A 57,671-nucleotide genomic window follows, 5' to 3' on the forward strand; every position below is an offset into this window, starting at 1 on the left:
GCGTTTCGTCAAGCATCAAGACATGCTCGAACATCTCGACCGCTTCTTCCAACTTCTCGTTTTGCGCTAAGGCAAGTCCGTATTGGAATGCGATCTCGATATCGACACCGTTTAGTTCTGACGCACGCTGTAAACGAGGTAAGCCGCGGACTGGATCACCGAGTTTTTGATACGTCATCCCAAGCATGAAATGGAGATCCGCGTCGTCAAGTCCATATAACAACGCTGCCCGCAATGATTCCTCTGCTTCGACGAGTTTGTCGGCAGCAAAGAACAAGGCACCTTTCGCATAATAGGCACTCGCAAACGTATTATCAATCATCAGTGCCCGGTCATAAAAACGAAGGGCACGATCAGCGTCGTTCATCGATTGGAGTAATGTTCCAAGATTGACGTACGCCGTCGGATCTTTTGGGTTTTGTTCGATCGCATCATTAAAAGCTTGCGCTGCTAATTCATAATTTCCAGCTTCTAGATGCCGGAACCCTACTTCATTATAGTTCATCTTCTTTTGCTCCTTACGCTAAATAAGCGAGGCGTTCGCCTGCTTTATAGGCTGCATCGATTGTCGCACCACCGAGGCAGATGTCTCCATCATAGAACACGACCGCTTGTCCTGGTGTGATCGCCCGTTGACGTTCGTCAAACGAGACATCGAGTCCATCTTCAAGGACACGAACCGTGACGGCTGTGTCTTGTTGACGGTAACGGAATTTCGCTGTGCAACGGAATGTCTCACCGACTGGACGTTCAGATGTCCAACTGACATCTGAAGCAAGTAATCCTTCCGAATACAATAATTCGTTATGGAATCCTTGATCGACATAGAGAATGTTCTCTTTTAGGTTTTTTCCGACGACGAACCAAGGTTCTCCGTCGCCACCGATACCAAGCCCGTGGCGTTGCCCCATCGTATAGTACATCAATCCATCGTGACGACCCATGACGTTGCCGTCAAGCGTCCGCATCTCACCGGGTTGTGCCGGTAGGTATTGACCGAGGAACTGTTTAAAATTCCGCTCGCCAATGAAGCAAATACCGGTCGAGTCTTTTTTCTTAGCTGTAGCGAGGTTCGCTTCTTCTGCGATCCGGCGCACTTCTGATTTTTCCATGTGACCGATTGGGAACATCGCCTTCGCGATTTGCTCTTGCGACAATTGATTCAAGAAATACGTTTGATCCTTGTTTGCATCGACACCACGAAGCAATTTATGTTCTCCATCTTCATAGACAGCACGTGCATAATGACCTGTCGCGACGAAATCGGCACCAAGACGCATCGCGTGATCGAGGAAGGCTTTGAACTTGATTTCCTTGTTACACATGACGTCTGGATTCGGTGTCCGACCGAGTTTATATTCATCGAGGAAGTACGTGAAGACCTTATCCCAGTACTCTTTTTCAAAATTGACCGCATAATACGGAATGCCGATTTGATTGGCTACGGCGATGACGTCTTCATAATCTTCCGTCGCCGTACAAAAGCCGTTCTCATCCGTGTCATCCCAGTTTTTCATGAAGATCCCGATGACGTTATAGCCTTGCTCTTTTAATAAATGAGCCGTCACAGACGAATCGACACCGCCCGACATCCCAACGACGACTGTCGTTTCACTCGGGGCTTTCGCTCGTGTATTCATTCATTTCACCTCTTAGTTAATTCTGAAACGATTTTACGACATCTTGCAAGGCTTGTGCGAGTAGTTCGACTTGCGCGAGCTCATTTCCGTGACCAAAACTGATCCGAACCGATGCGCGCGTCCGTTCATCTTCACCATACATCGCCGACAAGACATGCGAAGGCTCGACGGATCCTGCCGTACATGCACTCCCGCTCGATACAGCCATCTGGCGCATATCAAGCATGATCAAGAACGGTTCGATTTCAATTTGCGGGAAGTAAAGATTGAGGACATTCGGCAATCCTTCAACACCGTTGACTTCGTAAGTGACGCCACTTTCATCCAAGCGTGTTAGCAAAACGCTACGCAGTTGTTTGATGTGGTCCTGCTGTTGATCGCGCTCTGCGATCATCAGTTCGAGCGCTTTCGCTAAACCGACGATTCCCGGTACGTTCTCCGTACCAGCGCGACGCTTGCGTTCCTGTTCTCCGCCATACGTCTGCGTCGCTAATTTCACACCTGTCCGTACATATAATAGCCCGATTCCTTTTGGACCATTGATTTTATGACCAGACGCGGATAAAAGATCGACCTGTAACGCTTCGACATCAATTGCTTGTTTTCCGAACACTTGCACCGCGTCCGTATGGAACAAAATACCGCGTTCCCGTAAGAATTGACCAATTGCCGCAATCGGCTGGATCGTCCCGACTTCATTGTTGCCGAACATGATCGAGACAAGTGTCGTATCTTCCCGGACAGCTTCTTGCAAGGCATCCAATGAGACGACGCCTGTCGTTGGTACATCAAGATACGTGACGTCATAGCCTTGTTTTTCGAGCTCTTCGAAGGCGCGTAGCACGGCATGATGCTCAAAACGTGTCGTAATGAGATGACGTCCTTTTTCACGCGCTGCCTCTGCCGCACCGAAGATGGCATAGTTATCCGACTCCGTTCCACCACTTGTGAAAATCAGTTCAGTTGGTTTCGCGTTCAATTCTTGTGCGATCTGCCGACGTGCTTTGTCAATCGCTGCACGAGCAGACCGACCAGCCGCATGGACACTCGATGGGTTACCATACTGTTCGAGCAAATAAGGCGTCATCGCCTCAAGGACTTCCGGACGCATCGGCGTCGTCGCCGAATGGTCAAAGTAATTCATTCGTTTTCACCTCTCAAATATAGAACATGTATCCTGTATCGTCTTCTTCCGCTAAGTCTTGTAGCGTCGTTGAATCGAGTACTTGATCGACTGCTTGTTGGATTTTATCCCACAGTTTGCGTTTCGTGACCTCGTCACATGCATCACCTTCAACGACAACGAGTGGTCCTTCAAGTAAGCGGATGATTTCACCCGCCGTGATGCTTTGCGCTTCACGACCGAGCTTATATCCGCCATAAGCGCCGCGGACGCTTTTGACGAGACCACCATTACGAAGTGGTGCGATCAATTGCTCGAGATAGTGTTCAGATAAGTCATACATCTGCGCGATTTTCTTTAAGGACAATGGTTTAGATTCAGCTTCTTTCGCGAGTGCGATCATGATCGTCAGACCATATCGCCCTTTCGTCGAGATTTTCATCATGCGAAGGATCATCCTTTCTAGTATAGTAGTAGCTAAAAGTGGAAGGAGCGTATGTGTATGGCACATTTATTTGAATCCCAGTCTCCTGCCGGACCGCTCGCGAATCGAATGCGTCCGCAGAATCTGGATGAAATCGTCGGACAACGTCATCTGATTGGAGAGACAACGCTCCTGCGGCGTGCCATCTTAGCCGATCGTCTCGGAACCGTCATTTTTTACGGTCCACCCGGTACCGGTAAGACGACGCTCGCACGTGTCATCTCCAGTTATACGAAATCAGCATTCGAGCAATTGAATGCGGTCACGGCGAAACTGGAACAATTACGGGAAATTCTAAAAGCAGCCGAAGCTCGTCTTCAGTTCGAGGATCAAAAAACGATCCTTTTTCTCGATGAGATCCATCGGTTCAATAAGATGCAGCAAGACGCCTTACTGCCAGCGCTTGAAGCGGGTACGATCACATTGATCGGGGCGACGACGGAAAATCCGAGTTTTGAGGTCAACGCCGCTCTCTTATCGCGGGCAACAGTCTTTCGTTTTGAACCCCCGACGGCAGATGATTTACGGATCGTCCTCGATCGGACCCTGAAGGACACGGAGCGTGGTCTTGGCAAATATCCAATCACGATCACGGATGAAGCAATCGATCATTACGTCAAGTTGTCAGACGGCGACTACCGGGCATTATTGAATGCACTTGAACTCGCCGTCTTAACGACGCCAGAAATTGATGGTCAGATCACGATCGATCTTTCTGTCGCCGAGGAATCGATTCAGCAAAAAGCATTGAAGTACGATAAGGACGGCGATCGTCATTACGATGTCATCTCCGCCTTCATCAAATCGATTCGCGGTTCCGATCCGGACGCCGCTCTCTACTGGCTCGCCGTCATGATTGAAGCGGGCGAAAGTCCACGTTTCATCGTCCGTCGTCTCTACGTCCATGCGGCAGAAGACATCGGTCTGTCTGATCCGCAAGCGTTATTAATGGTCGATGCCTGCGCACGCGCGTGCGAGTACGTCGGTTTCCCGGAAGCACGGATCCCGCTTGCTGAAACGGTCTTATATCTCGCGACGGCACCGAAATCGAATGCTGTCATCTCAGCAATCGATCAAGCATTGACGCTCGTTCGTCGTTCGGACGGCGGACCCGTCCCGCCGCACTTGCGCGATGCCCATCATCCGGGGGCAGCGGCGCTCGGGAATGGTGTCACTTATCAATATCCTCATGAGTTCGAGCATGCCTATGTGCCACAAAATTACTGGCCCGAGAACCTGGCCCGAACAAAGCCGGTCTTTTATCGCCCGAGCCCGCGCGGTTTTGAGAAACAACTGCAAGCTCGACTTGATTTTTGGAACAAACAAACAGCCACACATCAGAAAAAGCGACCATAAGGTCGCTTTTTTTAACGAACGCGTTCGATCGTCACGCCAGCTTCACGGACAATCTCATTGATGACGTAGCTCGCTGCAATCAGTCCACCGACAGATGGAACAAATGCATTCGAACTCGGTGGCATCTTCGCTTTACGAATCGCAGCGGCATCGTTTCCGACGACTTGGCGGACTTCTTCAATGATCTTAACGGGTGGTTCATCGGAAAAGACGACAGGAACACCTTTATGGATGCCGGCTTTCCGGAGTTTCGTCCGAATGACCTTCGCTAATGGATCATAACTTGTATCTTTGATGTCAACGATCTTGATGCGTGTCGGATCCATCTTGTTTGCCATCCCCATGCTCGAAATGATCGGAATGTTACGTTTCTTACATTCTTGAATCAAGTGAATTTTGAACGAGACCGTGTCCGATGCATCGATGACATAATCCGGCTGCTGTTCAAAGAACGACTCGAATGTTTCTTCATTGTAGAACATCTTTAAACGAACGATTTCAAGGTCTGGATTGATTAACGCAAGACGTTCTGCCATCGCATCGACCTTCGGCTGACCGACCGTCGGAAGCAAGGCATGAATTTGTCGGTTAACGTTTGTAATATCGATATCATCCTTATCGACGAGAATCAAACGACCTACACCACTACGGGCAAGTGCTTCTGCTGAGAACGAACCAACACCGCCGATTCCCAGAATAGCGACAGACTTGGATGCCAATGCGTCAAGTCCAGTTTTACCGATTGCTAGTTCATTACGCGAAAATTGATGTAACATCTCATAACCTCACAATACTCATACTGTTTTACTCGGAATTATATCATAAAAAAAAACGTCATGCGACGTGTCAAACAATAAAATAATAAGACGATGGGACCCGAAGTGCCGTGTCGATACCTTATTTTTGAACCTGCTGTGCAGGTGGGTGTCTTATCCGATTCCTATTCGTACGTCCTCCTGCTGTGTTACGAGGCATGTACTACTAGTTGGAACGTCAAACTCCCTATCAAAAAAGAGTGGCTCAAAGATAAAAGGCGGCTCTCGTACAATTCAGGAACCCCATCTGATGCATTTAATATAGCATCCTCCCCTCTGAAATGCAACTACTTCCCACTCCAGAAAAAGATGCTTTTTTAAGTCCAACGTTTCGTGAAGTCTTCGTTCGGATCATATCGTTGTTGCTGGAACACGGGATCGAATCGTGGCGTCCGTGTCGCATTCCCGACCCCTGCGATGAATGCCCAGTTGCCATAGTTCGAAGCGACGTCATGATCAATCAATTGTTGTTCAAAATACTGTGCTCCGATGCGCCAGTCCTGTTTTAATTCATGAATGAGATAACTAGCAACGATCTGCCTGCCCCGGTTCGACATCCATCCCGTCTCGCGAATCTCGTTCATAAAGGCATCAACGAACGGTACACCGGTCTTTCCTTTTATCCAACGTTCGACAGCTAGCTGATCCGTCTTCCACGTGTATTGACCTTCCTTTAATCCATTCGATCGAAACAGACGACTTCCTGTCTCACGCATCGTTAAATGGAAAAAGTCACGCCATAACAGTTCGAAATACAACCAGTACGTCGATTCATTTGCTCCCTTTTTTCGCTCGGCTTCCTGCAATTCAGCCATGACGCGACGCGGTGACAGCGATCCGTTCGCTAGCCAGGCAGATAACTTCGAAGAATCATCTCGCAAAAAACCATTACGTGTTTCTTTATAGGTGAATACAGGCTCAGCAAAGTATTCTTGAAGACGTGCTCTCCCCGCTGATTCTCCACCACGGAACGGGAACGCAATCTCTGGATCCGCTTTGACTGATTCCTCCCTTATTAATCGAATACCGGTTGGTGGATCAAGTGGATCGTAGAAGGTTCCTTTCGCCTCGACACGTTTTCGAAACGCTGTAAAGACGCGCTTCAGTTCGTCACTTCCGATATCTTCCCGGCGATGTAGTGTCTGTGTCTCAAAAGAACGGACTGTATATCTGTCTTTGACATACTGCTCACTTGCCGCTTCTTCTGTTCCAGTCATCTTATGGAAATAGACTGTATCATCCGTTTGTAGATAAGAATCAAGTGCCTCATTCACCTTCCCCTCTAAAATATCTAATGCAATTCCGATTTGAGACAAATGATCGGCTAAATTCACTAATGTCTCTTCTTCGAATTTCGCTTGTTGCGCGCCTCTTTCAAACAGCTGTTCCTTATGATTTTTAACGTATACTGCCCGAATCGTATCTTGTTCTTCGCATGCGCTCCGAAGTGCTTCATGATCATCGACACGCAAATCATTGCGGTACCAGACGACTGCTCCCATATTGATCGGCTCCCTTCTCTTATACTATGACCCGACCAAGGGACTTAGAAAACCAATCGATGTGCCGACGAGGTTTTAAGACGTTGTTTTCGTGGAATATGATTACTACAACAAATCAGAGGAGTGAATGGATCAATGGCTGCAAAACGCGGTAAACTCAGAACATTAGTGACGCTTGTAACGACGGTTGGACCAATCGTTTATAAATTCTATAAAAAACAACAAGCTAAAAAATCAATCAACAATCCTAAATAAAAAATGGACGCTTCCTGATCGGAGCGTCCATTTTTTAACGTTTACTGACACCTTCACTCGCGTCGACATAAAAACGCCATGGATAGGCCGTCGCTTCTCCAGCATTTGGAATACCAATGCGTGTCGTCTGGACGATTGCATCGACTGGGTCGGCAACGAGTCGAAACCGGTCTTGATAAAGATCCTGACCTGAATCAGCAGTCGTTAGACCGAATCCTTGGCACAATTTTGCCGGTCCATTGACGAGATTTCGTCGTTGAATCGCAGTCAATTCTGCGTAGGAACAACCGAAACGGCGTTCAGCGACAAGATCGTGCCCACTGATGATTTCGGCACCTCGTAACAGCAGTCCGTATCCTTCCCCTTCATGTCCACAAACGATATTCATACAGTGATGCATACCATACGTGAAATAAACATATAAATGTCCGGGTGGACCGAACATCGGTGCCGTTCGTTTCGTCGGTTTACCGGAAAACGAGTGTGCCGCTTGATCGTGAGGACCGAGATAGGCTTCGACCTCGACGATTCGCATCGTTACCTCATCGACCGTGATGTGTGTTCCTAAGAAGTCTGGTCCGACTTCAACTGGAGACCGTTCAAAAAAGTGTCGTTCCATCCGTTCGCCCTCCTTCATGAAACAAGCGAACCTCCCATACCGGAAGATTCGCTTGTCGTGACTTAAGATTGTTTGACTGCTGTACGAATTGAGAGATCATTCAATTGCGCATCCGAGACTGGGCTTGGTGCTGCCGTCAACAGATCACTTGCTGATGCTGTTTTCGGGAAGGCAATTGTATCACGCAAGTTCGAACGCCCTGCGAGTAACATGACGAGACGGTCTAGACCAAGTGCGATCCCCGCATGTGGTGGTGTTCCGTATTCGAATGCTTCCATCAAGAAGCCGAATTGCTCGTTTGCTTCTTCTTCTGAGAAGCCAAGCAACTTGAACATCCGCTCCTGGATATCCCGTTCATAAATCCGTTGTGATCCACCGCCGAGCTCATATCCGTTTAAGACGAGGTCATACGCGACTGCGAGGACTTTGCCAGGATCCGTCTCGAGCAATTCGAGATCCTCACGACGCGGCATCGTGAACGGGTGGTGGTTCGCATAGAAACGACCATCTTCTTCTTCGTACGTGACAAGTGGGAAGTCTGTCACCCAAAGGAAGTTGAAGACCGACTCATCAATTAAGTCGAGTTCCTTCGCCAACTTCTGACGGAGCGCACCTAAGCTGTCTGCTACGATCGATGCTTTTGCTGCGACGAACAACAACAAGTCGCCTGCTTCCGCATCTGTCGCCGCTGTCAAGCGAGCGGTTGCTTCTTCGTCGAAGAACTTCGCGATTGGACCATTCAATCCGTCCGCTGTCACTTTGACCCATGCGAGACCTTTTGCACCGTAAATCGCCGTAAATTCTTGTAACTTATCGATGTCTTTTCGTGAGAAGCGTTCAGCTGCACCTTTGACGTTCAATGCTTTGACTTCTCCACCTGCTTCAAGTGCCATATCGAATACTTTGAATCCTGCTCCTTTGACGGCATCCGCGACATCGATCAATTCGAGACCGAAGCGTGTATCCGGTTTGTCCGAACCATACCGGCTCATTGCTTCTGCATACGGCATCCGTGGGAATGGTGTCACGATATCTTTTCCGAGCGTTTCTTTCATGACGCGTGTCATCATCGACTCCATCATGGCATACAAGTCTTCGATGTCCATGAAGCTTGTCTCGATGTCGACTTGCGTGAATTCAGGTTGACGGTCTGCACGTAAGTCTTCATCACGGAAACAACGTGCGATTTGGAAGTACCGCTCAAAACCAGACACCATCAACAATTGTTTGAACAATTGTGGAGATTGTGGCAAGGCGTAGAACTCGCCCGGGTGAACCCGGCTTGGGACGAGATAGTCACGTGCGCCTTCTGGCGTTGATTTCGTTAAGATCGGTGTCTCGACTTCCAGGAAGTCTTGCTCATCGAGGAAGTTCCGCATGATGTTCGATGCTTTCGAACGGAGACGGAATGTCTCTTGGAGCGATGGGCGACGCAAGTCGAGGTAACGGTATTTGAGACGTAAATCTTCTGACGTCTGCTCCGCTTCTTCACTGATCGGGAACGGTGTCATCTTCGCTGCGTTTAAGATGACGACTTCATCCGCGACGACCTCGACTTGTCCAGTCGGGATGTTCGGGTTCGGATTCTCACGTGCGATGACATGTCCTTTAATATCGAGGACATATTCCGAACGAATCGATTCGGCAAGACGGTGTGCCTGCTCGTTTTCCGGTTGGAAGACGATTTGGACGATGCCACTACGGTCACGGAGATCAAGGAAGATCAATCCTCCTAAGTCACGTCGTTTTTGAACCCATCCTTTAAGTTGAACGTGTTGTCCGATGACTTCTTCTGTCACCTGTCCGTTCATATGCGTGCGTCCGATCATTGTGCTTCCTCCTTTAATTTCGCGACGATCGTATCAGCGACTGCTGATAACGGAACGTCCGTCTGTTCCCCTGTAGCCATGTTTTTGAGGGCAGCTGCACCACGCTCGACTTCTTCATCCCCGAGGATGACCGTGTAACGTGCTTTCAAGCGATCTGCTGCCTTAAATTGTCCTTTGAACTTCCGACCGAGATAATCCCGATCCGCGACAAGTCCTTCAAGACGCATTAATTGTAGGAGTCGTGTCGCTGTCTTTTCGACTTCATCACTGCCTTGCGCGACGATGAAGACATCGATTTGATCGTCGACTGCTGGTAAGACGTTCTCATTTTCAAGCGCCATCAATAAACGCTCGATACCGATTCCGAATCCGATTCCCGGTGTTGCCGGTCCACCGATCTGTTCGACGAGACCGTTGTAACGACCACCACCACATAGTGTCGTGATTGCTCCGAAACCTTCTGCTTCTGACATGATTTCGAAAGCCGTGTGATTGTAATAGTCGATTCCGCGAACAAGCGTTGGATCAACGACGTACTCGATACCGAGTGCATCTAAGTGAAGCAACACTTCGTCGAAGTACGCTTTTGATGCCGGGTTTAAGTAATCGAGAATCGATGGTGCTGTTGCCATGCTCGGGTGATCGCGGTCGACCTTACAATCGAGGACACGAAGTGGATTCGTTTCGAGACGATTTTGACAGTCCTGGCATAATTCGTGAACGACTGGCTTAAAGTGTTCGACGAGTGCTGCCCGGTGTGCGGCGCGACTTTCGTTATCCCCGAGCGTGTTGATGACCAGTTTAAGATGCTTCAATCCGAATGAACGGTAGATGCTCATCGCGAGACTGATTACTTCCGCATCAATGGCCGGTTGTTCACTTCCGAGTGCTTCAACTCCGTATTGGTGGAGCTGACGGAAACGTCCTGCTTGCGGACGTTCATAACGGAACATCGGGCCGATGTAGAATAATTTCGTTGGTTGGTTCGGTGAACCGAACAGTTTGTTTGTCACGAATGAACGAACGACGGCAGCCGTTCCTTCCGGGCGTAACGTCAACTGGTCTTTTCCGCGTTTCTCAAGCATGAACATCTCTTTTTGAACGATATCCGTCGTCTCACCAACGCCACGTTTAAAGAGTTCTGTCTCCTCAAAAATCGGCGTCCGGATTTCCTTATAGTTGTAACGCTTACTAATTTCACGTAATTGTTGTTCGATGTACTGCCAACGTTCGACTGTTCCTGGAAGGACATCAAACGTACCGCGTGGTAATTTCATCTCAAATTCCTCCTTTTTTGAATACAAAAAAGTTCTCGTCCGCAAAGGGACGAGAACTTGAAGATCCCGTGGTACCACCCTGGTTGTCAAATCACATTTGACCACTCGGTGCAGTTAACGCCTGCGTACGACCTTCCCTACTATCGGTTCAGGAAGATACCTCGGAAGGGTCTTTCATCGAGTTCGTCTGTTCGCCCTTTCAGCCAAGGGGCGACTCTCTAAGCAGACGAGGTCTTGATTACTCCTCTTCGTCTTCGGTCGTATGAATCATTTGGTTACGTCTAATATTGCCTCGTCTCTCGGTTCCTGTCAAGCGTTTGCTTCTTTTTCAAGAATCAACGTTACAGGCCCATCATTAATGAGCGCGATATCCATCATGGCACCGAACTGACCTGTCTCGACCGTCAGTCCTTGCGCACGAAGACGTTCATTGAACGCTTCATACAACTCATTGGCAACATCCGGTTTCGCCGCTTCCGTGAAGGCTGGACGACGTCCTTTTTTGACATCACCATACAGCGTGAACTGCGAGACGGATAGAATCTGACCGTCGACATCCTGTAACGAGCGATTCATCCGTTCTTCCTCATCTTCAAACACACGGAGTCCTGCGATTTTATCAGCTAACCAGTTCACCTGATCGATCGTGTCTTCGTGCGTGACACCGACGAGCAAAAGAAATCCTTGTTTGATTTGACCGATGATTTTTTGATCGACTGTGACACTTGCTTCTTTGACTCGTTGTAATACAACTCGCACGACGGATCCGCTCCTTACGTCATCATGACGCGATGTACAGCATACACGTCAGAGATTTGTTTAATTCGATCGACGACTTTTTGTAGATGATTGACATTATTGATCGCAATCGTCATCGTGATTTTGGCTTGTTTACTGTCGTCGCCCTTCCCACTGACAGCGACGATGTTCGTATTCGTTGCAGATACCGACTGCAAGACATCATTCAACAATCCTGCCCGGTCAAATCCAGAAATTTCGATTTCGACGTTATAACTCTTGACGGCTTTACCTTCATGTTCCCACTCGACTTCGAGCAGACGTTCCGGATTTTGTTCGTGAATGACGTTCAAACAGTCCGTCCGGTGAATTGAGACGCCACGCCCACGCGTGATATATCCGACGATATCGTCCCCTGGAACCGGATTACAACAACGACTCATGCGAACGAGCATGTTATCGATGCCTTTGACCCGAACCCCTTCCGGATTTTCCTTTTTCGGACGATCGAACGTCTTCATCTCACTGATTGCTTCGTTCAGTTCTAGATTTTTGGATTCTTTGTCTTTGCGTAATTTTTCCGTTAATTTATGCGCGACTTGGGCAGCAGTCAGACCATGATAGCCAACAGCAGCGTACATGTCTTCTTCTTGCGAGAAGTTGAACTTCCGCGTCACGTCTTCGAGCGTCTTCTCATTGATGACTTCTTTCGGCTCAAAGCCAAGCTTCTTCACTTCTGCTTCGATCAGTTCCCGTCCTTTTGAGACGTTCTCTTCGCGTTGCTGACGTTTGAACCATTGACGGATTTTATTTTTCGCCTGACTCGACACACAAATCTTGAGCCAATCCTTACTTGGACCATAACTATGCTTCGACGTGACGATTTCGATGATGTCACCTGTCTTTAGCTTATAGTCGATCGGTACCATCCGTCCGTTGACTTTCGCTCCGATCGTCCGGTGACCAATTTCCGTATGAATTCGGTAGGCATAATCAATCGGAACAGAACCTTTCGGCAACTCGATGACGTCACCTTTTGGTGTGAAGACGTACAGCATGTCACTGAAGAAGTCGACTTTGACCGATTCCATGAATTCCTCGGCATCTGCCGTGTCCTTCTGTAACTCCAAAATCTCGCGGAAGTGAGCAATCTTATCCTCAAATCCAGATTTTGCTTCCTGTTCCTTACCTTCTTTATACGCCCAGTGAGCGGCAATCCCGTACTCGGCAATGAAATGCATGTCTCGCGTCCGAATTTGGACCTCGAGCGGCTCGCCTTTCGGTCCGATGACCGTCGTATGCAGCGATTGATACATGTTCGGCTTCGGCATCGCGATATAATCCTTGAAGCGTCCCGGCATCGGTTTATACTGCGTATGAATGATTCCGAGTACAGCGTAACAATCTTTGATTGAGTCAACAATGATGCGAACAGCCATCAAATCATAGATTTCACTGAACTCTTTTTTCGAGTTTTGCATCTTATTATAAATGGAATAGATATGCTTCGGACGTCCATCGACTTCCGCTGCAATCTGTACATCATCGAGTACTTCATTGACCTCTTCAATAACCGAACTAACGAGCGCTTCTCGTTCCGTCCGTTTTTGTTTCATCATCGAAACGATCCGGTAGTATTGTTGCGGATTGATGTAGCGCAAACTGATGTCCTCGAGTTCCCATTTGATCGTCGAAATCCCGAGACGATGTGCAAGTGGCGCGAAGATTTCAAGCGTCTCTTCTGCTTTTTGCACTTGCTTTTCCTTGACCATATGTTGCAACGTCCGCATATTGTGCAAACGGTCAGCCAGTTTGATCAAGATGACACGAATGTCTTCCGCCATCGCGATGAACATCTTCCGATGGTTCTCAGCTAACTCTTCGCGCTTCGATTTATATTTAATTTTCCCGAGTTTCGTGACGCCATCGACGAGCATCGCAACGTCAGATCCGAATCGTTCGGATAATTCTTCGAGTGTAATGTCCGTATCTTCGACGACATCATGAAGAAGCGCAGCGACGATCGTCGTTGCATCCAAACCAATATCGACTAAGATACCGGCAACTTGTACCGGATGAATGATGTACGGTTCCCCTGAACGGCGGAATTGTCCATCATGTTCGTCTTTCGCGAATTGGTAAGCACGTTCGATGTCTTTGACTTCAACTTGCGTCATGTATTCCGCACATCGAGCGAGAAGGTCTTCTACATTTACGATTTGTTTATTTGTCATCCCTTTTCCTCACCCAGTCCCCGGGATCGTCTGCAACGGAATCCCTAATATATAATTCTTATTATCGTGAAATCTTGAGAAGATGTCAAAATAAAAAGAAATACCCCCTTGGTCATCAAGTACCAAGAGAGTATAGTGTCTTCAGTCTTCGTAGCGAATCAATGAAAGAATGTCATATCCTTCGAGTTTCTCACGTCCGCCAAGACCATCGAGTTCAATTAAGAATCCGATTCCGGCAACTGTTCCGCCTAATTTTTCGATCATTTGGATCGTTGCTTCAATCGTACCACCTGTCGCAAGCAAATCGTCAAGGATGACGACGCGTTGTCCCGGTTGGATTGCATCTTCGTGCATCGTCAAGACGTCTTTTCCGTACTCAAGACCATACTCGACACGGACTGTCTCGCGCGGTAATTTTCCTTCTTTACGAACAGGAACGAATCCGATTTCCATCGCGTAAGCTGCTGGGCAACCAACGACGAATCCACGTGCTTCTGGACCTGCGATGACATCTGCGCCTTTACTACGTGCATACTCAACGAGCGCATCGACCGATTGTTTATACGCCGGTCCGTTTTGCATGAGTGATGTGATGTCCTTGAAACTGATTCCTTCTTTCGGCCAATTCTCGACCTCTTTTATATGCTGTTTGAACTCCATGTCTTTTCCTCCTGCTTCGCCGCTTCTACCAAAGTATCAAAACGCTCTTTCAACTGAGCGAGTGACGAATAAATGTATTGTTGCTCGAGCTCTTGACGCGCTTCATGACGCTGGTACGTCGGTGCTTCCGTCAGATCTCGTTTTGCAGCATTTGGGTTCACACCCGGCAGCCCGTCCTCCATTGTAACAAGAAAATCAAGTTCCGAGAATACCGAATGCATAAAGTTAATCGATCGTTTCGTCCATTTTCGCGATTTTGACAAACGTACGAGACCTATCCGGAGCTCATCCCGTGGACATTTCGCAAAATACTGGAAGTACTGTTTGAAATCCTCACGCGATGGAATCGTCTCGAAATAATAGCCTTCATCCTTAAAGGCACAATAAATCCGCTCTGCCTGTTGCACATATGGATAAAATGCTGCTTCCTCTTCCGGCAGGTCAAGAAAGACGATGTTTTGTCGAATCGGACCATTCAACGAACGTTCAGTGTATTTCTCCTTCATCTCATCGGTAAAGGCGACGAATGTCGTCGTCTCGTGCGGTAAGGCGAATAGATCGCTCAGCGGCCGCTTACCTCCACGGTAATCAAACACTTGAACATCTTCGACAGCGACGTCTTGAATCATCAATTGTGGTTTACGGAAACCATTCCATTCATTGATGTTCAGACTGCCCATCAAGTGAATCTCCGATAAGGTTGAAACTTCATCGACGAGGTCGCCGAAGCCGAAGCCGATTGCATCGAGTTCCTTCCCGTCGTCTGATAGGAGTGCCTTGACATGCGTCAGATCACGACCGATCCGTTTCATATCGCGAATCTTCGCCTGCTCAATGACGATCCGTGGCGCGGGGTTTCCCATCCCGAACGGTGCCAGTCGCTGAATGTCTTCAATTAACTGAATCGAGACATCACTGACATGTAGACGTAGGTCGACATCGATTGTCGCGATGAACGCGTCATCCGGTAACGTGCTCGCTTGTTCATTCAAGCGTTGACGTAACGTCTCAACGTCATCAGAAGATAAAGTCATCCCAGCCGCAGCTGGATGTCCGCCGAAATGCGGTAAGATATCTTCACATTTCGTCAGTTCAGCGAAGAGGTCAAAGGCTGGAATCGATCGCCCAGAACCTTTGGCTGTTCCTTTTTCAGCATCATGACACAGCATGATGACGGGGCGATGGTATTTTTCAACGAGTCGCGAGGCGACGATCCCGACGACACCTGGGTTCCAGTCTGCCGCATCGACGACGAGGACGCGGTCATCCTTGAAGCGTTCCTCGACAAGCGCCGTTGCTTCTTCCGCAATCTGCTTGACGATATCTTGACGTTGCTTATTTTGTTGGTCGAGCTGTTTCGCGAGATGAAGTGCTTCATCTTTACTTTCTGCTAGCAACATCTCGAGCGCTGGCATCGCAGAATCGAGACGACCTGCTGCATTGATCCGTGGACCGAACGCAAATCCGACCGACTCTTCCGTTAGTTCGTCCTCAGTTAAACTGCAGACGTCACGTAACGCAAGGATACCTGGACGTTCACTTGCGTTCAGTGCTTCGATGCCACGAATCGCAAGTAAGCGGTTTTCGCCGACGAGCGGAACAAGATCGGCAATCGTTCCGAGCACGGCAAGATCGAGTAATTCGACTGGTTCACGATCAAGGAGAGCATGCGCGACTTTAAAGGCAACTCCTGCGCCTGCGAGTTTCGAGAACGGATACGCCGGATCGACACCTGGATGGATCAAGGCAAAGGCATCGGGTAACGTTTCTTTTGCTTCGTGATGATCGGTGATGATTAAATCGACCCCGAGTTCCTTCAGGACATCTGCTTCGTGGATACCGGAAATCCCACAGTCGACGGTGATGACGAGACTAAACCCTTCTTCCGCTGCCCAGCGAAATGCTGCTTCATTCGGTCCATAGCCTTCCGTGAATCGGTTTGGGATATAACACTCTGCCATCCCTCCGATTTCAATCAAGGCGTGCCAGAGAATCGCCGCGGAACTCACACCATCGACGTCATAATCACCGTAAATTAAAATCATCTCACCTTCGTTGACGGCACGTTGAATCCGTTCAACGACTTTCGGCATGTCTTTAAAAGCAAATGGATCGTGGAATGCCATTTGATCGGTTTCTAGAAATTCACGGGCTGCTTCACGTGTCGTGAACCCCCGTTGGACAAGTAGTTGTGCGACGTGCGGAGAGATCGAGCCATCCGCCGTCAATTGTTCGATTTGTTCTGGATCAATGACTTTATCAAGCCATGTTTTTTTAGCATGGTACATCTCAAACCCTCCAATCAACTTCCCCATTATAATTGAAAATCCGCATCAGCGATAGCTGATGCGGATACTCTTTTAGGAAGCACGTTTTGTCCGACCAAGTGTGCGACCCTTCATGACGAGCCAGAGCTGAGCAGCGATGAAGATCGAAGAGAACATCCCCATGATCAACCCGACGAGCAACGCAAGACTGAATCCACGGATCGCTTCGCTACCGAAGATGTAGAGCGCTGCTGCCGTCATGATGACCGTCACGACGGTGTTGATCGAACGGACGATTGTTTGTTGAATCGATTCATTGACGATATGCGCCAACTCATCGAACGAAACTTTTCGTCCCCCTTTTTCGGCAAGTCCGAGATTTTCTCGAACCCTGTCGAACGTAACGATCGTATCGTTGACAGAATACCCGATGATCGTCAGGATCGCTGCAATGAAGTACAAGTTGACCTCAATTTGGAACAACGAGAAGAAGGCGACGATCATTAACGCATCATGCAATAATGCAAGCACTGTCGCAATCCCGTATAACGGTTGGAATCGGAACGAGACATAGATGACGATCCCAAGTGACGCGAGTAAGACCGCATAAATCGCGTTACGCGCGATTTCTTGACCAACTTGCGCCGAAACCGTCGAGATACTCGGTTCTTTCTTATATTCCGTTTCAATCGTTTGTTTCATTTTAGAGATTTGATCTTGGCTGAATTCCCCAACGAACGTGACGTTCGCTAGTTTTCCACCTTGAGCAAATTGGATGCCATCGATTTCCGCAGCATCAATGCCTGACTCTTCAATGACAGAGCGGACATCGGCTTCCTTGATTTGATTCTCAGAAGAAATCTCGACGCGTGTACCTTGCGAGAAGTCGATCCCAAGGTTAAGACCGCGGAACGACAGCAAAAGTACCGAAATGATGACGAGGGCAATCGTGATCGCGAAATAGATTTTGCGATGTTTGACGTAATCGAATTTCGTAGGATTAAAGCTCACGGATTTCACTCTCCTTTACACCGAACCATGATTTCTTCTTATCGAACCATCGGCTACTGACAAGGAGTTGCATCAGGTAACGTGAGACAAAGACATTCGTGACGAAAGTGACGGCGATTGAGACCATCAACATGATAGCGAATCCTTTGACCGTGCTTGTACCGAAGTAGTACAAGACACCAGCAGAAATCAATGTCGTTAAGTTGGCATCAAGAATCGTACCGAACGAACGACGGTTTCCGGCTTTAAATGCGGATAAGACGGATTTGCCGCTTCGTAATTCGTCCTTGATCCGCTCTGCAGTGATGATATTCGCATCAACCGCCATACCGACACCAAGAACGAGTGCCGCAATCCCCGGTAATGTAAGGACGGCATTAATCCCGTTAAAGAAAATCATGACGAGATAGATGTAGAACAACAAGGTAATAATCGAAACTAATCCAGAGATCCGGTAGAACACTAGCATGAACAAGAAGACAGCCGCTACACCGATCGCTGACGCGAAAAGTGTCTGATCAAGTGCATCCTGTCCAAAAGCAGCCGAGACCGACGTCGAGTAGATTTCCTCGAGTTTGACCGGCAGTGCTCCTGCGTTAAGGATTGAGGACAATTGTTTACCATACTCGGCATCGATATCGCCACCGGAAATGATTGCCTTATCCGAGTTGATTGGTTGAGTGACCGATGCATCCGAAACGATTTTCGAATTTTTCTTTTGAATCTCTTTTTCGTACGTATCACCCTTTTCGTAATCGAGCCAGATGACAAGGCGGTTCGCCGGAGCTTGCATTTGTGAGACTTTTTGAGTTACTTCATAAAATTTCTGTTTTGACTTCATCGTCAATTCGACGAGTGGTTCATTCGTATTCGGATCATATCCGACTTTTGCTCCTTTAGCTTTTAAGTCTGAGCCGTCAAGCAACAACTTATCGTTGATGTCACGGAATGACAATTGTGCCGTCGAAGATAGGATTTGACGCGCTTCCGTCTGATCCTTGACGCCAGCAAGCTGAACACGAATCCGGTTGTTACCTTCGATCCGAATATCCGGTTCAGAGACACCGAGAACGTTGACACGGTTCTCAATTGCCGTCAATGTGGCACTCATCGCATTTTGGTCGATGACGTCTCCTTCTTTCAGTGGTTGTACTTCATACAAGACTTCGAAGCCACCTTTAAGGTCAAGGCCAAGCTTCGTATCCTTCAGCAACCATGACGATGTCGTACCGATCAGCACGAGCAACGCGATGACGACGATGAAGAATGTGGCAAGTTTCCCTTTCTTGATCATGCTACATTGTCCTTTCTCTAGTTCCCAGTATATTTTCAGACAACTTTGTTCTCCTACCCTAGCTTACAAAAGAAATGGTAATCTTAGCAAACGTTTTTCTCATATATAAACAGAAAAGACGCTCCGGAATCCGGAAAGCGTCTTTTCAATGCCTTATTCGACCGTTTCGTCGCCCATGACAGTTGTTGATTTTTTCGTCACTTCTGCCACAGCACTTCGGTTGAATGTCAATTGTGCGTTTCCTGACTTCAATGTCACCGTCGTGTCGTCAACTTTTTGGACAACCCCGTGAAGACCACCGATCGTTACGATCGAATCGCCGCGTGAAAGTTCAGTTTGCATCTGACGCACTTGCTTCTGGCGTTTGTTCTGTGGACGGATCAACAAGAAATAGAACACCACGAAGATCAAGATCATCGGGAGGAATGCAAGGATATTACTTCCCATTTGTACCAACTCCTTTATCATTCAAATCACGTTCATTATACCGTGAAAGGATTGATTTGTCAGACGATTTGTTAGAAATTCTTTGCGTTCGGTAAATTGTAACCGTATTCTTCGAAAAATTCTTCTTTAAAATCAAGCAGACGATCCTCACGAATCGCTTGGCGAACGCCTTCCATCAACTTGACGAGGAAGTGAAGATTGTGTGTCGAACAAAGATGTAGTCCGAACGTTTCTTGCGCGCGGATCAAGTGATGGATGTACGAACGCGAGTAATTCTTACATGCGTAGCAATCACATTTCTCATCGAGTGGACGGAAATCACGTGCATATTTTGCATTTCGGACGACAAGACGTCCTTGTGATGTCATCAATGTACCATTGCGTGCAATCCGTGTCGGTAAGACACAGTCGAACATATCGATTCCACGAATCGCGCCTTCAATCAATGCATCCGGTGAACCAACGCCCATTAAATAACGTGGTTTATCTTCTGGCATGAGTGGTGTCGTGAATTCGAGTGCTCGGTACATGACATCTTTCGGTTCACCAACCGAGAGACCACCGACCGCATAACCTGGGAAATCAAGCGCTACGAGATCTTTCGCACTTTGGCGACGTAAGTCTTCGTATTCGCCACCCTGGATAATTCCGAACAGTGCTTGGTCTTGCGGACGTTCGTGCGCTGCAAGACAACGTTCTGCCCAGCGGCTTGTTCGTTCGACAGATGCTTTCATGTACTCGTGAGAAGCAGGATATGGGGGGCACTCATCAAACGCCATCATGATGTCTGAACCGAGTGCGTTTTGGATTTCCATTGCTTTTTCCGGTGATAAGAACAGTTTGTCACCGTTTAAATGGTTACGGAAATGAACGCCTTCTTCCGAAATATTCCGGAGATCAGCGAGTGAGAAGACTTGGAAGCCACCTGAATCCGTGAGAATCGCGCCATCCCAGTTCATGAATTTATGCAGACCGCCTGCTTCCTTTATGACATCGTGTCCAGGACGCACCCATAGGTGATACGTGTTCGCGAGGATGATGTTCGCGTTCATATCCTTGATTTGTTCTGGTGCCATCGTCTTGACCGTCGCTTGTGTTCCGACCGGCATGAAGACCGGTGTCTCAAAACTACCGTGCGGCGTATGGACGATTCCTAACCGCGCTCCGGATTGTTTACATGTTTTGATATGTTCGTATGTTACCGCGTGTTTTGTCATTAGTTTCGTTCCTCTCTCGTTAAGAACATCGCATCACCGAAGCTAAAGAAACGATAGCCATTCGCTACAGCTTCTTCGTAGGCATGCAGAATGTGTTCCCGTGTCGATAACGCGGACACGAGCATGATCAATGTTGATTTCGGTAAGTGGAAGTTCGTGATCAATCCATCGATCCCTTTGACTTCCTGACCTGGGAAAATGAAGATGTCTGTCCAACCTGTTGCTTCGATGAAGTCACCGTGATCACGGATGACCGTTTCAAGCGTTCGCGTCGATGTCGTACCAACCGCGATGATCCGTCCGCCTTGTTTCCGTGTTTCGCGTAGCAGTGCCGCTGAACTTTCCGGCAATTCGTAGTACTCACTATGCATCTTGTGACTATCGACGTCGTCGACCGAAACAGGACGGAATGTGCCAAGTCCGACATGTAACGTCAACGGTGCGATCCGGACACCTTTCGCTTGAAGCGCTTCGAGCAATTCCGGTGTGAAGTGAAGACCCGCTGTTGGTGCCGCGGCGCTCCCACGTTCGCGAGCGTAGACCGTCTGGTAACGATCTTGATCTTCTAGTTGTTCATGAATGTACGGCGGCAATGGCATCGTTCCGAGTTGATCGAGCACTTCGTAGAAAATCCCGTCGTAGAAAAACTTCAGAATCCGTCCCCCGTCTTCAAGTGCTTCGACACACTCAGCACGGAGTAATCCGTCACCAAACGACAGAATTGTACCTGGCTTGACTCGTTTTGCTGGTTTTGCTAGCGTTTCCCAAACATCGTCACTCGTCTGCTTCAAGAGCAACAATTCGATTTTTCCACCTGTCTCTTCCTTTACACCAAAGAGACGTGCTGGTAAGACTTTCGTATCGTTGATGACGAGTGTATCGCCTTCCCGGAAGTGGTCGACGATATCATGGAAGTGTTGATGCTGAATCGCACCTGTCTCCCGGTCGAGGACCATCAATTTCGAACTCGTCCGGTCGAGCAATGGCACTTGAGCAATTTGTTCTTCTGGTAAATGAAAATCAAATAAGTTTACATCCATTGGTTCAATTTCCTTCTTTCAGTCCTAAATGTTGGCGGGCGAACGGTGTTAAGACACGTCCGCGCGGGGTACGTTGTAAAAAGCCTTGTTGTAACAGATATGGTTCATACACATCTTCGATCGTCTGCGCATCTTCTCCGATTGTCGCTGCAATCGTCTCAAGACCGACCGGACCACCGGCAAACCGTTCTGCAAGCGATCGTAGTAAACGATGGTCGACATCGTCGAGTCCGAGCGCATCGACATGCAAGCGATCAAGTGCACTTGTCGCAAGCGAGGCATCGATCTCAGTTTGATGAGCAACTTGAGCGAAGTCACGGACACGCCGTAACAACCGGTTCGCGACACGTGGTGTTCCGCGTGAACGAAGGGCGATCGCTTCTGCTGCGAGACGATCCGCTTCGAATCCAAACAGACGTGATGTCCGGGTCACGATGGCAGACAACTCTGACATCGTATAATATTCAAGCTTCAGCGTCACGCCAAAACGATCACGTAGCGGTGCCGACAGCATCCCGGCACGCGTCGTCGCACCGACGAGTGTAAATGGTGGCAAGTCGATCCGAACGCTACGCGCGAGTTCCCCTTGACCGATGACGATATCGAGACAATAGTCTTCCATTGCCGGATATAGAATCTCTTCGATCGATCGACTCAACCGATGAATCTCATCTATGAACAGGACGTCTCCCGGCTCAAGTGATGAGAGAATTGCCGCTAGATCACCTGGTCGTTCGATCGCAGGACCGGCTGTCGTCTTGATGCCGACCCCCATCTCGTTTGCGATGATTGTCGCAAGCGTCGTCTTACCAAGACCTGGAGGACCGTAGAGAAGAACGTGATCGAGTGTTTCCTGACGAATTTTTGCCGCCTCGATGAAGACACTTAAGTTTCCTTTTGCTTTCTCCTGCCCGATATATTGCTCGAGCGTCTGAGGACGCAGACTCCACTCTTCTTGATCTTCCGCATGGGCGGATTCTGACAAAATGCGCTCTTCCATGTCCTCACCTCACATTCAATAACAACTGGAGTGCCCGTTTAACATATTGATCCGTTGACAGGACTTCTGCCTGCAACGCTTTTTTGACTTTTTCGACTTCTCGATCACTGTAACCGAGCGCCGTCAGAGCTTCACAGGCTTCGTTCAGCTCTGCGTTACCTTGTGCGAACAAGCCTTCGCTCGGTACGTAGTCTGGCGCGAGCTCTGCTAACTTTCCTTTTAGGTCGAGTGTCATTTGTTTTGCTGTCTTTTTGCCGACACCTGGGAACTTGACGAGATAACTTTCCTTTTCTTGTTCGATCGCTTCAACAAGCGCATCGACATTCCCTGATGCGACGATTGCAAGCGCTCCTTTTGGTCCGATCCCTGTCACACCGAGCAACTTCGTGAACAAGGCACGCTCACGCCGGGAACGGAATCCGAATAAGACTTCTTGGTCCTCACGGACATAGTGATACGTATATACGATGATCTGTTCGTCTCCGGTCCGATAAAAAAACGGGTTCGGTGCTACGATCTTGTAGCCAATCCCGCCAACTTCTACCGTCACGAATTCCGCACAGACATAAGCGACTTCGCCGCGTACGAATTCTATCAATGTGGAACGCTCCCATCCTTAAACAAACTCTCGTGTTATTGTAGCATACATCTTCGTTTGGCTTCAAAGCGTTCTTCAGCAAAAATCAATACATACGTTCGCTCTCTCAATCAGAAGACAAAAAGCGTGATCGTTTGCACGACCACGCTCTCACTCTCTATTTTACGAACGCTCAAGCATTCGTTCGAGCGCCAATACGGCATGCCGCGTCGTCTCTGCGTCGACTTTAATGATGTTGACCGGCTCACCTGCTTCGACTTGTTCGAGCGCCCAAGCCAAATGCGGCAAGTCAATCCGGTTCATCGTCAGACACGGGCACATGAACGGATTGAGCGACACGATGTCGAGATCCGGATGAGTCGTCGCGAGTCGATTGACGAGGTTCATCTCTGTTCCGATCGCCCACTTCGTTCCAGGAGCAGCCTGTTCGATTTGTTGAATGATGTACGCTGTTGATCCGTTGAGATCTGACGCTGCTACTACTTCATGCGAACATTCCGGGTGAACGAGAATCTTTCGCTCCGGATCCGTCTTGCGGAACTGTTTAATTTGTCCGACTGTGAATTTCTCATGCACCGAGCAATGCCCTTTCCATAAGATGACGCGGACGTCTTGGTCCTCCCCGTCAAAAACGAGTTCGTCGCGAATCGGATCCCAAATCGCCATCTGCTCTAACGGAATTCCGAGCGCATGTGCCGTATTGCGACCGAGATGTTGATCCGGCAGGAAGAATAAGATGTCTCGTTCAGCAAGCGCCCACTCGACCATTTGGACAGCGTTCGATGATGTCACCGTCGCCCCACCGTGACGACCGACGAATGCTTTGATGGCTGCTGTCGAATTGACATACGTCAATGGTAAGATCGAATCTCCGAACCGTTCCGTCAAGATCGTAAAGGCACGCTCCGTTTGTATATCATTCGCCATATCTGCCATCGAACAGCCAGCACGCATGTCAGGCAAAACGACCGTATGTGACGCATCGGTCAGCATATCTGCCGTCTCCGCCATAAAGTGAACACCGCAAAAGACCGTATATTCGGCTTCTGTCATCTGCTTCGCGACTTGTGCAAGCTGGAGCGAATCTCCCGTCGCATCCGCGAACTGGACGACTTCGTCTTTTTGATAGTGGTGGGCAGGTAAGAATAAGCGACTGCCCATCCGTGCTTTGACCCCTTCGATGATCGCAATCAATTCTGCTTCTGATTGCTGTAAGTATGACGCCGGAATCCCTTCGTGACGTAATAGATCAAATGACATCTTTTTTTCCTCCTTCGATTTTCATACTAATATCAAGTGCTGTTACTGAATGCGTCAACGCACCGAGTGAGATGACGTCTGCTCCGCTATCCACGAAGTCTGATAACGTGTCTATCGTAATCCCGCCGGATAGTTCGACCGTGATATGTGGTGGAATCAATTGCCGGAGCTGTTTGATTTCTGCTGGTGTCCGGTTATCGAGCATGATGATGTCGACTTTTGCAGCCACTGCCTCAAGTACTTCCGCTTCCGTCTCAACTTCGACTTCGATTGGTGTCGTATGACCTGCAACTCGTTTTGCTCGCATCACCGCTTCCGTAATCGATCCCGCGACCGTGATGTGGTTATCTTTGATCATGACCGCGTCATCGAGTCGTCCGCGATGACTATAGCCACCACCGACGCGAACGGCGTGTTTTTCTAGCATCCGTAATCCAGGAGTCGTCTTCCGTGTATCCGTGATTCGGATTCGTCCTGCTACTACCTCGACCGCTTGACGTGTCTGCGTCGCAATCCCAGATAAGCGTTGCACAAGGTTCAAAGCGACGCGTTCTCCGCTTAAAATATCCTGTAACGAACCAGACCACTCAGCAAGGAGCGTTCCTCGCGTGACGACCGTCCCTTCCGCTATATGAATCGTCACGTTGACTTGTAACAGATGCGCCATCTCACGAATAATGTCTACTCCACAGAAGACACCGTCTTCCTTTGCTAAAAAACGACCAGTTCCGCGTTCTTGTCCCGTCAGACATCCTTCACTCGTGATATCCCACTGTCCGATGTCCTCGATTAAAAATGCCTCCAGTTGTTGCCGTAACTGCCACTTGTTCAATGTTCTCATCCTCTCCTGTCAACCGACTTCGCGCCCCTTCAAGCAATAGACATGCTGTCACGTAACGTAATCGATTTTCTTCTGCTTCCTGTCCGGATTCTTCTAATGCCCAGCCTTTTAACGCATTCAGACATTCTTGTACCTGCCTAATATCCATTTCGACACCGATGACCTGCGATAGACGGTCTGTTACGGAACGAAGTGTTCCTGGACGTCGTTTGACGCGTTCTAGCTTTAAATCAGGTAATAACTTGAGCTGTTCTGCTACTGCTTTCCCCATGACGACACACTCAAGAAGCGAGTTCGACGCCAGACGATTTCGACCGTGCAGTCCGATCGATGCTGTCTCGCCGACCGCGTAAAGTCCTTCGACATTCGTCTGCCCTGTCAGATCCGTCTCGATTCCACCCATTAAGAAATGAATGCCTGGTGCGATTTCAACGAGATCTGGATTCATGTTCAGTTTTTCACATTTTTCGACAAACGTTGGAAACCGTTTTGTTCGATCAACGACTTTTGACGTGTCGAGATAGACCGGTTCGTGTTTTCGCACCTCATGGATTCGTTTTGCGACTTCATCGCGCGCCGCTAAATCTTGCATCGGATGATCTGCCATGATCCGGTCCCCGCTTTTCGTCACAAGAATGGCTCCTGCTCCGCGTAGTGCTTCCGTAATCAAACCTTCTGAGCGACCTGCATGAACAAGTACCGTCGGATGGTGCTGGATATAGCCGAGATCACGAATCGTCGCTCCCGCTTCAAAAGCTAGTGCAATCCCATTTCCTTGAATCGATGGATCATTTGTCGACGACGCGAATATTCCACCAACTCCACCAGTAGCGAGAATCGTTGCTCGCGCCACAATCTCGATCGGTTCTCCATGGCTATATCCAACTGCACCTACAACCTGTCCATTTACTTGAATCAATTCCGTGATACACGTCTGCTCAAGAATCGGAAAAGGCACTCGCGGCATTAACGTCTCCATGATTCGTTTGCCAGTCTCGTCCCCGCCAGAGTGATAAATCCGCGGCAAACGGTGCGCACCTTCTCGACCGAGCAAGAACTCTCCCTCGGATTGATCAAACAGGACACCTTGTCGTAACAAGAATTCCATTGCCTCGGCTCCTGATCGGGTCACATAATCAACAGCGGACGGATTGATGCGCCCTTTTGCCGCCTGACACGTATCTTCAAAATGACCACGATGATCAACTTCCGCATAAGCAGAAGCAATCCCACCTTGTGCTCGGACAGAGTTGGTCTCAAATCGCGTGCCTTTTGTGACAAGCAACGCTTCAGTTCCAGGCGGAAGATGCAAGGCGACCGAAATCGCAGCAAGCCCTGTTCCGATGATCAATACATCCGTCTCAAGCCTTTTATGTAAAGACATATGTTTTACACCTCTATATCTAAATGTTTACTATTGACTTGACAATAAGTTTGGCATACTTTTAGCTGAGTGACAAGACGAAAGGACAGGATTTTTTCATGATCTATCTCGATTACGCAGCTACTACTCCGCTGCATCCACAAGCACTCGACCATTATCAACAAGCCGCTCAATCGTTCTACGGCAACAGTTCTTCTCTTCATGACATCGGTGGGGATGCAGAACGCCTGCTTCAACGAGCACGACAGTACCTGATGCAACAATTAGCTCAAAAAGAAGGATCTATCATCTTTACAGGAAGCGGTTCAGAAGCAAATTACATCGCTTTGACACACTTGATACGACAGAGTAACAAATCAGTTGTCTTGACACTTCGATGTGAACACGACTCGGTCTTGCTTCCACTTGCGCGTTGGGCACAAGAAACACGTCATCTTTCTCTACTGCCGGACGGAACGTTCGACTGGGATCGATTCGTTACGGCTTGTACGGACGAGGTTGGTGTCGTCTCGATTCAACACGTCAATTCGGATACCGGTTTTCGGTTCCCAGTCGAACGAATTGCAGTATATTGTCAATCGCGCGGGATTCTGTTTCATTGCGATGGGGTTCAAGGATTTTTAAAAGATGATATTACCATCGACTCCTTTGACGCTTACACGATGAGTAGCCATAAAGTCTACGGTCCTAAAGGGTTAGGTGCCCTGTATTTGCGACGACCGCTCTTTAGTCCCTACTACGAAGGACATCATGAGTTCGGGATTCGCCCAGGCACAGTCGATGTTCCGGGAATTGCCGCCTTCATCGCTGCCTGTGAGGCGTCGCGCTTAGAAAATCCAGGAATCCAGGCATCCAGTCAGGTATTTCGTGGTATGCTAAAAAAAACATTGTCTTCGTCTCGTTATCTGATCGTTGAATCTCCAACGCAACTGGCTTCGATCTGTGCCATCCATACGAAACAACGGGACGGTCAACACGCGTTGCTCGCCTTGAATCGTGCTGGAATCGCCGTTTCCGCCGGTAGTGCCTGTCGGGCTGGAGAAAATGGTCCGAATGCGACATTACGCGCCATCGGCTTTGATGAATCGGCGGCTCATGGATTGATCCGACTCAGTTTTGGAAGACACACGACGAACGAAGAAATCGAACAGTGCATTGATGTGTTGAACACGATCTCATGACACTGGAGAAAGGTAGGAGACATCATGGTGAAACGCATCTCCGGAGAAGAACGCCGGAAATCATTACTTCGTATGATTGAGGAAAGTGAACAACCTGTTACGGGAACAGCACTGGCGAAACAAGCAGGCGTCAGCCGCCAAGTGATCGTGCAGGATTTATCATTGTTAAAAGCAAAAGGATATCCCGTCATCGCGACAGCTCGTGGGTATTTGATCAATGACCCTGAAATCGACGGTTCGAAATTACGCCGCAAGATCGTCTGTCGCCACGGCATCGAGCAATTAAAGGATGAATGTGATGCCATCGTTGACGAAGGCGTCGTCATCCGGGATGTCATCATCGAGCATCCTGTCTACGGCTTCATTACAGGTGAGTTGATGCTAAAAAGCCGCCGAGATGTCCGTGTACTGCTTGAACAGCTAGAGGAGACACAAGCTACTCCACTGTCGAGCTTGACCGACGGAGTCCATATCCATACGCTTGAAGCGGATCATGAAGACGCACTAGAAGCAGCTATCGCAAAACTTGACCATCTTGGAATCCTCGTCTCGGAACTCGATGTCTGAACATCAAAAAACCGCCTATTCCTAAGGAATGAGCGGTTTTTATTGTTACATCGATTCAAGCGGTAGCTCTGGCATCATAGCGGGAGGATCAAACGTCGCTAAGACTTTCCGGACGCGGCGGTTTTCGATATGCAAGACCGTCAACGTGACACGTTCATAACGCATCGCCGTTCCGACGTCCGGCAATTGACCGCTCTCCTCCATGATCCATCCCCCAAGTGACTGGGCATCCGTGTCCGGCATCGTCAATTGAAATTGCTGACAGAAGTCTTCAATGTCATACTCCGCTAGACATTCAAATTGTTCTGGACCAATCCGTTTCGTATATTCCAATGATTCATCGTGTTCATCCCAAATCTCCCCGACAATTTCTTCTAAAATATCCTCAAGGGTGATCAGACCTGCCGTCCCTCCGAACTCATCGAGCACGACTGCCATATGGGACTGCTTGACTTTGAGTTCCGGCAATAAATCCATCAATCGTGTCTGTGGTACGACGAACGATACCGGTCGAATCCATTCCCGGATATCGACGGAACCATTTTTCACGTATGCACGCAGAAAGTCCCGTTCGGATAAGACACCGATGACATGATCAATTGAGTCCTTATAGACCGGTAGACGAGAATAGCCGCCTTTTTGCACTTCTGCAAGGATGTCTTCGAGCCGCGCATCGATATCGATCGCTTGAATATCCATGCGTGGCGTCAAAGCATTCTCTACCGTTGCATGTTGAAAATCAACCGCCTGGTGGACAAGTTCAGCTTCAGCGATTCCCATGATTCCCTCTTCCTGACTGATATCGACGAGTGCCTTGAGTTCCTGTTCGGTCACGAGTGGCCCTTTCGGATCGGCTCCAATCAATCGAAGCGCAAACTGGCGTAAGCGGAGTAACAGGAAAACGAGCGGTCGAAAGCACAGTAAGAAGAAGCGCAGTGGACGTCCGATCAATAACACGTAACGTTCCGTATGCTCACGGGCATACGATTTCGGAATCAATTCTCCAAACAACAGCAACAGAAAGAACAGCCCAAGAAAGGCAATGGTCTGCGTTGCGATCGTCTCGGCGAACTGGATGATCCACCAGCCGCCAAACAAGATGAAGCCGACATTGACGAGCGTATTCCCGATCAAAATCGACGTCAATGTCTCCTCATAACGTTGAAGCAACCGAAACACACGGGACGCACGCGCGTCCCCTGCTTCAGACTGGTGCAACAACCGCAACCGATTGACACTCGCTAGTGCTGTCTCGGCTGAGGAAAAGAACGCGGATAAGATGAGAATCGGAATTAACCAAACGAATGAAATCATGGGCAATGGGTCCACGATGCTTTCACACTCCGTTTCTTAATGGAATGAACCGCTTAGAAGGATGACTCAACGAATTCAAATTCGAAATCACGGATTCGAACGACATCGCCGTCGATCGCACCAAGACGACGTAACTCTTCGTCGACACCCATTTGACGCAGTGTCCGAGCGAAACGTTTAATCGATTCTTCACGCATGAAGTTCGTCATCGTGAAGAGTTTTTCGATTCGTGGTCCTTTGATGACGAAGCAGTCGTCTTCATCTTTCGAAATCGTAAAGCCGGCTTCAGGTGCTTCATAACCGTAGACGACACGTGGTGTCGCTGTTTTCTCTTCGAGTTCCTCAAGACCGAATTCTGGCGTCGCATCAACGAGGTCAGCGATTCGGAATAAGAGATCACGTAATCCTTGGCGTGTTGCTGCTGAAATTTCGAATACTTCAAGCTCTGGGAAAGCTTCCTTGAAGGCTTCAAGGTGTTCTGCCGCATCCGGCATATCCATCTTGTTCGCGACGACGACTTGTGGACGCTCTGTCAAGCGGAGATTATAGTCCGCGAGTTCTTTATTGATGATGTTGTAGTCTTCGATTGGATCGCGTCCTTCCATCCCACTCATGTCGATGACGTGGACGATCACTTTCGTCCGCTCGACGTGACGCAGGAACTGGTGACCGAGTCCGACGCCTTCACTTGCGCCTTCAATCAATCCTGGCAAGTCAGCCATGACGAAGCTACGGCTATCTTCCGTTTCGACGACGCCGATGTTCGGTGTGATCGTCGTGAAGTGATACGCGCCGATTTTTGGACGTGCTGCTGAAACGACAGATAACATCGTTGATTTCCCGACACTCGGGAAGCCGACAAGACCAACGTCTGCTAGCATCTTCAGTTCAAGCTTCAAGTACTTCTCTTCCCCTGGCTCACCGTTTTCCGCGTGTTCAGGTGCCGGGTTGGCTGGTGTCGCAAAACGTGTATTTCCACGTCCGCCACGTCCGCCTTTTGCGACGATCGCTTGTTGTCCATGATGGACGAGGTCAGCGATGACCGCGTTCGTATCATCATCATAGACGACCGTGCCTGGTGGAACCTTGACGATTAAATGCTCAGCTTTACGACCGTGCATCCCTTTTGACATTCCGTTTTCACCTTGAACCGCTTTAAAGTGACGTTTGTAACGGAAGTCCATCAATGTCCGAAGTCCTTCGTCGACTTCAAGGACGACGTGAGCTCCGTGACCACCGTCACCGCCAGCAGGACCGCCGTCCGGAACGTATTTCTCGCGACGGAACGCTACTTGTCCACGTCCTCCGTCACCTGCTTTTACATAAATATTTACCTGATCGACAAACATGTCGGATCCCTCCTCTTACTTCTCTTCCTCAAACGGAAGACTTTCAATCTCAATCACACACTCATTTTCCGTCTGCGACTCGATTTCCATCGGCGTCACTAGATCCTTAAGGCGCGACATATCTAGTAGATCCCGATAGATCTCGATGGTCACGCCCTCGTGGAAGGTCACGGATACTTCTCCTACTCCTACATCAATCATGGTGATGGCTGCTTCGACGAGTTGCTTCAACCGCTCATCTTCCATATGGGGTGCTCCGATGACATCATACGTCACAGTTTTGCCTGACCATTCAGCTTGCAACAACGCCAGTGCGGTTTTCGGCAATCCGATTTGCGCTAGACGTCCTTCCCGAGATGCTTGCTCCCGGTACGCCGAACAGATCGACTCGACTGCTTGTTCGTCTCCGATCGCGCCATACGAACGGACGAGTTGTATCCGGTTCAACCACTCGTGACGAAGAGTCTTTAAAAGATCAAGTACCTGTTGTTCCTCCATCGGTCGTTCCCTCCTAAAAAAAACAGACCCTAACCCTCGAAAGTGGCTAGAGTCTGCTTCGTCGATCCTTATGCTGGGTAAACGCTGACTTGTTTCTTGTCGCGTCCGAGACGTTCGAAACGAACGACACCAGTTGCAGTTGCGAAAAGTGTATCATCGCCACCACGTCCGACGTTCATACCTGGGTGAATCTTCGTACCGCGTTGACGGTAGAGGATTGAACCAGCAGAAACAGTTTGACCGTCTGCACGTTTCGCCCCAAGGCGTTTCGATTGCGAGTCACGACCGTTCTTTGTCGAACCTACCCCTTTTTTCGATGCGAAGAACTGAAGATTAAGTTTCAACATGTGGAATCCACCTCCTATACTTGTTCAAGTTGGATAAACTCACCGTAACTTTCAGCGATGGTACCAAGCTGGACCAAAGTCGCCTCCAGTAACAATTGGGTGCGTTCACTGACATCCGGTGCTAAGTCAGCGTACGGTTCTACATAAAAGTAGCCACCCTCTTGTTGTTCTGCCATTTCAAGGAGCAGGACCTGCCCGAGTAATGCTTCTATGGCATTGTATGCCCCGAAGATCACCGACGATACGCCGGCACAGACAAGGTCGAGACCTGGTTCTGCAAACTCGGCATGTCCTGTCACTTCGATGGAGCGGACGAGTTCCGCTTCATCTCGTCGAATCTTGACACGTATCATGGCTTACGCTTCGATTTTCTCGATGCGGACCTTCGTGTAAGGTTGACGGTGACCTTGCTTACGACGGTAGTTCTTTTTCGCTTTCATTTTGAAGACAGTGATCTTTTTCGCGCGAGCGTGTTTGATGACCGTTGCTACGACCTTCGCACCTTCTACGAGTGGAGCGCCGACTTTAACATCGTCACCACCAAGGATCAATACTTCACCAAATTCAACTGTGCTGTCGACGTCTGCGTTTAATTTCTCAACGTAGATTTCTTGGCCAGCTTCGACTTTGACTTGTTTACCACCAGTTTTGATAATTGCGTACATTACGTGCACCTCCTCTTAGGAACTCAGACTCGCCATCACGGGCAGCAGATGCTTTAAAACCCGGTCTGTGCGGTTGTAGTCATTTGGGTGCTTCCAAACGAACTAACGTTATTCAGAATACCAAACGTTCTTCCACCTTGTCAATGCTGTTCTGAAGGATTATTCCGATCGCTTGATGAAATCAAGACAGTCCTGTGACGACCCTGTGAATAGGACGGCTGGATCGCCTTCTAGCACGTGCACCTCGAGTGGTTGGCGAGAGATGAATTCGTCTTGTAACAAGTGACGCGGCGCGCGAATCACGACCGCTTCCGCATAGGTCGCGATCTCAAGCAATTTCGGTTCAATTAACCGATAGACGCTTAATCGTGTCCATTGACCGGATTCCTGCGATCGTTCCTGCAATGATTTTCCGTGTCGTTGTCGCGTCAGTTCGCATAAGCCCATCTTCGTAAATCCATACACTTCGATTTGTTTCGTCTCGAGTGCGGCTCGTTCTTTGAGAAGTTGGGTCACCCGTGTCTGACCTTTACTTGAGCCACGTAAAAAATCGATTGCAATCATCCCACTGATATTACGTAACCGTAATTGCCGCATGACTTCGACAGCAGCCGCTTCATTGATTTGATCAAACGTCCGCTTTTGTTCTTTGACCGAAATCGTCTTCCCACTGTTGACGTCGATGACAGTCATCGTCTCGACTTCTTCAATCAAGAGATACGCTCCTCCGTCGAGCCAGACGACCCGTTGCATCGCTTTTTCGATTGCCCCATCAATGGCTTCCATCTCAGGTAAGCGCCCTTTTCGTAGCGATCGTTCAACGGACAGACCGAGTAATTCGAGTCGTTCTTTTTCCTGACGCGTCATGACGAGCGCATCGGTGACATGCGGAAGTCGCTTCGCTTCCTGGACGATCAATGCCTCGTCTTGCTCAAGACGCGGCGCCTGCATGAGTTCTTTATGCCGTATCCGTAATGACTGTAACTCTTGTTTCAATTCGTCGATTGATGCTTTCGCTGCCTCCGTCCGGTAAAGAATCCCTTCTTCTTCCGTCGTCGTCAATTGCTCCGCCAGTTGACGCTGGACGACGAGATCCAACTTCCGACTGAAACGGACGCGGCGACCGTACGGGAAATAGACAAGATAACGTCCACCATAAGTGATGTTCTGCGTCACCTTGTGTTGCTTCGGTGCGACCCCTTCCTTGACGACCTGAACGAGCAATGTCTGCCCGACCTGGACGGCTTGTCCGATCGTTGGCACGTCCGGATAGCGACGAAGTGCTTCCACCGTTTCATTAAGCGGTAAGTAAAGCGGCGTACCGTCAGTCGCGATCAAAAAGGCTGCTCCGAGCGTCGGATGCAACCGGTCGACCTTGGCATAAACGAACGTTCCGACCCGGATCTCGTCACGCATCCGTTCATGATATTCAATCAATCGACCGCCTTCGACCAACGCCAATCGTTCGAGTGAAGCGGTCTGTTCACTAATCCATCGCATACTGATCCCTCCAAAAAAATTAGACTAGGCGCGACGATGTCGTCCTAGTCTAATTTCCCATTCTTATTTCATCCCAAGCATCTTCTTCAATTTGACGAAGAACCCTTTTTGCGGTTGTTCATTTAAATCAAGCAGTGGCACGGATTCTCCGAGAATCCGGCGGGCGATGTTCCGGTAGCCGAGTCCAGCCCGGTTATCCGGATTCATCGTCACAGGCACACCGCGGTGCGAAGCGGCGATGACTTCTTCATCATCGATGATCAGACCAAGCAGATCGATTGAAAGAATACGCATAATCTCATCGATATCGAGCATATCACCTGATGCCATCATGTGCGAACGCACCCGATTGATGACGAGTTTTGGAACGATGTTTCGTTCTGAGCGTTCGAGCATCCCAATGATCCGGTCCGCATCTTGGACGGCTGCTTTTTCCGGTGTCGTTACGACGACAGCTTCATCCGCTCCAGCAATCGCATTCATGAATCCTTGTTCGATTCCTGCCGGGCAGTCAATCAATACAAAATCGTATTCAAGTTTCAGCGTGTCGATGATTGCCTTCACCTGTTCGGGTGTGACGGAGGACTTATCCTTTGATTGAGCAGCAGGCAACAGATACATCTCTTCAAAACGCTTATCGCGGACGAGCGCTTGGTGCAATTTACATTGTCCCGTTACGACGTCAACGATGTTATAGATACTCCGGTTATCGAGACCAAGCACGATATCCAGATTGCGTAACCCGATATCTGTATCGACGAGACAAACCGAATGCCCCATCAATGCAAGTGCTGTTCCGATGTTCGCTGTCGTCGTTGTCTTACCGACGCCGCCTTTACCGGATGTGACGACGATGGCGCGTCCCATATTCGTCTTCGCCTCCATATGTACCTGTTCTTTCACTTGTTCCATATCCGTCACCCTCTTTCACTATCAATCGCAAACTGATCCATCCGCGCAAGCGGAACGGTTTGAAGGCGGGAGAATTCCACCCCGTCTTCGCCTAAAAATGCACAGCCCATATCGAGAGCAGGAATCGGTGCGTCATCCGGCTCCTCATGGACGGTTCCAGCGACCGCGACCCATTTCGGTTGCAACACACTTGCAGCGATGACTGCTTCCGTATTACCACCTTTACCTGCATGAACGGTACCACGCAAAGCTCCGAGACAATAGATACTTCCTGTCGCATGGACGACCGCCCCCGGATTGATATCTCCGATGATGACGATCGAACCTTCAACGTCTAATACGTGCCCACTGCGTGCCGTGCCACCAAAATAATGGAACGTCCGCTCTCCGTACAAGGCTTTTGCCTCGTCTTTCGTGATGCATTCACTGTCATAGCCTTTGAAAGAGAAGGAATCATGTCGCGCGACGATAGATTCGACGGCCGTCAACACCCCTTCATCGACATAACGTCGACCGAAGAAGAAGGTGATGGGTACGGCGCGTCCGTTCTCGACGGATTTGTCCGCAAGCGTCAACTCTAAATCGTCAAGAAATTCATCCACACTGCACCTTTCATTCACATAGACGGCGAGGCCACCACGATGGCCTTTCATCGTTACATAACGTTTACGCTCAATCATGACTCATCCTCTTTTCTCGTCAAGGGTCGACTGCACGAGTCGGGTCATCGGATAATACAGGATGATGATCCCGATCAACTGGGCAACCAAACTCCTTGGAATGATCTGTGTCGCGAGTTCTTGGAAGGAAACCCCGACACCAACGACCGAAGCCGTGAAGAAATATATATCGAGTTCATACAAAATGGCACTGAACGTGAACGTGACGAGAATCGTCAATACGTTCTCCTTTACATATTTTAGCACGAAGCTACTAAAAAGAGGAATGGCGGATAACGCAAATAAGTAAATCCCGATAATATCCGAGTACACGAAATCATAGAGCAACCCGAAAACGAGTCCGAATCCGAGTGCTTGTTCAAGCTTCCCGTACCGACCGAGGAACATCAGACCGATCAAGGTCGTATGAATGACATACGGCGAACCATCTCCAAGCGGTCCCGCGAACAACGTTCCTTCTAAGATAAAAAGAAGGAACACGGCGAAAAACAACTTAACGTTATTCACGAGTGTTCCCTCCCTTATCGGTCTCAGCGAAAGGTTCCTTCGCTTCGCGTTCAATCACGAAGACATGACCGAACTGTTCGAAGTCTGCTGCCGGTTTGACGTATGCGATTTTCGAAGCCCCATACTGATCGGATTTCACTTCTTCGATTTTTCCGATGACGATCCCGCTCGGATACTTTCCGCCAAGACCGGACGTCGTGACGGTCTGCCCTTTTTTCAACTTCGCGTCGTTCGGAATTTTCGTGAACTTGAGTAATTTCGTCTCTTCATCGAAGCCTTCAATCGTTCCAAAGACTCCTTTTCCTTTCGTGTCGTCTGCCGTTGCCGAAACGTTATTCGTCCGACTCGTATCCGACATCAACTGCACAAGGGACGTATAAGCGCTCGCCTGGATGACGCGACCGATCAATCCATCTGCTGTTACGACGGCCATGTTCGGTTTGACCCCTTTCTGTTCGCCGATGTTAATCGTCACGAACCGTTGCCATTCGGACGATGTCCGCCCGATCATCTCTGCCGGTAACAGTTTATAGTCGCGAATCGAACCTTTGAGGTCGAGCATGTCTTTTAATTCTTTATTCTCACGCTCAAGATCACGGACTTTAACGGCATTGCCGGCATAGTCGTTCAATCGTGATTTCAAGTGTTCATTTTCTTTGTACACGTCACGCACTTCTTTAATCGAAGTGACCGTATCATCAATCCAGCCAATCGGTGTCGCGAAAAGGCGTTGACCGACGCCCACGGTATCACGCACGAAGCTTTGATACCAGTGGGATTGGTTACGCCCTTGCAGCGAAATCCCGATTAAGATCACCAAAAGGAGAAAACTAAGGAGTGTGATGAGCAGTTTTCGATTATTTAAAAATCGCTTCATCGCTCATCCCGTCCTTATCTTTTTTGCGAGATGCCTGATTTCGAACGAAGGACATTCATCATCTCGAGTGATTTTCCTGTACCGATTGCGACACAATCAAGTGCGTTTTCTGCAACGAGTGTCAAAATACGTGTTTCGTCTTCGATGACAGCGTCGAGGTTCTTTAAGAGCGCCCCACCACCTGTCAGGACGATACCGCGGTCCATGACGTCTGCTGATAATTCAGGAGGCGTCTGCTCAAGCGTGTGTTTAACACCTGCAAGAATCGCTTCGACCGTATCTGAAAGTGCGTCACAAATTTCAGCACTTGTGACTTCGATCTGTTTCGGAAGACCTGTGACGAGGTCGCGTCCACGGATTTCCATCGTTTCGTTCTCTGATTCTTCATCGATGCGAGCGTAACCGATCGTCATTTTCAACGTCTCAGCTGTCCGCTCTCCGATCATCAAGTTGTATTTCGATTTGATGTAACGAATGATAGACTCATCCATCTCATCACCACCGACACGGATCGATTGGCTTGTGACGATACCACCGAGTGAGATGACAGCAACTTCTGTCGTACCACCACCGATGTCGACGACCATCGAGCCTGTTGGTTCTGAAACCGGAAGACCTGCACCGATTGCTGCTGCGAATGGTTCTTCGATCGTGTATGCTTCACGCGCACCCGCAAGTTTCGCTGCATCTTCAACCGCACGTTTTTCGACCGATGTAATACCACTTGGTACACAGATCATGACGTTCGTCTTAGAAGAGAACAAGCCTTTTTTCTTTGAAGCTTGATCCATGAAATATTTGATCATCGTAGCGGTCGTTTCATAATCCGCGATAACCCCGTCTTTCATCGGGCGTCGTGCAGTCACGTTACCCGGCGTACGACCGATCATGTTTTTTGCTGCATTACCAACTGCCTCAATTTTCCCTGTATCCGTACGGAAAGCAACGACGGACGGTTCACGGACGACGATTCCTTGCCCCTTTACATACACGAGCGTGTTAGCCGTACCTAAGTCAATGCCGATTTCACGGCTGAATGATCCAAACATTATTCAAAAAACCCCTCTCTGAGAATACACTTCACTAATTATAACGGAAAAGCCTTCATTGGAAAGCGTTAAAACGTTACAGCTTGTTTACAGTTCGCCTTAGAAAACACACAAAAAAACGTCTGACGGAAAGAAACGAAACTTTCCCTTCAGACGTTATTCTTACATAAATCCGCGCTGTTTCATACTAATAAATTGTCCATGCCCGATGATGATGTGGTCAAGACAACTGATTCCAATGAGTCGTCCTGCCTCAACAAGTCGCTCGGATACCTCGATATCTTCCCGACTTGGCGTCGGATCACCGGACGGATGATTATGGACGGCAATGAAGTTCGCAGCCGAGCAGCGAATCGCTTCCCGGAAGACGTCTCGCGGGTGGACGATTGACGTGTTCAATCCTCCAATGAATAACGTCTTTTTCGAGACAACCTCATTTTTCGTATTCAAATACAGGCAGATGAAATGTTCCTGTTGATAGAGGCGCATTTCTTCTAACAACAGCTCCGCGGCGTCTTCCGGTGAACGGATCGTCGGTCGAACCCACTTCGGTTCCGTGACGAGACGACGACCGAGTTCCAGTCCAGCCATGATTTGCAACGCCTTTGCCTTTCCGACACCTGGTGCTTTCTCGAGTCCACCGACTCCAGCTGCCTCGAGTTCAATCAGTGAAGGATAGATGTGCAGTAATTCTTCCGCGATTTCGAGCGGTGTCCGGTCGCGCGTTCCGCTTCGGACAAGACATGCCAACAACTCGACTGTCGTCGCTTGTGCTAAGCCTTTCAACTGAACCATATCCTTCGGCCATTCAATCACAGCATCCGACCTCTCTGTTTCAGGATTACGCAAACATCGGCTTGATCGCAAAGGACGCGAGACGTTTCGTGATTTCGTGGATCGGCAATCCGACAACATTATAGTAATCGCCCTCGATCGCTTCGACGAACAGGCCACCCATCGCTTGAATACCATATCCACCCGCTTTATCATAGGGCTCGGTCGTCGCGATATAGCCTTCGATCCATTCGTTTGGCAATGCACCAAAACGAACGTGTGTCGTCACGTCGAATGTCTCTTCCTTCTCACCAAAGCGAATCGTTACTCCTGTCACGACTTCATGTGCGCGTCCCGATAGACGCGCGAGCATCGCCCGTGCCTCTCCCCTATCTGCCGGCTTCTCGAGAATCATATCATCAATTGCAACGACTGTATCAGCTGCCAGAATGACACCGTCCGCTGTAATCGCTCGCGCTTTCTTTTGCGATAGATGACGGACGTATTCATGCGGGGACATCGGGTACGGCGCTTCTTCGACGACATTCGCTGGTACGACTGCGTGAACGATTCCGATTTGTTGCAAGAGTTCCGTCCGGCGCGGTGAAGCTGAGGCGAGAATCAAGTGTGGTTGCGTTATCATTAGTATCACGTTCTTTCCCATTAATTTCGAATCGGATAATTCGAGTCATCGAATAGTCTAACAAAAAACAAGCGGTCCCTAACAGCATAGGAACCGCTTGTTTTCTTTTAATTTCCTGTCACATCGACAAATGGATCCGACTTCGGTGTCTTCTCCTCGAGTGGCGTTTGCTTATCCGGCGTCAACTTCGTCAGGTCCGGACGATAATACGATTCAATCTCGACTGTGAATGAAAGCATCTCATCCTCAAGCAAAAGCGTTCCGCTACTCGGACCCGGTTCTTCCGGTCCCGATAACTGAATTTGGCGTAAGACCGTGATTCGATCCGTCCGCTCGATTTGTTTTAAGAATGCCATCAATTCAAGATACGACGGGGCTTCAACCGTCAATGACGCCGGAAGTGGCGTCGCATTCGCTGTGGTTGTTCCTGTCGCCGCAGCTGTTGTCGCTTGATCTTGATCAGACTCCGTCGCCATTGCTCCGTCAACGGCAGGCGTTGATGTCACCGGTGACTGTGGCGTTGGCGTTGTGGTCGCCTGACCAAACGTGATCGACTGGACTTTGACACCGGCAATCTGACTCGACGCGTTAATCGCATCGATGACGTCATCGTTCGCTGCCGTCACCGGGACTTTTTGTTGCAGGAAGCTCGACTCAGCGACGTCGACTTTCTGTTCGTTCGCTTTCGCTTGCTCGAGCACCATCTGTTCCCGTTTCAACGTCGCTTCTTTTTCTTGCAACGTTTGGTGTGTCGTATAGGTCGTATAACCGAAGTAACCGACCGCACCGAGAACGATTAAGATCGTTAGACCGAGGAGGATGAAGCTACTATAACGTTTCAATTGTCCGGCACCTCCTCGATTTCAGTCGTTACATTCGGATCAGTCGTCTCCGTCGTCGGATCGGTTGAAGGAGTCGCTTCCGTCGAGCTATCCGTTTCCGATTCAGACGGCCGATCTTCTTTTGGTACTGCCGGATCAGCTTCGTTCGTTTCGCCTTTGACGACTTCCGTCGGGTTGACGTTCAACGAGAATTGTCCGATATAACGTGGTTCTTCAGATTTCGCATCATCCGACGGTGTAATTTCCGTCGTCGGAATTTCTTGCCCGGTCGTCGGATCAACCGTCGTCGTCGTAACGACATCCGCCTTTTCATTCATCGTCCGTGTCGTCACACTCGCAAGATTCGTTCCCGAGAAGACTTTATCCGTCAACAATTCACGATAAAAATCGTTCAGTTCATCGAGCGTCTCGAATTGGGTCGTCATCGTCACGGCATGATCCGCACCATACGCGAATTGAAGAATATAACCGCGTTCCGGGAGATAACGGGTAATCCGTTCAAGCGTCGGTACGGCAGGACGTGGCGTCGTCTCGAGTCCTTCGACTGTCTGTTTGAGTTGCGCGACTTCCTGCTTTGCCGATTGATCCGATTCCGACTGCAACTGACGGACGATCTGGATTTGATCGTTCGTCGATTCGACGCGATCCGCGAATTGATCGGTTTGCCAGTAGAGATAACCACCAGCGAGTCCGCCGAACAACAACAGAATGAGTGAAGCGACAAGCGGATATTTCGGTGCTTCGTCGTTTTCCGGTAATAAGTTGATGCGGTCTTTTCGCGGTGAAGCAAGACCAGCGAGCGGTAAGTACGCTCGTGGAATTGACTGTCCGTCAATCGTCATCATATCTGGAATTTCATCGAGACTTAAATCAAAGTTCGACCGGAAACGTGTTGCCAGTTCATCACGGAACGGGAAGTCCCCCGCAAGGACGACATTCGTGATCTCTCGTCCTTCGCGCGCGAGCGAAAAACGATAGAAATCGAGTACACGCGAGAACTCGAGCAACATCTCATCTAAGACGAGTTCGACCGTCGGATCATCCGAGCGGTAACGATAATGCAATTGATCATCGATGACATCAACATCCCACGCATCAGCCGCAAACGTGTCGACCGAGCGAATCAGACGTGGCACGTGATCTTCGATGATGATCAGCTGGTGATTCGTCGCATTCGCATTCCAGATCAATAAAGTATCGGCTTCTGTTGTAACTGGGTGATGAGATTCAATCCCGAAGTAGGTTGCAAGCGGTTGAGGTTCAGCAGCAACCAGTCGCAAATGCTTTTGTTTGAACAGTTGCGTGTATTGCTTCAGCGCTTCGTTTGGGGCGGCATAGAGCATGATTTCCCGCTTGCCGTCTTCTTCAAGAACCGTGTAATCAAAATATGGTTCTTCAAACGGTAAGACGATACTATGTCCGATCTCCATAAACAAATAGCCACGGATTTGATTCGTCTCGATCGTCTCCGGAATATCAAGTTTCCGGGCGAGAACGAGTGAACCATCGAGCGCGAGCACCGCTTGCGAACCACGCGGTACTTTCAGCTTCGTCAGTAATCCGTCAAAGATGAAGTCAAGCGAGGCTTCCGGTTGTAACCAGCCTCCTTGCAGTGTTCCTGGCGGCAGCGCGACGACTGCCCGGCGCTTGATGACGCCTTTTTTGACGACCGCACCGAAGATTGCGACGTCGGTAAAATTAAAGTAGATATAAGTCCCTTTACGCCGTTGCGCCATATGTACGTTCTTCCTTTCTTAAAGCAGTAAATCGAGGTACCACGATACCCAATCATCCGCAAAATAATATGTCAGTAATGTTCCGACAGCAATCGACGGAACGAAGGGAATGGGTTGTTTCCGCTTCACGCGTCCGAGTCCAAGTAATGTTAAGCCAAGAACGGAACCAACGAATGCCGAGACGAACAAGGCAATGACGACGTGAAGCGGTCCAAGGAAGATTCCGAGCAGTCCGAACAGTTTGACATCCCCTGCCCCCATACCACGACGGGAAGCAAGAAAGATGACGAATAATAGAACGAACCCGACGATTCCACCAATAATTGGATTATACCAGTTTTCGAGTGGAGAAAGGTAGCGCACAATCAAGGCAATTGGCAAAAAGATAAGTAAAATTTTATTCGGAATCAGCATGTAGGCTAAGTCGGACATCGTCAGGATGAATAGCAAGCTCGTCAGGACGAGCGTCAACGCTAGTTCCATCGACCAGCCGAACTGCCAAAAGGCATACGCGTAAAGAATACCTCCGAGTAATTCAAGCGATGGATACTTGATTGAAATCGATTGTCCGCAAGAACGGCATTTCCCACCGAGCACAGCGTAACCAAGTACCGGTGTCAGTTCGAGCGGTCCTAAGACATGTCCACACGTCGGACAATGGGAGCGCGGATGAACGATCGACTCCCCGACCGGGACGCGCAAACCGACGACGTTCGTAAACGACGTGATAAGTAAGCCTAACAAGAAAAAATAAACCGTGAAGACGATCGTCATGACACGACCTCCCTTTCAAAAAAGTTCAGAAAAAAACCCCCGAGGAGGGGGGATAATTAGTTTTCTTTGATCGCGCTTCGTTTAAGTGCTGAAGGTGCAACACCTGAGAAGTAAGTATAATCAGCAGAATCACTAGTTAGAGTAACTTTATACTCGTATGAACCATTATCTTCAGTCACTTCAACAAAAGAATCTTTATATGGCTTATCAGAATTCAATGAATCTTTCATCTCATCGATGTATTTACCTAAAGATTCTTTACGAGCAACTTTTTCAGTGGCAGCTGTAGTTCCAATAGCTTTACCATTCTCGTTAATACCTAAGATAATAGATTCTCCAGCTTGAATCGGATTAGAAGAAGCATAGAGTTTCGCAGCCGATACTAATTGCTTCGCATCCGAAACAACTGCATCCTTACGTGAGTTCTCGATCAAACCACCGATTGCGACGACAGCGATTGCTGCAATGATTCCTAAGATTACGACGACGACGAGTAACTCAATCAACGTCAATCCACGCTCATCGCGCATTTGTTTTGCATCTAACCAGATTTCTTTTAAACGTTCTACCATTTTCTTTATGCCTCCCTAGTACTTTTTCACTATTCTTGGTTAGTAGGTAATACTATCCAGATGAATACTATTATAGTAGCACCATATTTTTTGTAGAATATGTCTTTTTTTCACATCAGGTAAATGTTTTTACAATTGTCAACTTGCTTGTATATCCGAATAAATTTTAAACATCGGTACGACGACGGCAATGACGATGACACCAACGATTGCTGCTAAGACAACGATCAAGAGTGGCTCAATGATTGACTTTAAACGGTCTGTCGTCGTCTCGACTTCTGTCTCATAGAAGTTCGCGACTTCCGTCAGCATCGTATCAAGACGTCCTGACTCTTCCCCGATCGCAATCATCTGCGTGACGAGAGGTGGAAAATATTTGTTTTTCTCAAGTGGTTCGTGCATTGGAATGCCACGTGCCATCGCTTCGTTGGCACCCGCAATCCCTTTCCGGATGATCCGATTCGTGACGATTCGCTCCGTGATGTCGAGTGAGGCTAAAATTGGGACGGAAGCATTAAGCAGGACGGACAGCCCCCGGGTCATCAAGGCAATCTGCGACTTTTGGATCAGGGGACCAAAAACGGGAATAATTAATAAAAAGCGATCGAAAAATAGTCGTTGGCGTTCGTTTTTTAAATTAAAGTACAGTAATCCAATTAATCCAAAAGCAATTAACAACATGACCCACCAGTACGCAACGAAGAAATCTGATACGGCAACGACGAGCTTCGTGATCAAAGGCAACTCACTACCGAGCTGATCAAAGATCGATGCAAACGTCGGGACGACGTTCATCATCAAGAAGACGACGACCCCTACGGCAACGAGTGAAACGACCGCTGGGTAAATCAATGCGGAGATGACTTTTCGTTTGATTTCATATTGTTTTTCAAGCTGGGTGACGATGTTATCAAGTGCTTCCTCGAGATTCCCACTTGCCTCTCCCGCCATCGCCATACTGACGAAGAATGTATCAAAGACCCGTGGATGTTTTTCAATCGCTTGCGAAAACTGAATCCCACTCCGTAAGTCATCTTCGACCTCAACGAGCGCCCGTTCGAGTGGTTTCGACTCCGTCTGCTTCCGCAGAATTTCCGTCGCCTTGACGATTGAGACACCGGACCGCACAAGTGTCGCGAACTGACGGGCATACATGACGAGATGTTCAATTTTCGGTTTTGCACTGAGAAACGTAATCTCGGTGTTTAATCCTTTCGACTCTTGCTTTTGAAGCGAAGTCACAGCAATCTGATCCGTCCGCAACCGTTCTGCGGCTTCTCGTTTCGTCAGTGCTGTAATCTTGCCTTTCTTTCGTTTGCCGGCCATCGTCCGACCTTCATAAATGAATACTGCCATGTGTTCACCCCGATATGTACGGTGATGCAGCAGAAGCCGGAATCAATCCCCGACTGACGAGATCCTGCAATGCCATCTGCATCGTCTGCATGCCGTATTGTTTACCCGTCTGCAGGACGGATTGAATCTGATATTCCTTACCGGTCCGAATCAAGTTCGAGACAGCTGGTGTATCGACCATGATTTCGAGGGCTGCGACGCGACCTGTTCCATCCGAACGCGGCATCAAGCGTTGCGAGATGACACCCGCAAGGACGTTCGCCAGTTGAGCTCGAATCTGATCTTGTTGCTCTGACGGGAAAACATCGATGATTCGGCTAACCGTTGAGGCAGCCGTCGACGTATGGACCGTTGCAAAGACGAGGTGACCCGTCTCCGCTGCCGTCACGGCGGTCGCAATCGTCTCAAGGTCCCGCATCTCCCCAAGCAAAATGACATCTGGATCTTGACGGAGCGCTGAACGTAAGCCGGTTGCAAAGCGTGGCGCATCAATCCCGATTTCTCGCTGATCGATCAGGCTTTTATGATGACTATGTAAGTATTCAATCGGATCTTCGAGCGTAATGATTCGTTTATACATCGTCTGATTGATTTCATTGATCATCGCTGCAAGCGTTGTCGATTTTCCAGAACCAGTCGGACCCGTGACGAGAATCAAGCCGTGTGGTTTCGTTAAGAATCGTTTTAAAACAGGAGGCAACGCTAATTGCTCAAGCGTTGGTACCTCAGTCGGAATCGTCCGAAACGCCATTGACAAAGCACCCCGTTGATAAAAGCAGTTGACCCGGTACCGAGCGACACCGGTCACACCGAACGAAAAATCGATATCCCGGTCCTGTTTTAGCTGTTGATACATCTCTTCCGTGATCAATGACTGCACAAATCCATCAATGATGATCGGTTTCATCTTCTCTGTCCCAAACGGTGTCAACGTTCCGTTGATTCGAAAGACGGGTGGTGATCCCGCCGTCAAGTGAACATCGGACGCTCCTCGTTCTTTCGACGAACGTAAGATATCTTCGATTTGTGCTCGTTCCATCGTACTATTCATTCTGAAATCACCGTCCGTAAAATCTCTTCTGTCGTCGTGATCCCTTCTGCGACCTTTGATAGACCATCTGCAAGTAGGAAGCGTTGACCTTGTTCCTTGACGTACGCTGTGATATCACTTTCCGTCGATTGGTTCATGATCATCCGGCGTAACACTTCATCGACCATGATGACCTCTTGAATCGCAACCCGTCCACGGTACCCCGTCATATTACAAGACGAGCAACCACGTCCACGCATGACCGTCGTCGCTTCGATTCTCTCTTGATCAAATAACTCTTTTTCTCGTTTCGAAATCGGATGGACTTCGCCACAATCACGGCAGACACGGCGAACAAGTCGTTGTGCAATCAATCCACTGACAGAAGCAGCAACAAGGAACGGTTCGACCCCCATGTCAATCAATCGCGTGATCGAACTAACGGCAGAGTTCGTGTGCAAAGTCGAAAGAACCAAGTGTCCTGTTAGCGAAGCACGAATCGAAATCTCAGCCGTCTCGATGTCGCGAATCTCCCCGACCATGACGACGTTCGGATCCTGACGAAGAATCGAGCGAAGACCACTCGCAAACGTCAACCCAATCTTCGCGTTGACTTGAACTTGGTTGATTCCATCGACTTGATACTCGACCGGATCTTCAACAGTGATGATGTTGCGTGACTCGTCATTCAACTCATTTAACGCGGCATACAACGTCGATGATTTCCCGGACCCAGTCGGACCGGTGATCAAGATGATGCCGTTCGGGCGTTTCAGCATCTCCCGGAACTGTGATTCATTCCGCGAACTAAAACCGATTTTTGAAATCGAGATGTTCGAGTTCGAGCTGTCAAGAATCCGGATAACGACCTTCTCACCGTAAACAGTTGGCAAGGTCGAGACACGGAAATCATATGGTAATCCGTTAAAGACATATTTAATCCGTCCATCCTGTGGCAAGCGTGACTCAGTGATATCAAGTTCACTCATGACTTTGATCCGGGTCGTCAGAATGCTTTGGATCTGCTTCGGATAATTGTTCTCCGTTCGTAGTTCTCCATCAATCCGAATCCGGATCGTCATCGACGTTTCCTGCGGATCCATATGAATATCGGATGCACGCTGAGCAATCGCGTTCTCTAGAATTTGATTGACGAGCCGGATGATGGGTGCATCTTCGCGTGTCACGACATCACGGGATTGATCCGACTCCATCATGTCATCGGATTCTAGTAGCTCCCGTAACGACGAATCAATGTCATAATACTTCAGGATCGTTCGTCTGATTTCGTCACGTGTCGCGATTCCGACATCAATCGATAAACCGGTCTGCATACGTAAATCATCAATCGCGATTAAATCCATTGGGTCTGCCATGGCAATAAATAAACGGTTTCCTTCCCGATAAACCGGAACGAGCGTATGCCGCTGTGCCAAGTCTTTTGAAATTAGTTTCGTGACAGCTACGTCAACTGGATAGTTGTATAACTGGATGATTGGAATCTTCAATTGATGGTGCAGTGCTTCTAATAGCTGTTGTTCCGTCAAGTGCCCGAGTCGAAGCAGTGCATCCCCGAGTTTTTCGGTCGATCGTTTGACCGTCAACGCCTCTTCGACTTGCTGTTCCGTCACAAGGCTTTCTTCGATCAACATTTCCCCTAAACGTTTTCGTTTCATTGCCATTTAACGAGTCATCCTTCCGCGTGCCATGTTTCTTCTTCCTCTAACACATCCGGTTTTTGATGTTTTTCATCAACTACACTTGTCACGACTGCCGTCAACAGACATAAGACGACAATCCCCGTGAGAACGAGTGGGTTAGTGATCCAGTCGAGTTGAATACTGAAATAGATCAACGTCACGATCAAAATCGCCGCAACAGATAAAATCGCTTTCGTCGTCACCGTCGTCACATAAGGAATCGTCACCGCAAACATCAGTCCACAGATGATCGTCGCTAGACCGATAATGATACCGAGTTCAATTGCTATCGTCGTCCAGTTCATCTTTTCTCCTCCTTCTTATCCGACAGGTTCCCCTGTTGTTTCGCCTTTTACCGGTGAAGCAGGATCACCCGTTTCATTACTATCCGGTGTGTCAGGTGTCGTCGGGCTTGTCGGAGACGTTGGTGTATCCGGTGTCTCGACTCCGTCCGTCTGCGGTTCATCCGTCGTTTGGTCATTATTTGTATCCGTTGAATCATTGGAATCATTCGTATCCGTCGAATCATCGGAGTTCGTGTCATCTTCCGGTTCAGGTACGACGACTGGTGCTTGTTCTTCTTGACTACTCTTTGTCACGATTGCTGGGATGGCTGCATAGAAATCAAGAGACAATAACTGCTTCTTCTCCCCTTGAGCCGTCTTCGTCACGCGATAGACTTCAATCGATTTCCCTTCTTCTCCCGCTTGTGTATCACTCGTCGTTCCAGCTGTAAGCGTTGCAGAATAACGTGTGATCGTCCGGAATGGAATCGTTTTTTCGCCTTCAAGAACGGTCGTGACCGTTTCCTTGAACGGTGTGCCTCGCAATTCAAGCGTGACATCGCTTCCGTTTTGTGTCGCAACGACACGATAGATCGATGCTTGTGTATTACGAACGGCAAAATCTGTTTTCTCATCAATTTTGACGTCATATCCTAGTGTGATGCCGTCTGGTAATGACGTATGTGGCATCCGTTCGACGATTTCAAATGGAGTCTTTGCGAACAGTTCGTATAACTTACTGCCAACATATGATCCCGCGACCGCATCCATACCGTACGTCTTGACATTCATTAATTGTCCCGGCTTGATCTCCACATTCATCATCGCCGTGATCATCTGTTCTTCAGCGGCAGACCGCGTCGAGAATGATACTGTCGATACGACCTCACCTGCCGGATCGACCGCAGCTTCCGATTGAGCAGGATCAAAGTTCCCTTCCTGTAACGTTTTACTCGTATCAATTAACCATGTCTTAAAAGCAAGGCGTTGCTCATCCGAGTAACTGATTGGCTGTGACGCCAGAAAGTTCTCAAGCGCCGCTTCGTCTACCGCAACCATCAAGTCTCCGCCTTTTTTCAAAGAAGCTTTTTTTACAGAGTCATCAGCGTTGATTTTCACGACTTCTGTTGGAATCGGTGTCGTCTCTTCTCCTGTTCCAGTTGACAGCGGCGTTTTCTTCGTCCACTCCGTAATCGCTTTCTCGACTTTCGATTGTGCTTCCTTTCGATCCATGCCACTGACTGGAACCGATCCAATACGTGCTGTCTCAGAAAATGTCGTAGGTGCCGTTGCTTTACCGGTAAAGGAAATCAAGGCAAACGATGGTACGTAAATCAGGGCTACAAGTACAAGTAATAAGAGTGTATGTATAACAAAACGCTTTGGATTAATCATCATCTGTTTCCTTTCTGTATGAATTTAATCATTTCAGGTGCCTAGTATTTCCATTATAATGAATATTATGATGAAACATAAGTCCTATCCTGACAAATCCTTTCATGATCTGTGAATAGGTGCTGTTTTTGATTTTCTAGAAAAATCATTGAGGACCTTTCATTCTCATCTATCATGAAGTAGAGGTGAATCCATGCATCGCGAGCAAGGCGGTTTTTCGCTAATCGAAGTACTAGTCAGTATCACGATTTTATCTATCATATCGGTATCTCTTATCAGTATTTTTTCTCAGTCACTAGCTGCTTCGCGTGACAGTACAGAGTTGACGTTCGCGAATTATCTGGCAAAAAACGCAACATCTTATATCAAGCGAGAAGCTTTAGAAGCGACACGTGACGAACCATTCGCTTTTAGTTCTCTATCTACACAAGCAGACAAAGCCACTTATCTAAATGGAAACTATGTCATTCCCGAGCCCACGTCTCCTTCTTGTGGACTATCGGCTATATGTACATCAATCTTTACTAATCCTGAAATCAATAATATTGCCTTTGACGTCAAATACAGTGTGACACCTCGGAAAATAGAAGGAGTCGTTAATCCAAATCTTCTTGACTTACATGTATTCGTCTATATAGAAGGTACATCTGAACCGATTACGTCATTGAAAGGATCGATTACGAATGCGACGCTCAATCAAAGTTTTCCGACAACAAAATGATGGATTCTCACTTGTCGAATTGCTTGTTGCGATCGTCATTGCCTCGATCTTTAGTGCGGTCATTTTGACCGTATTCATTTCGGGTACGAAAAGCTTTCGGGCAACTGGGATCATCAGTGAACTACGCAGTGAAGCTGATAGTCGAGTCGGTATCATCTTAAATGAAATCAGTGGATTTGATGCAATTCGGGTCGATGAAGCAAAACAATTATCGTTTTATAAAAGATCACTTCCTGTCTTGAACGCCGATACTGGATTACTTGAACGCGCCAGTGGATTCGAACCTTTTGACGCAACAGAAGAATCATCTTCTTCAGAAGAGAAAGCGAGACCAGTCCGTTATACATTTGCAGAACAAACATTGGACAGTACCGAACTAACGTATGAATCAGCGACACAGTCAATCGACGACCAAACTGAATTACTACAGACTTTCAAGTTATCGAGTCCGGAGTATCAAACCATTACATCAGGAACGTATCCGGGTCGCTACGTCATTCACGGTATTTTAACGATTACAACTACAATTCAATCGACAGATCATGAGGAAGTTCAGACCTTCACGAGTACGATTGGATTTTAACTCAGAAAGGAACACGGTATGCGTAAATCCGAAGAAGGCTATACATTACTTTTCGTTCTTGTGACTTTAACAGTCCTGTCCGTTCTCGCTGTTGCGACGATCGGTATCAGCTTACAGTCGAATCGCTTAACTGAAATCCGTGAGACAGATATCGATGTCGAGACGACGACACAAAATGATCTTGATTTAGCAGTCGCCTCCCTGCAAAACATCGTCTCTAAGACGACCGGGACTTCACCAACGACTTCTTCTCAAGCATTGTTTGAGAATCTCGATAATTCTATCGTTTTACCCTTAAAATCAATTGTTCCGAACGTGACCGTCAAGCTGAATGAAACCGCATCAAACGTCCGGGTCAAAGCGTTTGATTTAACAGCGACAGTTTCAAAACAAAAAGGCGACCAGCCGACAATAAAAAAAACGTATCGACAACGTGTCTATTTATCTGCCATTCCTAGTTTTTTGTACTATACGTTAGGCTCAGATGATCAAGTCATCTTAAATGGTGCTCCCTTGATCGAAGGTAATATTTTTTCCCGCAACGCCCTGCAAGCAACTGCGACCCCGATATTCAAATACAATAATGAGGATGGTACCTTCACTAATACTAAAGCACTTCCCTACATCGCAGGTCAGGTACGCGTTTTCCAAGAGAAGACTCAGCCATTATTGAAGTGTGGGGATTACCTCGTGTGTGATAAAACGATTTTTGATCCGAAAGGTGCAACGGAGCTAGTATCAACGAAAGAAACATTAGTTCCCTTCGATTTCGACTATGCGTTGAACGATTTTTTGAAATTACCAGTGAATACGCCTTTTACGCAAGTGGCTTCTGCATTAAAAAATTCTTCAATTCCACAATCTATATTAACGGGACCATTTTTAACAGAACTTGATACGAAGCGACAAATGATCAGTCCAGCATTAAACACAGGCAATACTGTGACATTGACAGATGATCTTGTTCAAGAAACACTCGAACCTTTAATCATTAACGGAAATTTAACGATTTCTTCTTTGAACCCTTTGACCCAGCCGCTTGAGATCAAGCGTCCTCTCGTTGTTCTTGGCAACTTACTGATTCGAGGAAATGTTGGATTTGCAACGACGATTTATGCGACTGGAACGAGTCGTCTAGATGACGCAAACATTCAAGGTCTGACTTCAACTGCGAAACAAAATACATTGATTTTACTTAGTAAAGGAAATCTTGTCATTAACCGCGTCAATAAATTTTCGACGCCTCAGACGACTACACCTGATTTAAATGCGTTTCTATATAGTGACGACGATCAAAAAAATACGATTTATTCTGTTGGTTCGACGATGAATGTACGTGGAGGAATCTTCACGAAAGGAGAACTCGAAGTCAATGCTTACCGTGGGAAACTGAATTTACCTGAAAATGCGTTCCCTGCAAACGTGACGGAGCTCGAAAAACTGATGGTCGCCAACAAATCACCGGACTTCGAAGCTTCCCGTTTACGCATGGCGTATGATGCGACAGTATTGAAAAATCCTACGGCACTACTTCCACTCAACCGAGCCGTCCAATTGTATGTTGAAACACCAAAACGTATTCAACCATAAGGAGCATGAAAAAGAGTCATTCGTCAGCGACGAACGACTCTTTTTTTGATTAAAATTTCGTTGCTCGGTATTGTTTAACAAGCTTTTTCACCTTGTTCTTTTCTACCGTTGCACCATTCTGTTGTAACATCACATACAAATCTTTTCGATTTTGTTTAACTGTTTCATAGACTGGTTGCTCTTTCCCACGATTCGGATCAGCTCCTGCTTGCAATAACAGTTTAATCGCTGCATCGTTTTGATCCAGTGTGGCATAAAAGAGTGGTGTATGTCCGAAGTCATCGATCCGATTGATTTCTTTTTTTGAAGCTTTTTTCACGAGAAGCGTATAGACATCAATCGATCGATTCACACTTGTCGCGACATGAAGGACCGACTGACCTTGCGCATTCAGTTGACTGATTTTTGCACCTTGTGCCAACCATTCAGCTACCGTACTACGGGGCGCAAATTGCGCCGCATAAAACCAGTTCGCTTTATTTTGGACGGTCTGTTCGTCAAGGAGAAGCTTCGCCTTGTCAAAGGCGAGTGTTTCTTGGAATCGACGAATGTAACGATTTTTCTCCTTTGTCGATAAAGAGGCATCCTTTAACGCTGTAGCAAGTCGTTCTGGCTTTTCCGAACGTAGTCCTTGTTCAAGTGCTGCGTGTTGATTCGCTTTTGTGACGTATACCGCCCCCCCGATTCCAATGATAATTAAAATCAAGAGGACGGCAATGATTCGTTTGCGTTTCATATCTCGCGTCCCCACTTCTTAATAAACATCTCCATCCAAGTCTGATGTTCCTGATTCAGAACCAATTGTTACCTTAAATGTCGTCGTTAGTGGTGTTTTTTGATTCTCTTTCACGACTTCGAGCACCTCTTTATTCTCTTTTAATGCCGTTACCTTGATACGTGCCACACCTGGACGCAACGGTTGCAATGCTTGCCCTGTTGCATCAATTTTGACGTATTCCTTACCTTGAAGGACTTCCAAGCGATAGAATCGCTCCGTCGCCGTCACTGGGAACCAGCGCAGAACCGGTGATTTCTTATCATCTTTCATCGTCATCGCGATATCATCAGCTGTCAGATTGATTGGATTCTCGCGTACCCGTACGAGCGTCTTCGCGACTGTATCCGGGAAATCTGTCAATGTGAGTAACGCTTCGACCGGTCCATTTGGTGTACCGGATTTACCTGTGATCGTATAACCCGATGCCGTCTGTTTCAATTCAATTGCATTACTAACAGTTGAAGTCGTAAATGGTAAGGGATAGTTCGGATTGAATGTCGCCGTTACATCTTGATTCGATCCGACCCACAGTTCCAGATTATTTGGGGAGACCGATAGTTCCGGTAACTTGACTTGGATCGTGTACTCTTGTGACTGAGCAAGATAAGTTGAGCTTCCGGCTGTTGCAGGTACAACCGCTTTAACCGTGACCATTCCTGGCGTCTTTCCTGTCAGCTCCAACGTATTTTTAGTTAAGCCATTCGTCGTCACACGAGAATCGTTCGTTACGATCCATTGAATCGGTGTGTTTCGTCCCGATACCATCGAAGCAATTCCGGACATTGATTTTGTCTCTCCCACATATAATGTATCCGGTATATTTTGAACGGTTAATCCTCCAAATACATCATTGATGACGAGTTCTGAAGTCGCTGTCAACTCTTTTCCGTTTCCGACTGGTACGACGAGTTTAATCTGTGTCGTCCCGACTTTTTTCGGTTTGATGACACCAGCTTCATCAATCGATGCGATTTCCGAATCCACAATCGACCATTTTAATGCGCCATATTGACTGCCTAAAGGATTAATTTCTGGCAAGACTTTATAAGATGGTGTCGTGATATCCATCTTAACGGACGGAATCTTCACACTTGTCGCAAAGGATGGTGTCAGTGCATAACCAATCGTCGGAAAAGCTTGTGGATCATTTGCGACGGTCGTCGATTTATCTTTCCCATTCTTTTTATCACGATATATATTTTTTATTGATGTCAACGTGTTGTCTTTTTTATCGAGTAAATGAACTCCTGCGGCATCTTTCGCACGTACTTTGACAGTAAACGTCACTTCCGATTGATTCGCGATCCATTCCCCTTTATGAACGCCTTCAATTGCCTCATCATATTCGATGTCCGGAAGATTTCCTTTGATCGTCTGACCGGTAATATTCGTCCCAGTCAGCCCCGTCGTCGATAAAATTTCAAGGTTGCTCGGGAATTGTTCGTTAAACAGAATGTTTTCCATCGTCACCGAGAACTGACCCATGATGTATCCGTTATTTCCGATGGCATCCTTTTGCATCATCGGAGACATTTTGACGGTATAGGTGATATCGGCTGTTTCCCCTTTTGGAATCGTTGCTGGATCAATCGAACGGGACAGGACGAATGGTGCGGATGCAGCCGGACGCACGACTTGAACGGTCCGTGTCTCAATCGTTTTTGCTCCCCGTTGATCTTCTGCTTCAATTCGGATCGTCACGCTCGTTTTTCCTTTAAGTTTCGATTCAAACGATTGACTGACGAATGAGTTGTTTTTCAACTTATTGTTTTCAAACACTTTCTCATCATCAATATAGATACGCGTCTTCAACTCACGATCTTGTAAATCGTAGTCGTTTATTTGGTATGAGATTGCTAAAGGCTCATTTTCAAGATAACTTGATTTGTCATATGGTAAAAGACTTTTGATTAAAGGTTTATGATTCGCACCAATAAAGGCACGATACATCGTATTCGTAAATAAATTCCGCTCCCCTACATCAGTAAAAGAAGAGGTATGTCCAGCACCTGAATACGTGATGTTTCCCTTAGTATACATATAGTAGTGATTTCGAGCATCTCCTACTGTCCTACCAGTCTCCGTATCTGCTTCTATTTCCTTAATGTTATACCAAGGTATTAAATCCGGTTGTTCTAAATCAAGAGCAAAATATTGATTGTGTGTTTGCGCAATCGAAATCTCATTGTCTAACGTAAAAGGAAATGATGTCATTTGCCCTTCATTTTGTCGAATGGCTTTCGTGGATTTTTTAGGTGCTGCAAATCCCATATTTGTATAGTAGGTTTGACCCGATGCTGTAGCGTAATCTGCTTCCCAGCGAGTTGGCGTATTTTTTACATTTGATCTAAAGATGGTATCGTGTGTCAACATGAGTCCCTGTCCCGTATTCGTAAATGACTTAACTTTATCAAATGCCAGGTCAGTAAGACTAGCAGTACCATAAGAATCTTGGAATCCGAAAATCAACATATCATATGAAGCATTTAAATCTTTTGAAGTTACTTCACTCGAAAATTTAGCTGAATCTATGACATTTAAATTAAAATTATAAAAATCATTTTTACTTAAATTTTCTCCTTTTAGATTATCTAGAAGAGAACCAGTTCCTCTCGTTCCAAGAACCTGAAGTACTTTTGCTTCAGCTAATTGATCTTTCATTAAAAAACTACCTGTCTTATAGTCTGACAATCCATTGCTTTTATTGATTCGAATCATCCACTGTCGTGGTCCTGTATAACTCGGAACGTCAAATGTATAGGTAAGTTTCCCATTAGCTGCGGCTGGTAATTCATCAACTTTTTCTGATTCATCGAACTGATCATTACTGTCAAAATCGATATAAAGTGTCACTGTAGTATCAGTCATCGACTGATCAAGAGTATAACTAAACTCAATTGGTCGATTCGGAACCGCTATCGAACCGATAGACGACAATGTGTTACCTGCTTGCTTTACTGTCACATTCGAGATACGGGGACGCACATTGATTTTTTGCTTCAATGAGTTAATGACATCATTGATATTTTCGTAAGAAACAGTTGCTTGCGTCGACACATAGTTCTTCAAGACCTTTGAGAAATTACTTTGATCATGCGTGAAAATATCTTTATGCAGATACACTGGTAGCCCTTTTCGAACATATGCATTGAGGATTTCATTACTTTTTAGTCGTGTAATATCATTTTCGATTTTACTTGTATTATGGTTTCTTTTATCAAACTCAGATAATTTAATTGAATATTTCTCTTGATCATTACTATTGATTGAAGGATCAAAAACGATTGCATCAAACGCTCCATCTAACGGAAAACGTGAGGCGTTAAGTTCCTTGACGGTCATCTTCTTAACATCAAAACGCGCTGAATCAAGTCCGGTCAATAACGAAGTGATTTTGGTTCCCGGATCAATCCGATTCGTCGTTGACCATTCATCACGAATCTCTAAAATCTTAAACTTTCCACCCGTTGCGGCTTTAGAATGTGGCTCCTGTATATACGTAAAACTTGAAAAAATCAGTAAGGTAGCTAAGGCTAGACGGATCCACTGCTTCATCATTTATCGTCTCCTCATCGTGTCATCAAAATATGGGACTATACTCCCCCATTTCATTATAACGAGAGAATCAGGATTTTCCCTTTTTTGTAAAAATGGAAGCGTAATAATGACGCACTTCACTGATGAAATAGAGTGATCCTGTCACGACGTATATCCGGTCCATCTCTAATCGATCGAAGAACTTTTCAACCGTCGTTACATTAGCCCCGTCTTGTTTTAACTCATCGAGTGTCCTTGCTCGCGGGAAATCGAATGTCGTCTCGTAAATATCTGGTGTAACGTTGCTTAACTGCGCAAGCATCGCCGACCGGTCTTTGTCACGCAAAATCGAACAGAGCAACGTCACAGGTTTTGATTCTTCCTTTAACCGTTCAACAAGTGCCGTGATGCCTTCCGGATTATGCGCACCATCGAGAATGATTCGTGGTTTGCGTGAGATGGTTTCAAATCGACCTGGATGTTTCGCTTCTCGTAGCCCTTTTCGGATCGCCGCTTTCGACCATCCGAGACGTCGCGCACAAATGACGGCGTTCGCCGCATTATGAACTTGATGATGGCCTTCAAGACCTAAGCGGGTCTCTGGAATCCCATCGTACGTTGCCCAAGTCCCCGTCTCTTTTAATCGATAACGGATGATGGCTTCCTGACTCCATTTCAACGTTGCATTTCGGTCGCCGCAATATGCCATCAACGGCACCGTCAGTTCTTCTTGCAGTTTCCCGGCGATGACCGGTGTCCCTTGTTTGATGATGCCGAACTTCTGTAAGGCGATCTCTTGGAGCGTATCTCCGAGAATCGCTTGATGATCGTGACCGATTGATGTGATGATTGCTGCGACCGGCTTTTTAAAGACGTTCGTTGAGTCATACAGTCCACCGAGACCGACCTCATAGATGACGAAATCCGGACGGATCTGATCAAAATAATAGAAAGCAAGTCCTGTCAATGCTTCGAACTCAGTGACTGTACCGAGTGCCGGATCGATGTGCCTGATGGCA

General features: G+C 47.8%; 53 protein-coding genes, 1 other RNA gene, 1 pseudogene and 2 other annotated features (2 of these 57 only partly in view). Of the genes and pseudogenes, 6 read left to right on the plus strand and 49 right to left on the minus strand.

Features of this window, described 5'->3' with window-relative positions; translation table 11 throughout:
• The 4 genes in view from Q7C19_RS07650 to cymR are tightly spaced (at most 16 nt apart) and all read right to left on the minus strand, a layout consistent with a single transcriptional unit that may run on beyond the window.
• A protein-coding gene (locus Q7C19_RS07650; protein WP_056062473.1) for a tetratricopeptide repeat protein crosses the window boundary here: on the minus strand, positions 1 to 505 show its 5' portion. It extends 161 nt beyond the left edge of the window; 505 of the gene's 666 nt are visible here — the first part of the coding sequence; its start codon is at positions 503 to 505; its stop codon lies beyond the left edge, outside the window.
• 13 nt (positions 506 to 518) lie between these two features.
• Positions 519 to 1,640, minus strand: a complete 1,122-nt coding sequence (gene mnmA / locus Q7C19_RS07655; RefSeq protein WP_029342234.1) for a tRNA 2-thiouridine(34) synthase MnmA — start codon at positions 1,638 to 1,640, stop codon at positions 519 to 521.
• A gap of 16 nt (positions 1,641 to 1,656) precedes the next feature.
• Positions 1,657 to 2,784 carry a cysteine desulfurase family protein gene (locus tag Q7C19_RS07660; RefSeq protein WP_035406543.1) on the minus strand — a complete coding sequence of 376 codons (1,128 nt, stop codon included), beginning with the start codon at positions 2,782 to 2,784 and terminating at the stop codon, positions 1,657 to 1,659.
• A gap of 13 nt (positions 2,785 to 2,797) precedes the next feature.
• Positions 2,798 to 3,205 (minus strand): cysteine metabolism transcriptional regulator CymR, encoded by a 408-nt coding sequence (gene cymR, locus Q7C19_RS07665; RefSeq protein WP_056062801.1) that lies wholly within the window; start codon positions 3,203 to 3,205, stop codon positions 2,798 to 2,800.
• A gap of 60 nt (positions 3,206 to 3,265) precedes the next feature.
• Here cymR and Q7C19_RS07670 point away from each other — a divergent pair, with 60 nt between their 5' ends.
• Positions 3,266 to 4,603, plus strand: a complete 1,338-nt coding sequence (locus Q7C19_RS07670) for a replication-associated recombination protein A (RefSeq protein ID WP_056062480.1) — start codon at positions 3,266 to 3,268, stop codon at positions 4,601 to 4,603.
• An 11-nt stretch (positions 4,604 to 4,614) separates the two neighbouring features.
• Here Q7C19_RS07670 and Q7C19_RS07675 read toward each other — a convergent pair whose 3' ends face one another.
• The 19 genes and pseudogenes from Q7C19_RS07675 to Q7C19_RS07765 form a co-directional block, all read right to left on the minus strand.
• Positions 4,615 to 5,379 carry a tRNA threonylcarbamoyladenosine dehydratase gene (locus tag Q7C19_RS07675; RefSeq protein ID WP_023468920.1) on the minus strand — a complete coding sequence of 255 codons (765 nt, stop codon included), beginning with the start codon at positions 5,377 to 5,379 and terminating at the stop codon, positions 4,615 to 4,617.
• 93 nt (positions 5,380 to 5,472) lie between these two features.
• Positions 5,473 to 5,662: non-coding RNA, 6S RNA (gene ssrS / locus Q7C19_RS07680), on the minus strand.
• Between the two features lie 73 nt (positions 5,663 to 5,735).
• Complete coding sequence (locus Q7C19_RS07685; protein ID WP_290772630.1) at positions 5,736 to 6,920, minus strand: DASH family cryptochrome; 1,185 nt, start codon at positions 6,918 to 6,920, stop codon at positions 5,736 to 5,738.
• Between the two features lie 289 nt (positions 6,921 to 7,209).
• Complete coding sequence (locus Q7C19_RS07690; protein WP_035406536.1) at positions 7,210 to 7,794, minus strand: DNA-3-methyladenine glycosylase; 585 nt, start codon at positions 7,792 to 7,794, stop codon at positions 7,210 to 7,212.
• A 62-nt stretch (positions 7,795 to 7,856) separates the two neighbouring features.
• Positions 7,857 to 9,623, minus strand: coding sequence for an aspartate--tRNA ligase (gene aspS / locus Q7C19_RS07695; RefSeq protein ID WP_035406533.1), 1,767 nt, complete (start codon positions 9,621 to 9,623; stop codon positions 7,857 to 7,859).
• Complete coding sequence (gene hisS / locus Q7C19_RS07700; RefSeq protein ID WP_035406530.1) at positions 9,620 to 10,900, minus strand: histidine--tRNA ligase; 1,281 nt, start codon at positions 10,898 to 10,900, stop codon at positions 9,620 to 9,622. Before hisS ends, aspS begins: the two co-directional genes overlap by 4 nt.
• Positions 10,901 to 10,942: 42 nt before the next feature.
• Positions 10,943 to 11,164: a binding site (T-box leader), on the minus strand.
• Between the two features lie 45 nt (positions 11,165 to 11,209).
• Positions 11,210 to 11,659, minus strand: coding sequence for a D-aminoacyl-tRNA deacylase (gene dtd, locus Q7C19_RS07705; protein WP_035406526.1), 450 nt, complete (start codon positions 11,657 to 11,659; stop codon positions 11,210 to 11,212).
• Between the two features lie 14 nt (positions 11,660 to 11,673).
• Complete coding sequence (locus tag Q7C19_RS07710) at positions 11,674 to 13,872, minus strand: RelA/SpoT family protein (protein ID WP_056062492.1); 2,199 nt, start codon at positions 13,870 to 13,872, stop codon at positions 11,674 to 11,676.
• A 141-nt stretch (positions 13,873 to 14,013) separates the two neighbouring features.
• On the minus strand, positions 14,014 to 14,532 hold the full coding sequence (locus Q7C19_RS07715) for an adenine phosphoribosyltransferase (RefSeq protein WP_035406521.1): 519 nt from the start codon (positions 14,530 to 14,532) through the stop codon (positions 14,014 to 14,016).
• The gene (gene recJ, locus Q7C19_RS07720) at positions 14,511 to 16,820 is read right to left on the minus strand and encodes a single-stranded-DNA-specific exonuclease RecJ (RefSeq protein WP_375091922.1); all 2,310 of its coding nucleotides are present in this window, start codon (positions 16,818 to 16,820) and stop codon (positions 14,511 to 14,513) included. The genes Q7C19_RS07715 and recJ overlap by 22 nt, the downstream gene beginning before the upstream one ends.
• A 72-nt stretch (positions 16,821 to 16,892) precedes the next feature.
• Positions 16,893 to 19,101 (minus strand): annotated as a pseudogene (gene secD / locus Q7C19_RS07725) (protein translocase subunit SecD).
• Between the two features lie 156 nt (positions 19,102 to 19,257).
• A complete protein-coding gene (gene yajC, locus Q7C19_RS07730; protein ID WP_056062498.1) occupies positions 19,258 to 19,551 on the minus strand; it encodes a preprotein translocase subunit YajC in 294 nt (97 codons plus the stop codon).
• Positions 19,552 to 19,622: 71 nt separating this feature from the next.
• A complete protein-coding gene (gene tgt / locus Q7C19_RS07735; protein WP_035406513.1) occupies positions 19,623 to 20,768 on the minus strand; it encodes a tRNA guanosine(34) transglycosylase Tgt in 1,146 nt (381 codons plus the stop codon).
• Entirely contained in the window at positions 20,768 to 21,808 is a 1,041-nt protein-coding gene (queA, locus tag Q7C19_RS07740) for a tRNA preQ1(34) S-adenosylmethionine ribosyltransferase-isomerase QueA (RefSeq protein WP_290751785.1), read from the minus strand. The genes tgt and queA overlap by 1 nt, the downstream gene beginning before the upstream one ends.
• A 4-nt stretch (positions 21,809 to 21,812) precedes the next feature.
• Complete coding sequence (gene ruvB / locus Q7C19_RS07745; RefSeq protein WP_035406506.1) at positions 21,813 to 22,808, minus strand: Holliday junction branch migration DNA helicase RuvB; 996 nt, start codon at positions 22,806 to 22,808, stop codon at positions 21,813 to 21,815.
• Positions 22,809 to 22,812: 4 nt separating this feature from the next.
• Positions 22,813 to 23,406 (minus strand): Holliday junction branch migration protein RuvA, encoded by a 594-nt coding sequence (ruvA, locus tag Q7C19_RS07750; protein ID WP_023468936.1) that lies wholly within the window; start codon positions 23,404 to 23,406, stop codon positions 22,813 to 22,815.
• A gap of 162 nt (positions 23,407 to 23,568) precedes the next feature.
• Positions 23,569 to 24,666, minus strand: a complete 1,098-nt coding sequence (nadA, locus tag Q7C19_RS07755) for a quinolinate synthase NadA (RefSeq protein WP_308101813.1) — start codon at positions 24,664 to 24,666, stop codon at positions 23,569 to 23,571.
• A complete protein-coding gene (gene nadC, locus Q7C19_RS07760) occupies positions 24,656 to 25,507 on the minus strand; it encodes a carboxylating nicotinate-nucleotide diphosphorylase (RefSeq protein ID WP_369792025.1) in 852 nt (283 codons plus the stop codon). Before nadC ends, nadA begins: the two co-directional genes overlap by 11 nt.
• Positions 25,422 to 26,891: an L-aspartate oxidase gene (locus tag Q7C19_RS07765; RefSeq protein WP_375091923.1), complete on the minus strand. Its 1,470-nt coding sequence runs from the start codon at positions 26,889 to 26,891 to the stop codon at positions 25,422 to 25,424. The genes nadC and Q7C19_RS07765 overlap by 86 nt, the downstream gene beginning before the upstream one ends.
• A gap of 98 nt (positions 26,892 to 26,989) precedes the next feature.
• On the opposite strand from Q7C19_RS07765, the gene Q7C19_RS07770 reads away from it, so the two are divergent.
• Complete coding sequence (locus tag Q7C19_RS07770; RefSeq protein WP_375091924.1) at positions 26,990 to 28,072, plus strand: cysteine desulfurase family protein; 1,083 nt, start codon at positions 26,990 to 26,992, stop codon at positions 28,070 to 28,072.
• A gap of 24 nt (positions 28,073 to 28,096) precedes the next feature.
• Positions 28,097 to 28,639 carry a transcription repressor NadR gene (locus Q7C19_RS07775; RefSeq protein ID WP_375091925.1) on the plus strand — a complete coding sequence of 181 codons (543 nt, stop codon included), beginning with the start codon at positions 28,097 to 28,099 and terminating at the stop codon, positions 28,637 to 28,639.
• 45 nt (positions 28,640 to 28,684) lie between these two features.
• On the opposite strand, the gene Q7C19_RS07780 is transcribed toward Q7C19_RS07775, so the two are convergent.
• The 23 genes from Q7C19_RS07780 to Q7C19_RS07890 all read right to left on the minus strand — a co-directional run bounded on the left by Q7C19_RS07780 (position 28,685) and on the right by Q7C19_RS07890 (position 49,446).
• Complete coding sequence (locus tag Q7C19_RS07780; protein WP_069201482.1) at positions 28,685 to 29,953, minus strand: hemolysin family protein; 1,269 nt, start codon at positions 29,951 to 29,953, stop codon at positions 28,685 to 28,687.
• A gap of 53 nt (positions 29,954 to 30,006) precedes the next feature.
• Positions 30,007 to 31,302 carry a GTPase ObgE gene (gene obgE, locus Q7C19_RS07785; RefSeq protein WP_023468943.1) on the minus strand — a complete coding sequence of 432 codons (1,296 nt, stop codon included), beginning with the start codon at positions 31,300 to 31,302 and terminating at the stop codon, positions 30,007 to 30,009.
• A gap of 15 nt (positions 31,303 to 31,317) precedes the next feature.
• Positions 31,318 to 31,800 (minus strand): Spo0B domain-containing protein, encoded by a 483-nt coding sequence (locus tag Q7C19_RS07790; RefSeq protein WP_308101818.1) that lies wholly within the window; start codon positions 31,798 to 31,800, stop codon positions 31,318 to 31,320.
• A gap of 68 nt (positions 31,801 to 31,868) precedes the next feature.
• Positions 31,869 to 32,147 (minus strand): 50S ribosomal protein L27, encoded by a 279-nt coding sequence (gene rpmA / locus Q7C19_RS07795; protein ID WP_012370976.1) that lies wholly within the window; start codon positions 32,145 to 32,147, stop codon positions 31,869 to 31,871.
• A 14-nt stretch (positions 32,148 to 32,161) separates the two neighbouring features.
• On the minus strand, positions 32,162 to 32,500 hold the full coding sequence (locus Q7C19_RS07800; RefSeq protein ID WP_023468945.1) for a ribosomal-processing cysteine protease Prp: 339 nt from the start codon (positions 32,498 to 32,500) through the stop codon (positions 32,162 to 32,164).
• 3 nt (positions 32,501 to 32,503) lie between these two features.
• The gene (rplU, locus tag Q7C19_RS07805) at positions 32,504 to 32,812 is read right to left on the minus strand and encodes a 50S ribosomal protein L21 (protein WP_012370978.1); all 309 of its coding nucleotides are present in this window, start codon (positions 32,810 to 32,812) and stop codon (positions 32,504 to 32,506) included.
• A 15-nt stretch (positions 32,813 to 32,827) separates the two neighbouring features.
• Positions 32,828 to 32,897, minus strand: a sequence feature (ribosomal protein L21 leader region).
• Between the two features lie 74 nt (positions 32,898 to 32,971).
• Positions 32,972 to 34,312, minus strand: coding sequence for a ribonuclease E/G (locus tag Q7C19_RS07810; RefSeq protein ID WP_290751810.1), 1,341 nt, complete (start codon positions 34,310 to 34,312; stop codon positions 32,972 to 32,974).
• A 63-nt stretch (positions 34,313 to 34,375) separates the two neighbouring features.
• Positions 34,376 to 35,179, minus strand: coding sequence for a septum site-determining protein MinD (gene minD, locus Q7C19_RS07815; protein ID WP_029342255.1), 804 nt, complete (start codon positions 35,177 to 35,179; stop codon positions 34,376 to 34,378).
• A 50-nt stretch (positions 35,180 to 35,229) separates the two neighbouring features.
• Complete coding sequence (locus Q7C19_RS07820; RefSeq protein WP_035406484.1) at positions 35,230 to 35,904, minus strand: septum site-determining protein MinC; 675 nt, start codon at positions 35,902 to 35,904, stop codon at positions 35,230 to 35,232.
• 3 nt (positions 35,905 to 35,907) lie between these two features.
• On the minus strand, positions 35,908 to 36,411 hold the full coding sequence (gene mreD, locus Q7C19_RS07825; RefSeq protein ID WP_035406481.1) for a rod shape-determining protein MreD: 504 nt from the start codon (positions 36,409 to 36,411) through the stop codon (positions 35,908 to 35,910).
• Positions 36,404 to 37,288: a rod shape-determining protein MreC gene (mreC, locus tag Q7C19_RS07830; protein ID WP_035406478.1), complete on the minus strand. Its 885-nt coding sequence runs from the start codon at positions 37,286 to 37,288 to the stop codon at positions 36,404 to 36,406. Before mreC ends, mreD begins: the two co-directional genes overlap by 8 nt.
• A gap of 14 nt (positions 37,289 to 37,302) precedes the next feature.
• Positions 37,303 to 38,337: a rod shape-determining protein gene (locus tag Q7C19_RS07835; RefSeq protein ID WP_029342258.1), complete on the minus strand. Its 1,035-nt coding sequence runs from the start codon at positions 38,335 to 38,337 to the stop codon at positions 37,303 to 37,305.
• Positions 38,338 to 38,499: 162 nt separating this feature from the next.
• Entirely contained in the window at positions 38,500 to 39,132 is a 633-nt protein-coding gene (radC, locus tag Q7C19_RS07840; protein WP_050677672.1) for a RadC family protein, read from the minus strand.
• A gap of 46 nt (positions 39,133 to 39,178) precedes the next feature.
• Positions 39,179 to 39,754, minus strand: coding sequence for a Maf family protein (locus Q7C19_RS07845; RefSeq protein ID WP_056062542.1), 576 nt, complete (start codon positions 39,752 to 39,754; stop codon positions 39,179 to 39,181).
• A 107-nt stretch (positions 39,755 to 39,861) separates the two neighbouring features.
• Entirely contained in the window at positions 39,862 to 40,596 is a 735-nt protein-coding gene (locus Q7C19_RS07850) for a YfgM family protein (RefSeq protein ID WP_290751819.1), read from the minus strand.
• Complete coding sequence (locus Q7C19_RS07855; RefSeq protein WP_375091926.1) at positions 40,593 to 42,332, minus strand: fimbrial assembly protein; 1,740 nt, start codon at positions 42,330 to 42,332, stop codon at positions 40,593 to 40,595. The genes Q7C19_RS07850 and Q7C19_RS07855 overlap by 4 nt, the downstream gene beginning before the upstream one ends.
• Positions 42,333 to 42,350: 18 nt before the next feature.
• Entirely contained in the window at positions 42,351 to 43,106 is a 756-nt protein-coding gene (locus tag Q7C19_RS07860) for a prepilin peptidase (RefSeq protein WP_375091927.1), read from the minus strand.
• 56 nt (positions 43,107 to 43,162) lie between these two features.
• The gene (locus Q7C19_RS07865; protein WP_290751829.1) at positions 43,163 to 43,678 is read right to left on the minus strand and encodes a type II secretion system protein; all 516 of its coding nucleotides are present in this window, start codon (positions 43,676 to 43,678) and stop codon (positions 43,163 to 43,165) included.
• A gap of 138 nt (positions 43,679 to 43,816) precedes the next feature.
• Positions 43,817 to 45,034: a type II secretion system F family protein gene (locus tag Q7C19_RS07870; protein ID WP_035406463.1), complete on the minus strand. Its 1,218-nt coding sequence runs from the start codon at positions 45,032 to 45,034 to the stop codon at positions 43,817 to 43,819.
• Positions 45,035 to 45,038: 4 nt separating this feature from the next.
• Positions 45,039 to 46,073 carry a type IV pilus twitching motility protein PilT gene (locus Q7C19_RS07875; RefSeq protein ID WP_231496884.1) on the minus strand — a complete coding sequence of 345 codons (1,035 nt, stop codon included), beginning with the start codon at positions 46,071 to 46,073 and terminating at the stop codon, positions 45,039 to 45,041.
• Between the two features lie 8 nt (positions 46,074 to 46,081).
• Complete coding sequence (locus Q7C19_RS07880) at positions 46,082 to 47,746, minus strand: GspE/PulE family protein (RefSeq protein WP_375091928.1); 1,665 nt, start codon at positions 47,744 to 47,746, stop codon at positions 46,082 to 46,084.
• Between the two features lie 8 nt (positions 47,747 to 47,754).
• A complete protein-coding gene (locus Q7C19_RS07885) occupies positions 47,755 to 48,069 on the minus strand; it encodes a hypothetical protein (RefSeq protein ID WP_035406455.1) in 315 nt (104 codons plus the stop codon).
• A 15-nt stretch (positions 48,070 to 48,084) separates the two neighbouring features.
• On the minus strand, positions 48,085 to 49,446 hold the full coding sequence (locus Q7C19_RS07890; RefSeq protein ID WP_375091929.1) for a G5 domain-containing protein: 1,362 nt from the start codon (positions 49,444 to 49,446) through the stop codon (positions 48,085 to 48,087).
• A 190-nt stretch (positions 49,447 to 49,636) separates the two neighbouring features.
• On the opposite strand from Q7C19_RS07890, the gene Q7C19_RS07895 reads away from it, so the two are divergent.
• From Q7C19_RS07895 to Q7C19_RS07905, 3 genes are read left to right on the plus strand one after another with little or no spacing between them, the layout of a single operon-like run.
• Entirely contained in the window at positions 49,637 to 50,164 is a 528-nt protein-coding gene (locus Q7C19_RS07895; RefSeq protein ID WP_035406451.1) for a prepilin-type N-terminal cleavage/methylation domain-containing protein, read from the plus strand.
• Positions 50,127 to 50,747, plus strand: a complete 621-nt coding sequence (locus tag Q7C19_RS07900) for a PilW family protein (RefSeq protein WP_056062568.1) — start codon at positions 50,127 to 50,129, stop codon at positions 50,745 to 50,747. Before Q7C19_RS07895 ends, Q7C19_RS07900 begins: the two co-directional genes overlap by 38 nt.
• A gap of 18 nt (positions 50,748 to 50,765) precedes the next feature.
• Entirely contained in the window at positions 50,766 to 52,337 is a 1,572-nt protein-coding gene (locus Q7C19_RS07905) for a type II secretion system protein (RefSeq protein WP_375091930.1), read from the plus strand.
• Between the two features lie 49 nt (positions 52,338 to 52,386).
• Here Q7C19_RS07905 and Q7C19_RS07910 read toward each other — a convergent pair whose 3' ends face one another.
• From Q7C19_RS07910 to Q7C19_RS07920, 3 genes are all read right to left on the minus strand, one after another.
• Entirely contained in the window at positions 52,387 to 53,073 is a 687-nt protein-coding gene (locus Q7C19_RS07910) for an ankyrin repeat domain-containing protein (RefSeq protein ID WP_375091931.1), read from the minus strand.
• 18 nt (positions 53,074 to 53,091) lie between these two features.
• Positions 53,092 to 56,670 (minus strand): GEVED domain-containing protein, encoded by a 3,579-nt coding sequence (locus Q7C19_RS07915; protein ID WP_375091932.1) that lies wholly within the window; start codon positions 56,668 to 56,670, stop codon positions 53,092 to 53,094.
• A 70-nt stretch (positions 56,671 to 56,740) separates the two neighbouring features.
• Positions 56,741 to 57,671, minus strand: partial view of a bifunctional folylpolyglutamate synthase/dihydrofolate synthase gene (locus tag Q7C19_RS07920; RefSeq protein WP_375091933.1) — the 3' portion only. 314 nt of this gene lie beyond the right edge of the window; only the last 931 of its 1,245 coding nucleotides appear in the window; its start codon lies off the right edge, out of view; it ends in the stop codon at positions 56,741 to 56,743.

The sequence above is a fragment of the Exiguobacterium sp. PHA03 genome, assembly GCF_041945985.1.
Lineage (GTDB): Bacteria > Bacillota > Bacilli > Exiguobacteriales > Exiguobacteriaceae > Exiguobacterium_A.

Coding starts and splice junctions, on each gene's coding strand:
- mnmA (WP_029342234.1), bottom strand. CDS start 1,640: ATGAATACACGAGCGAAAGCCCCGAGTGAAACGACAGTCGTCGTTGGG.
- Q7C19_RS07660 (WP_035406543.1), bottom strand. CDS start 2,784: ATGAATTACTTTGACCATTCGGCGACGACGCCGATGCGTCCGGAAGTC.
- cymR (WP_056062801.1), bottom strand. CDS start 3,205: ATGAAAATCTCGACGAAAGGGCGATATGGTCTGACGATCATGATCGCA.
- Q7C19_RS07670 (WP_056062480.1), top strand. CDS start 3,266: ATGGCACATTTATTTGAATCCCAGTCTCCTGCCGGACCGCTCGCGAAT.
- Q7C19_RS07675 (WP_023468920.1), bottom strand. CDS start 5,379: ATGTTACATCAATTTTCGCGTAATGAACTAGCAATCGGTAAAACTGGA.
- Q7C19_RS07685 (WP_290772630.1), bottom strand. CDS start 6,920: ATGGGAGCAGTCGTCTGGTACCGCAATGATTTGCGTGTCGATGATCAT.
- Q7C19_RS07690 (WP_035406536.1), bottom strand. CDS start 7,794: ATGGAACGACACTTTTTTGAACGGTCTCCAGTTGAAGTCGGACCAGAC.
- aspS (WP_035406533.1), bottom strand. CDS start 9,623: ATGATCGGACGCACGCATATGAACGGACAGGTGACAGAAGAAGTCATC.
- hisS (WP_035406530.1), bottom strand. CDS start 10,900: ATGAAATTACCACGCGGTACGTTTGATGTCCTTCCAGGAACAGTCGAA.
- Q7C19_RS07710 (WP_056062492.1), bottom strand. CDS start 13,872: ATGACAAATAAACAAATCGTAAATGTAGAAGACCTTCTCGCTCGATGT.
- Q7C19_RS07715 (WP_035406521.1), bottom strand. CDS start 14,532: ATGGAGTTCAAACAGCATATAAAAGAGGTCGAGAATTGGCCGAAAGAA.
- recJ (WP_375091922.1), bottom strand. CDS start 16,820: ATGTACCATGCTAAAAAAACATGGCTTGATAAAGTCATTGATCCAGAA.
- yajC (WP_056062498.1), bottom strand. CDS start 19,551: ATGGGAAGTAATATCCTTGCATTCCTCCCGATGATCTTGATCTTCGTG.
- tgt (WP_035406513.1), bottom strand. CDS start 20,768: ATGACAAAACACGCGGTAACATACGAACATATCAAAACATGTAAACAA.
- queA (WP_290751785.1), bottom strand. CDS start 21,808: ATGGATGTAAACTTATTTGATTTTCATTTACCAGAAGAACAAATTGCT.
- ruvB (WP_035406506.1), bottom strand. CDS start 22,808: ATGGAAGAGCGCATTTTGTCAGAATCCGCCCATGCGGAAGATCAAGAA.
- nadA (WP_308101813.1), bottom strand. CDS start 24,666: ATGTCATTTGATCTATTACGTCACGAAGGGATTCCGGCGTCATACTTA.
- nadC (WP_369792025.1), bottom strand. CDS start 25,507: ATGAGAACATTGAACAAGTGGCAGTTACGGCAACAACTGGAGGCATTT.
- Q7C19_RS07765 (WP_375091923.1), bottom strand. CDS start 26,891: ATGTCTTTACATAAAAGGCTTGAGACGGATGTATTGATCATCGGAACA.
- Q7C19_RS07770 (WP_375091924.1), top strand. CDS start 26,990: ATGATCTATCTCGATTACGCAGCTACTACTCCGCTGCATCCACAAGCA.
- Q7C19_RS07775 (WP_375091925.1), top strand. CDS start 28,097: ATGGTGAAACGCATCTCCGGAGAAGAACGCCGGAAATCATTACTTCGT.
- Q7C19_RS07780 (WP_069201482.1), bottom strand. CDS start 29,953: ATGATTTCATTCGTTTGGTTAATTCCGATTCTCATCTTATCCGCGTTC.
- obgE (WP_023468943.1), bottom strand. CDS start 31,302: ATGTTTGTCGATCAGGTAAATATTTATGTAAAAGCAGGTGACGGAGGA.
- Q7C19_RS07790 (WP_308101818.1), bottom strand. CDS start 31,800: ATGGAGGAACAACAGGTACTTGATCTTTTAAAGACTCTTCGTCACGAG.
- rpmA (WP_012370976.1), bottom strand. CDS start 32,147: ATGTTGAAACTTAATCTTCAGTTCTTCGCATCGAAAAAAGGGGTAGGT.
- Q7C19_RS07800 (WP_023468945.1), bottom strand. CDS start 32,500: ATGATACGTGTCAAGATTCGACGAGATGAAGCGGAACTCGTCCGCTCC.
- rplU (WP_012370978.1), bottom strand. CDS start 32,812: ATGTACGCAATTATCAAAACTGGTGGTAAACAAGTCAAAGTCGAAGCT.
- Q7C19_RS07810 (WP_290751810.1), bottom strand. CDS start 34,312: ATGCGATGGATTAGTGAACAGACCGCTTCACTCGAACGATTGGCGTTG.
- minD (WP_029342255.1), bottom strand. CDS start 35,179: ATGGGACGCGCCATCGTCGTCACATCCGGTAAAGGCGGCGTCGGTAAG.
- Q7C19_RS07820 (WP_035406484.1), bottom strand. CDS start 35,904: ATGATTGAGCGTAAACGTTATGTAACGATGAAAGGCCATCGTGGTGGC.
- mreC (WP_035406478.1), bottom strand. CDS start 37,288: ATGAAGCGATTTTTAAATAATCGAAAACTGCTCATCACACTCCTTAGT.
- Q7C19_RS07835 (WP_029342258.1), bottom strand. CDS start 38,337: ATGTTTGGATCATTCAGCCGTGAAATCGGCATTGACTTAGGTACGGCT.
- radC (WP_050677672.1), bottom strand. CDS start 39,132: ATGGTTCAGTTGAAAGGCTTAGCACAAGCGACGACAGTCGAGTTGTTG.
- Q7C19_RS07845 (WP_056062542.1), bottom strand. CDS start 39,754: ATGATAACGCAACCACACTTGATTCTCGCCTCAGCTTCACCGCGCCGG.
- Q7C19_RS07855 (WP_375091926.1), bottom strand. CDS start 42,332: ATGGCGCAACGGCGTAAAGGGACTTATATCTACTTTAATTTTACCGAC.
- Q7C19_RS07860 (WP_375091927.1), bottom strand. CDS start 43,106: ATGACGATCGTCTTCACGGTTTATTTTTTCTTGTTAGGCTTACTTATC.
- Q7C19_RS07865 (WP_290751829.1), bottom strand. CDS start 43,678: ATGGTAGAACGTTTAAAAGAAATCTGGTTAGATGCAAAACAAATGCGC.
- Q7C19_RS07870 (WP_035406463.1), bottom strand. CDS start 45,034: ATGGCAGTATTCATTTATGAAGGTCGGACGATGGCCGGCAAACGAAAG.
- Q7C19_RS07875 (WP_231496884.1), bottom strand. CDS start 46,073: ATGGAACGAGCACAAATCGAAGATATCTTACGTTCGTCGAAAGAACGA.
- Q7C19_RS07880 (WP_375091928.1), bottom strand. CDS start 47,746: ATGGCAATGAAACGAAAACGTTTAGGGGAAATGTTGATCGAAGAAAGC.
- Q7C19_RS07885 (WP_035406455.1), bottom strand. CDS start 48,069: ATGAACTGGACGACGATAGCAATTGAACTCGGTATCATTATCGGTCTA.
- Q7C19_RS07890 (WP_375091929.1), bottom strand. CDS start 49,446: ATGATGATTAATCCAAAGCGTTTTGTTATACATACACTCTTATTACTT.
- Q7C19_RS07895 (WP_035406451.1), top strand. CDS start 49,637: ATGCATCGCGAGCAAGGCGGTTTTTCGCTAATCGAAGTACTAGTCAGT.
- Q7C19_RS07900 (WP_056062568.1), top strand. CDS start 50,127: ATGCGACGCTCAATCAAAGTTTTCCGACAACAAAATGATGGATTCTCA.
- Q7C19_RS07905 (WP_375091930.1), top strand. CDS start 50,766: ATGCGTAAATCCGAAGAAGGCTATACATTACTTTTCGTTCTTGTGACT.
- Q7C19_RS07910 (WP_375091931.1), bottom strand. CDS start 53,073: ATGAAACGCAAACGAATCATTGCCGTCCTCTTGATTTTAATTATCATT.
- Q7C19_RS07915 (WP_375091932.1), bottom strand. CDS start 56,670: ATGAAGCAGTGGATCCGTCTAGCCTTAGCTACCTTACTGATTTTTTCA.